Here is a 54,982-nt window from a genome sequence, read left to right as displayed (position 1 = left end):
GCCCGGCCATGACGGCCAGCCTTTCGCAGGAACTGCTATGACTCAAAAGCTGCTCTTCCTTCTCGACACCGATGCGGTCCCCAGCGTGTTCGACACGGTCGTCGCCTATGACGGCGGCGCGGATCACGTCATCGGCTACGCCAATGTGACGCCTGCGAATGTCGGCGCGCTGGTCGATGGCGCGATCTACACGCGCGGTCCGAAGGAGAAGCAGTTCACCGCGCTCTTCGTGGGCGGCGGCGATATGGTCGCCGGCGAGACCTTGTTCAAAGCGGTGCGCAAGCGCTTCTTCTCGAATTTCCGCGTCTCCGTGATGCTCGACTCCAACGGCTCCAATACGACGGCGGCCGCGGGCGTGGCGCTGCTCGCCAAGGCCAAGCCGCTCGCCGGCAAGAAGGCCATCGTGCTCGCCGGCACCGGCCCGGTGGGTCTGCGCGCCGCGGCCTTCCTGCATTCGGAGGGCGCCGAGGTCGCCATCACCTCGCGCCAGAAGTCGCGCGCCGACGCTGCGGCGGCCGCGCTGCAGGAGCGTTTCGGCTTCACGCCCACCGCGATCGAGGCGGTGGATAACGCCGCCCGCGCCGCGGCGGTGAAGGGAACCAATATCGTCTTCGCGGCCGGCGCCATCGGCGTGCAGCTGCTGGAAGAGAAGGATTGGCAGAACGATCCGACGATCGAGCTGCTCGCCGACGTCAATGCGCAGCCGCCGCTCGGAATCGGCGGCGTCGAGGCGACCGACAAGGCGAAGGAGCGTCACGGCAAGATCGTCATCGGCGCGCTCGGCGTCGGCGGCTTGAAGCTGAAGCTGCATCGCGCCTGCATCAGCCAGCTGTTCGAAGCCTCGGACAAGGTGCTCGACGCCGAGGAAATCTACGCGCAAGCCAAGGCCAACGCCTGACCTGAGGATCGACGAGAATGACCAAGGACGAAACGATCGGCAAATTTCTCGACGATCTCGCCAGCGAGCGCCCGACGCCGGGCGGCGGCGGCGCCGCCGCGGTGATGGGCGCGATCGGCGCGGCGCTGGTGTCGATGGTCGCCAATCTCACCATCGGCAAGAAGAATTACGAAGCCGTCGAGGAAGATCTGAAGGCGGCCCGGGCCGAGGCGGAGCGCGTTCGCGCCGAGCTGACCGCGGCGATCGAGGAAGACGTCGTCGCCTTCAATTCTGTGATGGGGGCCTATGGCCTGCCGCGCGCCACTGATGAGGACAAGGCCGCGCGCTCGGCCGCCATTCAGGCCGCGCTGAAGGACGCCACGCTCGCCCCGCTGCGCGCCGTGAAAGCCTGCTTCGAGGTGATCGTTCTCTCCGAGGCCGCTGCCGACAAGGGCAATCTCAACGTTATCAGCGACGCCGGCGTCGCCGTTCTCGCGGCCAATGCCGGATTGCGGAGCGCCGCTCTCAACGTCTACATCAATGCAAAGGCGATCAAGGATCGCGATTTCGCCGAAAAGCAGATCGCCGAGGTCGAGGCTCTGCTGGCCGCGGCGGCCGAGAAGACGGAGGCCGTCTACAAGGTCGTGAGAGACAAGATCGGCTCGTGAGATTTCGTCGCGCAAAGCGGCGACAAAAACTGCAAGGGGAGTGGAAACATGGACGTCCATGAGTATCAAGCCAAGGAATTATTGGCGAGCTGCGGCGTCGCCGTGCCCCCCGGCACCGTCGCTTTCAGCCCCGACCAGGCCGTTTACGCGGCGACCGAGCTCGGCGGCTCGCATTGGGTGGTGAAGGCGCAGATTCACGCTGGCGCGCGCGGCAAGGCGGGCGGCGTCAAGCTGTGCCGCACCTATCACGAGGTTCAGCAGGCCGCGCGCGAATTGCTCGGCAAGCGTCTCGTCACCAAGCAGACCGGGCCGGAAGGCAAGCCGGTGCAGCGCGTCTATGTCGAGCTCGCCGATCCTTACGAGCGCGAGCTCTATCTCGGCTTCGTGCTCGACCGCAAGCTCGAGCGCGTGCGCGTCATCGCCTCCAAACATGGCGGAATGGAGATCGAGGAGATCGCCAAGACCGATCCGGACGCGATTCTTCAGGTCATCGTCGAGCCGGCCGTCGGCCTCCTGCCCTTCCAGGCGCGCGAGCTGGCCTTCCAGCTCGGCTTGAACCTCAAGCAGGTCTCGCGCGCGGTGCAGTCGATCCTCGGCGCCTATCGCGCCTTCCGCGACAATGACGCGACCATGCTGGAGATCAATCCGCTGGTCGTCACCAAGGACGACAAGGTGCTCGCGCTCGACGCGAAAATGTCCTTCGACGACAATGCGCTGTTCCGTCGCCGCAACATCGTCGACATGAACGATCCCTCGCAGTCCGACCCACGCGAGGCGCAAGCGGCCGAACATGCGCTGAACTATATCGGCCTCGATGGCGAGATCGGCTGCATCGTCAATGGCGCCGGCCTCGCGATGGCGACGATGGACATGATCAAGCACGCCGGCGGCAATCCGGCGAACTTCCTCGATGTCGGCGGCGGCGCCTCGGCCGAGCGCGTCGCGACGGCCTTCCGCCTCGTGCTCTCCGACTCGAATGTGAAAGTGGTGCTGGTCAATATCTTCGCCGGCATCAACCGCTGCGACTGGGTCGCGCAGGGCGTCATCGACGCGGTGAAGGCGACCAACATCACCGCGCCGCTGGTCGTGCGTCTCGCCGGCACCAATGTCGAGGCCGGCCGCAAGCTGCTCGACGAGAGCGGCATCAATGTCATCACCGCCGATTCGCTGGCCGACGCCGCCCAGAAGGCCGTCGCCGCCTATCGCTCCGTGAAGTGAGCGGCGAGGCCGGGAGGAAACAATGAGCATTCTGATCGACGAAAAGACCCCGATCCTCGTCCAGGGCATCACCGGCGACAAGGGCAGCTTCCACGCCAAGGAGATGATCGACTACGGCACCAATGTCGTCGCCGGCGTCACTCCGGGCAAAGGCGGGAAGACCGTGCATGGCGTGCCGATCTTCGACACGGTGCGCGAGGCGGTGAAGCAGACCGGCGCGACGACCAGCATCACTTTCGTGGCCCCGCCATTCGCGGCCGACGCGATCATGGAGGCGGCGGACGCCGGCATTCATCTCATCTGCTCCATCACCGACGGCATTCCGGCTCAGGACATGATGCGCGTGAAGCGCTATTTCCTGCGCTATCCGCGCGAGCGCCGGCCGATGATGGTCGGGCCGAACTGCGCCGGCATCATCAGCCCCGGCAAGGCGATGCTCGGCATCATGCCCGGCCATATCTACAAGCAGGGCAATGTCGGCCTCATCTCGCGCTCCGGCACGCTCGGCTATGAGGCGGCTTCGCAGCTCAAGGAGCTCGGGCTCGGCATCTCGACCTCGGTCGGCATCGGCGGCGATCCCATCAACGGCTCGTCCTTCCTGGATCATCTCGTGCTGTTCGATCAGGACCCGGAGACGGAAGCCGTGCTCATCATCGGCGAGATCGGCGGTCCGCAAGAGGCCGAGGCCGCGGCCTGGATCAAGGAGAATTTCTCCAAGCCGGTGGTCGGCTTCGTCGCCGGCCTCACGGCGCCGAAGGGCCGCCGCATGGGCCATGCCGGCGCGATCATCTCGGCGACCGGCGACAGCGCCGCGGAGAAGACCGAGATCATGAAGTCCTACGGCCTCGCCGTCGCGCCGAGCCCGGCGGAGTTCGGCTCGGCCGTCGCCTCCGTGCTGAAGCGCGCGTGACGAAAAAACGGCCTCTCCCCGTTCTGCGGGGCGAGGCCGAGCGAGGGTGAAAGGCTCGGGGCGTCGCGCGCCATGCAGATGACGCCGGCGCATTCCTCCTGTCATCCGAGTTCGGGATAAAGCCCCGGCCCCTCACCCGGCCTCTCCCCGCAAAACGGGGAGAGGAGCAAACCGCCAGGAAGACTGCATGACCGCCGACCCGAAGGTCTCATTGTCCGAATCGACCTCGTCCGCCGCCCCTTCGGCGCTGGCGACGCGATCGGTCAAAGAGGCGGCGGCCTTTCTGTTCGACCAGCTCGTCGGCGTGGCGCAGCGCCATCAGCCGGAAATCGCGCCCGTGCTGCGCGGCTTCGCATCCTCCGCCGGCTTGCCGCCGGCGCTGCTGGGGCGCGCTCTGCAGGCGCAGGGCATTTGGTTCCAGCTTCTGTCGATCGCCGAGCAGGCCTCGGCCATGCGCCGCCGCCGCACCATAGAGCGCGCCAAGGGCCGCGACGAATTGCTCGGCTCCTTCGCCCATGTTCTGGCCGACGCCGCCAAGGCCGGCGTCACCGCCGACGAGATTCGCGCGCAGCTCAAATCGCTGCGCATTCGCCCGGTCATCACCGCGCATCCGACCGAGGCCAAGCGCGTCACCGTCCTCGAGAAGAATCGCAAAATCTATCTGCTGCTCAAGGATCTCGAATCCTCGCGCTGGACCGATCGCGAGCGCGCCGCCCGCATCGGCGCCGTCGGCGATCAGATCGAGCTCTTGTGGCTCACCGGCGAATTGCATCTCGAGAAGCCGACCGTCGAGCACGAGGTCGCCTGGGGCCTGCATTTCTTCGCCGAAAATCTCTTCGATCTCGCGCCGGAAATGCTCGCCTCCTTCGAGAGCGCGCTCGCCGCTCATTATCCCAATGAGCGCTTCGACATCACGCCCTTCTTCCAATTCGGCTCCTGGATCGGCGGCGACCGCGACGGCAATCCTTTCGTCACCAATGCGGTGACGCGCGAGACCATGGTCGTCAACGCGCTCGCCAGCCTCGATTATTATCGCCAGCGCATTCTCGATCTCGCCCGCGTCCTGTCGATCAGCGAAGGCTCGGTGACGATCCCGGCCGAGTTCCGCGCCGCGCTCGAGGCGGAGCTGGCGCAGGTCGAGGACGCCGACAGGATCAAGACGCGCAATCACGGCGAGGCCTTCCGGCAATATCTCACCTGCGTGCTGCGCAAGCTCGACGAGACGATCCTCGCCACCAAGGGCGAAGGCCGCGGCAAGGCGCGCTACGGCAACGCCGACGAGCTGATCCGCGATCTTCGCATTCTGGAGCAGGCGCTGATCGAGAGCCGCAGCCCTTCGCTCGCCAATGACATGGTGCGGCCGGTGCGGCGCGCGGTGGAGATTTTCCGCTTCAGCACCGTGCGTCTCGATCTGCGCGAGAACACGACGCGCACCAATAATGCACTGCGCGACATTCATCGCATCAAGACCGGCAAGGATGCGCCGGACGTGGATTCGCCCGAGTGGCAGGCCTGGCTCATCGCCGAGCTGGCGCAGCCGCGCAATGGCGTCGTCCTCACCGGCCTCTCGCCGGAGTCGCAGGACACGCTCGACATGTTCGCGCTGGTCGCGGACATGCGCTCGCGCCTCGATCGCGAAGCCTTCGGCAGCTTCATCCTCTCCATGACGCATTCGGTCGCCGATGTTCTCGGCGCCTATGTGCTGGCCAAGGAGGGCGGGCTCTATCTGGACGACGCCGGCCTCGAGCTGTGCACCCTGCCGATCGTGCCCTTGTTCGAGACGATTCCCGATCTGCGCGCCGCGCCCGTCATCATGCGCGAGTTGCTGCGCGTGCCCGTCGTGCGTCGCAGCACGCGCTGGCAGGGCAATGTGCAAGAGGTGATGATCGGCTATTCCGACTCCAACAAGGACGGCGGCTTCATGTCGTCCAATTGGGAGCTGGCGAAAGCGCAATCCAAGCTGACGCGCCTCGGCGAGGAGCTGGGCGTCGCCATCGCCTTCTTCCACGGCCGCGGCGGCTCGGTCAGCCGCGGCGGCGCGCCGACCGGACACGCCATCGCCGCGCAGCCCGCGGGCTCCATTCGCGGCCGCTTCCGCGTGACGGAGCAGGGCGAGGTCGTCTCCTTCAAATACGCCAATCGCGGCACCGCCTCCTATCAGCTGGAGCTGCTGGCAAGCAGCGTCTTCGCCCATGCGCTGAAGTCCGAGCGCGAGGATGCGCTGGTTCCGCGCGCGGAGTTCGACGATGCGCTGGAGGCGCTTTCCGGCGCCTCGCTCGCGGCCTATGGCAAATTTATCGCCGATCCCGATCTCGTCGCTTATTTTCAGGCGGCGAGCCCGCTCGAGGAAATCTCGCTGCTCAATATCGGCTCGCGGCCGGCGCGTCGTTTCGGCGCGCGCAGCCTCGCGGATCTCCGCGCTATTCCTTGGGTCTTCGCCTGGGCGCAGAATCGCCACGCCATCACCGGCTGGTATGGCGTCGGCTCCGGCCTCGCGAGCTTCATCGAGGTGCGCGGCGAGCGCGGCCTGCAGCTGCTGCATCGCATGTTCGAGGATTCACGCCTCTTCCGCCTCATCCTCGACGAGGTGGAGAAAACGCTGGCGATGGTCGATCTCGGCATTGCGCGGCAATACGCCTCGCTGGTCGCCGACGAAGCCGTGCGCAAGAAGATCTTCTCGGCGATCGAGGCCGAATATCATCTCACTTGCGAGAGCGTGCTGCGCATCACCGGCGGCGGCGAGATCGGCGCGCGCTTCACCGACTATCAGGCGCGGCTCGCGCATCGCCTCGCCACCATCAACGAGGTCAACCGCGAGCAGGTGGAGTTGCTGCGCCTGTTCCGCACCACCGAAGAGGAAGCGCTGAAGGAGGAATACAAGTCGGCTCTGCTGCTGTCGATCAGCTGCATCGCCGCCGGCCTCGGCGCCACCGGATAAGCTCTTACACAGGGAAAGGGAGTCATCATGAGTTTCACTTTGATCGAGCAGGCGACGCCGCGTCTCCATCGCTCCGAGCTGGCCGTTCCGGGCTCCGCCCCCGGCATGTTCGAGAAGGCCGCGGCCTCCAAGTCCGACCAGGTCTTCCTCGACCTCGAGGACGCCGTGGCGCCGGACGACAAGGAGCAGGCGCGCAAGAACATCATCCAGGGCCTCAACGAGATCGATTGGGGCAATAAGACGATGACGCTGCGCATCAATGGTCTCGACACGCATTTCTGCTATCGCGACGTCGTCGACGTCGTCGAGGCCTGCCCGCGTCTCGACGTGATCCTCATTCCGAAGGTCGGCGTTCCGCAGGACGTCTACGCCATCGACATGCTGGTCACGCAGATCGAGAGCTACAAGAAGCGCACCAAGCGCATCGGCTTCGAGCTCTTGATCGAGACCGCGCTCGGCATGGCCAATGTCGAGGCGATCGCTCAGGCTTCGAAGCGCAATGAGGCGCTCTCCTTCGGCGTCGCCGACTACGCCGCTTCGACCCGCGCCCGCACCACCGTCATCGGCGGCGTGAACCCGGATTACGGCGTTCTCTCGGACAAGGACGCCGAGGGCAATCGCCAGTATTTCTGGGCCGACCAGTGGCATGCAGCGCAGACGCGCTTCCTCGTCGCGGCGCGCGCCTATGGCCTGCGTCCGATCGACGGTCCCTTCGGCGACTTCGGCGATCCCGACGGCTATATCGCCGCCGCCAAGCGCGCCGCGGTCCTCGGCTTCGAGGGCAAGTGGGCGATTCATCCCTCGCAGATCGATCTGGCCAATCAGGTCTTCACGCCTTCCGAGGCGGAAGTGAAGAAGGCCCGCCGCATTCTCGTGGCGATGGAGCAGGCCGCCAAGGAAGGCCGCGGCGCCGTGTCTCTCGACGGCCGCCTGATCGACATCGCCAGCATCCGCATGGCCCAGGCGCTGATCGACAAGGCGGATCAGATCGGCGCCGCGTAAGGCGGGACAATCGGCCCGGCCCTCATCCGACCCCGCCAAAGCCCGTCGCTTGCGACGGGCGTCCTACAGGACGCCCTTGGCGGGGCTGCCTTCTCCCGCCCTGCGGGAGAAGGGAGAACGGCGAGGGTGGGGATATTACGAGAATCGTCGGGCGCGCTCCTTCTCCCACTCGTGGGAGAAGGTGGCCCGGCGAAGCCGGGTCGGATGAGGGCTCTTCATGCCCGCACGAGTCTCGAAGTCGAAGACAGCATTCGCTCGACGCTTGCGGCGCGAGATGACGAACGCGGAGGAAATCCTCTGGCGTTCGTTGCGCGGCTCGGCGCTCGATGGATTGAAATTTCGGCGGCAAGTCCCGATAGGGAGTTATGTCGCCGATTTTCTCTGTATCGAACATAGGCTGATCGTCGAGCTGGACGGCCGGCCGCATGAACAAGAAGACCAACGCCGCTATGACGCCATTCGCGACCAATGGCTGCGTGACAATGGCTACCATGTTCTCCGCCTCGACAATGATCTCGTCATCGGCGGCGGCAATATTCCGCTGGGGCGGATTCGGGAAGCGATCGCAAATCGTCGCGGACCCTCATCCGACCCGACTTCGTCGGGCCACCTTCTCCCACAAGTGGGAGAAGGGAGAACACGAAGATCGTAGCGTGCCTTTTCCTTCTCCCGCAGGGCGGGAGAAGGTGGCTCTCGCGTTAGCGAGGGTCGGATGAGGGCCGGCGAAGAGAACCGGATTCCGTTGGAAACTCTTCGCGAGGCGGCTAAGAACATTTCGGATCGGCGAGAGCCCTCATCCGACCCCGCTCCGCGGGGCCACCTTCTCCCGCCGTGCGGGAGAAGGGAGAACGTCGAGATTTAGGGATTAGACTATGTCTGACGACTACCGCACGCTTCTCCGCGCCATGTTCGACGCCGCTGTCGGCGCGGCGCATCCGTCCGTCTGCTTGCCGGCCTTCCTCGAGAAGATCGCGCCGCCCAAAGGCCGCACCATCGTCGTCGGCGCGGGCAAGGCGGCGGCCTCCATGGCCGCGGCGGTCGAAGCGCATTGGCCGCATCCGATCGAGGGCCTCGTCGTCACCCGTTACGAGCATGGCGCTCCCACCTCCAAGATCGAGGTGATCGAGGCCTCGCATCCGGTGCCGGACGCCGCCGGCCGCGCCGCCGCGGGCCGTATCCTGCAAAAAGTTCAGGGCCTCACCGAGGATGATCTCGTGCTCGCGCTCATCTCCGGCGGCGGCTCGGCGCTGATGGCGCTGCCGGCGGACGGCGTCAGCCTCGAGGAGAAGCAGGCCGTCAACAAGGCGCTGCTGAAAAGCGGCGCGACCATTTCCGAGATGAATTGCGTGCGCAAGCACCTCTCCGCCATCAAGGGCGGACGTCTCGCCCGCGCCGCCGCGCCGGCCAAGGTCGTCGCGCTGATGATCTCCGACGTGCCGAATGACGATCTCTCCGTCATCGCCTCCGGCCCCACAGTGCCGGACCCGACGACGCGCCAGGACGCGCTCGCCGTCATCGCCAAATATAAGATCGATGCGCCGGCCGCCGTGCTCGCCTATCTGTCGACCGACGCCTGCGAGACGCCCAAGCCCGGCGACAAGATTTTCGATCGCGTCGAGAACATTCTCGTCGCGACGCCGCAAGGCTCGCTGGACGCCGCCGCCGCAGTGGCGAGCAAGGCCGGCTTCACGCCGCTCATCCTCGGCGATCTCGAGGGCGAATCGCGCGATGTCGCGCTGGTGCATGCCGGCATCGCCCGGCAGATCGCCCGCCATGCGCAGCCGATCGCGCCGCCCGTCGCCATCATCTCCGGCGGCGAGACCACCGTCACTGTGCGCGGCAATGGCAAGGGCGGCCGCGACGCCGAGTTCCTGCTGGCGCTGACGCTGGCGCTCGAGGGGTTCGGCGGCATTTCCGCCATCGCCTGCGACACGGACGGGATCGACGGCAGCGAGGACAATGCCGGGGCGATCATGACCGCCGACAGCTTCGCGCGGGCGGCGGCGCAGGGCGTCGATCTCAAGGCGCTGTTCGCCAATAATGACGCCTATACCGCCTTCGAGAAGCTCGGCGATCTGCTCGTCACCGGCCCGACCCGCACCAATGTGAACGACTTCCGCGTCATTCTGGTGCCCGGGCGCGCGAGTTGACGGCATTCCGAGCTTGCCGGCGTCGGGTGTAATAATATAACATTCGGAAATGAACCGTCCGCAATCGGCGCTTTTCCATAAGCACGCGCCCGCCGCTCACGCGCAGGCCGCGCGCCCCGACGACCGCGTCTCGTTCCTGCGCCTCTCGGCGGGCGAGCGGCTCCTCGCCGCCGCCGCCGTATCGGCGTTGCTGTGGGCCGGCGTCTATTGGGCGCTGAACTGAAGGCGCGATTCATGAGCGCTGGAGCGATCCGGCTGGAGAATGTGACGCTCGGCTATGAGCGCCGCCCGGCGGTGCATCATCTTTCCGGCGTCGTCGAGGCCGGCGCGGCGCTCGCCGTCTGCGGGCCCAATGGCGCCGGCAAATCCACCCTGCTGAAAGGCCTCGCCGGTCTGCTCGCGCCGCTCGGCGGGCGCATCGCCTTCGACGGGCTCGCGCCGCGCGATATCGCCTATCTGCCGCAGGCGGCCGAGATCGATCAGGCCTTTCCGATCGATGTGCTGGATTTCATCTGCATGGGCGCGATGCGCCGCATCGGCCTCTTCGGCCGCATCGGGCCGCAGGAGCGCGCGCGCGTCGCCGCGGCGATCGCCGCCGTCGGTCTCGACGGCTTCGAGGACAGGCAGATCGGCACGCTCTCCGGCGGCCAGATGCAGCGCGCGCTGTTCGCGCGGCTTTTGGTCGAGGATCGCCCGGTCATTCTGCTCGATGAGCCTTTCGGCGCCATCGACGCCGCCACCATCGACGATCTGGTGCGAATCATCGCCCGCTGGCGCGAGGAGCGCCGCACCGTGATCGCGGTTCTGCACGAGCTCGATCTCGCCCGCCGGGTCTTTCCGCAGGCGCTGCTGCTGGCGCGCGAGCCCCTGTTCTGGGGCGCGACGCAAGAGGCCTTGTCCGAGGCCCGCCTCGCCGAGGCGAGTCGCATGGTCGAGGCTTTCGACCGCGATGCGGAGGAATGCCGGCGCGACGAGACTCCCGATGCTGCATGATCTCTTCATCGCGCCTTTCTTCGATTATGAGTTCATGCGCCGCGCCCTCATCGGCGCGGTGGCGCTCTCCGTCTCCGGCTGTCCGCTCGGCGTGTTTCTCATTCTGCGGCGCATGTCGCTGGCCGGCGACGCGCTCTCGCACGCCATATTGCCGGGCGCGGCGCTCGGCTATCTCGCCTGCGGCCTGTCGCTGCCGGCCATGACCTTTGGCGGCCTGCTCGCCGGCCTCGCCGTCGCCGTCGCCTCGAGCGCGGCGGCGCGCTGGACGGCCTTGCGCGAGGACGCTTCGCTCGCGGCTTTCTATCTCGTCTCGCTGGCGCTCGGCGTCGCCCTCGTCTCGCTCAAGGGCTCGAATGTCGATCTCCTGCATGTGCTGTTCGGCTCGGTGCTGGCGCTCGACGACGCCACTCTGATTTTCCTCGCCGCCATTGCGAGCGTCACGCTCGCGGCGCTCGCGCTCGCCTATCGGGCGCTGGCGCTGGACACTTTCGATCCTTTGTTCGCGCGCCGCGTCACCCCTTTGGGGGAATGGATTCCCTTCGCCTTTCTGGCGCTGGTGGTGCTCAATCTGGTGGCCGGATTCCACGCGCTCGGCACGCTGATGGCGGTCGGAATCATCATGCTGCCGGCCGCCTCGGCGCGGCTGTGGACCCGCGGTCTCACCGGGGCGCTGCCGCTGGCGGCGGCGATCGGCGCCGCCTCTTCCTATTTCGGCCTCGTCCTGTCCTTCCATTCCGGCCTCGCCGCGGGGCCGGTGATCATCCTCATGGCGGGCGGCGCTTATTTCCTCTCTTTGATTTTCGGAAAGACAGGCGGCGTGATTCGCTTGCGGAGGCCGAAGCGACATTTGGAGGGATGACATGGAATCGTTGCGCGAGACGTCCTCGAAATTTCCCGGCCCCCTGAGCCTCGTGACGCGTCGCGCCGTGCTGGCGACATTCGCGCTCCTCGCCTCGCCGCTGCGCGCCCAGCCCGCGCCGCCGCCGCCGCCCCGGCTTCCCGTCGTCGCCAGCTTTTCCATTCTCGGCGATCTCGTCCGCATCGTCGGCGGCGATCGCGTCGACGTCGCGACCATTGTCGGGCCGGACGGCGACGCCCATGTCTATCAGCCGAGCCCGCAGGACGGGCGCCGCCTCGCCGCGGCGAAGCTCGTCTTCGTCAACGGCCTCGGCTTCGAAGGCTGGATCGACCGCCTCGTCTCCGCCTCCAAGACAAAGGCGCGCATCGTCACCGTGAGCCGGGCCGTCACGCCGCGCAAGGATGGCGAGGGGGTCGATCCGCACGCCTGGCAGGATGTCGCCAATGTGAAAATCTATGCCGCCAACATAAGAGACGCGCTCATAGAGGCCGATCCCGACGGCGCCGAGCGCTATCGGATCAATGCGGCGCAATATCTCCATGCGCTCGGCGCGCTCGACGCCGAGATCGTCGCGGCGATCGACGCCATTCCGCGGGCGCGCCGCCGCGTCGTCTCCACCCATGACGCTTTCGGCTATTTCGCCGCGCGCTATGGCGTGGAATTCATCGCCCCGCAGGGCGTCTCCACCGACGCCGAGGCGAGCGCGCGCGACATCGCCCGCATCGTCGATGCGGTGAAGGCGCATAAGGTCGCGGCTGTGTTCCTCGAGAATGTCGTCGATCCGCGCTTCGCCAAGCGCATCGCCGCGGAAACGGGAGCCAAGGTCGGCGGCACGCTCTATTCGGACGCGCTCTCCGCGCCGGACGGCCCGGCGCCGAACTATCTTCGGCTGATGCGCTTCAATGTGACGCAATTGACCCAGGCGCTGAGGCCCTGAGGTCGCCGACGACTTTCGGCCGGGTTTTCGTCTATACTGCGCGAAGGGCGCGAGATTGCCGCGCGTCGCGGAGCCTTGTTCTCATGCATTGTCCCTTTCCTCTCGGCGTGGCCGGCGCCATCTTGGCCTTGTCCGTCGTAGCCGCTGCGGCGGACGAGTTTCCGCGCCGCAAGGCGGGGCTGTGGCGGATCGAGCATACGCAGGGCGCCGCCGCGCGCCTCGTCGGACAGATGGAGACCTGCGTCGACGAAAAGACCGACGACCTCTTGCGCCAGCGCTTCGGCGGGCAGGAGCAGCAATGTGAGAAGATGAGCTTCCGGCGAGAGGGCGACAAATATCGCATGAGCTCGGTCTGCAAGATCGGCGACCGCGTGGCGACGACGGAGGGGACTTTCACCGGCAGCTTCCAGTCCGCCTATCGCGCCGAGCTGCATATGACTTTCGACCCGCCGTTGTCCTCGCGCGCCCCCTCCGACATTGTGATGGAGGCGAAATGGCTCGGTCCCTGCAAGCCGGGGCAGAAGCCCGGCGATGTGGATGCGCCGGCGCTGAAGGCGCTCGGCGGCCCGGGCGGACAGATGAACATGCAGGAGCTCATGAAAATGCGCGATCAGCTCCGCAAAGGCGCGCAATAGGAGCAGCCCCTTGACCGACAAGATTCCCGTCACCGTCCTCACCGGCTATCTCGGCGCCGGCAAGACGACTCTTCTCAACCGCATTCTCACCGAGCAGCACGGGCGGCGCTACGCCGTCATCGTCAACGAGTTCGGCGAGATCGGCATAGACAATGACCTCGTCGTCGGCGCGGACGAGGAAATCTTCGAGATGAACAATGGCTGCATCTGCTGCACCGTGCGCGGCGATCTCATCCGCATCATCGAAGGTCTGCTGAAGCGCCGCGGCAAATTCGACGCCATCATCGTCGAGACGACCGGCGTCGCCGATCCGGCGCCGGTGGCGCAGACATTCTTCGTCGACGCCGATGTGAAGGAGGCGGCGCGGCTCGACGCCGTGGTGACGCTCGCCGACGCCAAATTTCTGGCGCAGCGTCTCGCCGATGCGCCGGAGGCGAAGAATCAGATCGCTTTCGCCGACGTCATCGTGCTGAACAAGACCGATCTCGTCACGCGCGAGGAGCTCGCCGAGGTGGAAGGACGCATTCGCGCCATCAATCCTTATGCGACGCTGCATCATGCGGTGAAGGCGCAAGTGCCGATCGCGGCGGTGCTGGAGCGCAATGCTTTCGATCTCGATCGCATATTGGAGATCGAGCCGCAGTTCCTCGAGGCGGAGGATCATGACCACCATGATCATGAACATGATCATCATGAGCACGATCACGAGTGCGGGCCGGATTGCAGCCACGATCATCATCACGAGCACGACCACGACCACCATGAGCACGCGCATCACGATGATCACGGCCATGGGCTGAAGCATTATCACGATGAGGAGATGGGCTCGGTCTCCATCCTCCACGAAGGCGAGCTCGATCCCAATGTCTTCGTGCCCTGGCTCAATGAATTCGTGCAGCGCGAAGGCGCGGATATTCTGCGCTGCAAGGGCATCGTCGCCTTCACCGGCGAGCCGAAGCGCTTCGTCTTCCAGGGCGTGCATATGATTTTGGACGGCGATCTGCAGCGCGACTGGCGCCCGGACGAAAAGCGCAGCGCCCGCCTCGTCTTCATCGGACGCAAGCTGAAGGAAGAGGCGATCCGCGAGAGCTTCGAGACGGAAGTGCTGCGGCGGATGTAGCTTCCGGCGGTCTCCCGCGCCTGCGGCGGATTTTTGTCGGCCGAAAGACGACGCCCGTCGCGCGCGCGACGGGCGGAAGCGGCGCGCCGCCGCGACCTTCGGCATATTGTCGTCGCAAACCTCTTGCTAACTGCCGCCGGCAATCCGATGATTCGGAACGAGAGGGTGAAAAATGGCCGAAAAGCCGCCGAAACGCGAACGTCCGGTCTTCACCGACAAGGAGGCGCTGCTCTATCACTCGCGCGGGCGGCCCGGCAAAATCGCCGTCGTGCCCACCAAGCCGATGGCCACGCAGCGCGATCTCTCGCTCGCCTATTCGCCCGGCGTCGCCGCGCCCGTGCTGGCCATAGCGGAAAGCCCGTCCCTCGCTTTCGACTATACGGCCAAGGGCAATCTCGTCGCCGTCATCACCAATGGCACGGCGATCCTCGGCCTCGGCAATCTCGGCGCGCTCGCGGCCAAGCCCGTGATGGAAGGCAAGGCGACCTTGTTCAAGCGCTTCGCCGATATCGACTCCATCGATCTCGAGATCGACACGCAGGAGGTGGAGGCCTTCATCGCCGCCGTGCGCTATCTCGGCCCTTCCTTCGGCGGCATAAATCTCGAGGACATCAAAGCGCCCGAGTGCTTCGTCATCGAGGAGCGCCTGCGCGAATTGATGGACATTCCCGTCTTTCACGACGATCAGCACGGCACGGCGATCATCTCCAGCGCCGGCCTGTTGAATGCGTTGCATCTCACCGGCCGCGACATAAAGAACACGCGCCTCGTCTGCAATGGCGCGGGCGCCGCCGGCATCGCCTGTCTCGATCTCGCCAAGGCCATGGGTTTCGCGCCGCAGAATGTCATTCTCTGCGACACGAAAGGCGTCGTCTATCGCGGCCGCGTCGAGGGCATGAATCAATGGAAGAGCGCCCATGCCGTCGAGACGAGCGCGCGCACGCTCGCCGAGGCGCTGGACGGCGCCGATATTTTCTTCGGCCTCTCGGTGAAAGGCGCGCTGACGCCCGACATGTTGAAGACCATGGCGCCGGACCCGATCGTCTTCGCAATGGCCAATCCCGATCCCGAGATCACGCCGGAGGAGGCGCTCGCCGCGCGGCCGGACGCCATCGTCGCCACGGGACGCTCCGACTATCCCAATCAGATCAACAATGTTCTGGGTTTCCCGTATATTTTCCGCGGCGCGCTCGATGTGCGCGCCAAGACGATCAATATGGAAATGAAGATCGCCGCGGCGAAAGCCCTCGCCGAGCTCGCGCGTGAGGATGTGCCGGACGAGGTCGCCAACGCCTATCAGGGCGCGCGCCCGCGCTTCGGCCGCGACTATATCATCCCCGCGCCTTTCGATCCGCGCCTGATCGCCATCGTGCCGCCGGCGGTGGCGCGCGCCGCGATGGATTCGGGCGTCGCGCGCCATCCGATCGTCGATATGAACGTCTATCGCGCCGAGCTGTCCGCGCGGCGCGATCCGATCGCCGGGCTGATGCACACGATCTATGACCGCGTGCGGCGCGATCCCAAACGCGTCGTCTTCGCCGAGGGCGAGGAGGAGCAGGTCATTCGCGCCGCGCTCTCCTTCGTCGCGCAAGGATTGGGCCGCGCCATTCTCGTCGGCCGCGAGGAGCGCGTGGCGCAGATGGCCAAGAGCGCCGGATTGGAGCTCGGCGATCAGATCGAGGTGCACAACGCCAAGCTCTCCTCGCGCAATGGCGTCTATGCGCAATTTCTGTTCGAGCGGCTGCAGCGCAAGGGCTATTTGTTCCGCGATTGCCAACGCCTCATCAACACCGACCGCAATCATTTCGCCGCGGCCATGGTGGCGCAGGGCGACGCCGACGCGATGGTGACCGGCGTCACCCGCAATTTCTCCAATGCGCTCGAAGATGTGCGCCATGTCGTGGATCAGAAGCCGGGACACAGGCTCATCGGCGTCTCGCTGGTGCTGGCGCATGGGCGCATCGTCGTCGTCGCCGACACGGCGATCACCGAAATGCCCGAGGCCGCCGACCTCGCCGATATAGCGATAGAGGCGGCCGGGGTGGCGCGGCGCATCGGCCTCGAGCCGCGCGTCGCCATGCTGGCCTTCTCCACTTTCGGCTATCCGCCGGGCGAGCGCACCGCCCGCGTCCATGATGCGGTGCGCGCGCTCGACGCTCGACGCGTCGATTTCGAATATGAGGGCGAAATGGCGGCCGATGTGGCGCTCAATCGCCACGCAATGGCGGCCTATCCGTTCTCGCGTCTCAGCGACACCGCCAATGTGCTGGTCATGCCGGCCTTTCATTCGGCCTCCATTTCGACCAAAATGCTCCAGGAGCTGGGCGGGGCGACCGTGCTCGGTCCCTTGATCGTCGGGCTCGACAAGCCGATCCAAATCGTTCAATTGGGCGCGACCGACGCCGATATCGTCAATATGGCCGCTTTGGCGGCTTTCGGGGTCGGAGGTTAGGGCCGGCCCGCCGGCGCGCGGCCCGAACTGCCATTTTGTCATGGCGACGAAATAGTTTCGCTGCAATGACACTCCATTGGACCGAATGAGAGACCACATACGATGAACATCACCATGATCGGATCGGGCTATGTCGGCCTCGTATCCGGCGCCTGCTTCGCCGATTTCGGCCATGTCGTGACCTGCGTCGACAGCGACGCCTCCAAGATCGAGCGGCTGCTGCGCGGCGAAATTCCGATCTACGAGCCCGGCCTCGACGAGCTCGTCGCCAATAATGTGAAGCAGAGCCGCCTGTTCTTCACCACCGATCTCACCCCCGCCGTGCGCGGCGCGGACGCCGTGTTCATCGCCGTCGGCACGCCCTCGCGCCGCGGCGACGGCCATGCCGATCTCTCCTATGTCTACGCCGCCGCCGAGACGATCGGACGCGCGCTCGACAAATTCACCGTCATCGTCAACAAATCTACGGTTCCCGTGGGCACGGGCGACGAGGTCGAGCGCCTCATCCGCGAGGTCAATCCCAAGGCCGATTTCGCGGTCGTCTCCAATCCGGAATTTTTGCGCGAAGGCGCGGCGATCGAGGATTTCAAGCGCCCGGACCGCGTCGTCATCGGCGTCGAGGACGACCGCGCCCGCGAGGTGATGGCGGAAATCTACCGTCCGCTGAGCCTCAACCAGCCGCCGCTGGTCTTCGTCGGCCGCCGCACTTCCGAGCTCACCAAATATGCGGCCAACGCCTTTCTCGCCACCAAGATCACCTTCATCAACGAGGTCGCCGACCTCTGCGAGAAAGTGGGCGCGGATGTGCAGGATGTCGCGCGCGGCATCGGCCTCGACAATCGCATCGGCTCGAAATTCCTGCACGCCGGGCCGGGCTATGGCGGCTCTTGCTTCCCCAAGGACACGCTCGCCCTGCTGAAGACCGGCCAGGACTATTCCGCGCCGCTGCGCATCGTCGAGACCGTCGTCGCGGTCAATGATTCCCGCAAGCGCGCCATGGCGCGCAAAGTGATCTCGGCGCTCGGCGGCTCGGTGCGCGGCAAGAAGATCGGCCTGCTCGGCCTCGCCTTCAAGCCCAATACCGACGACATGCGCGACGCGCCTTCGCTCGCCATCGTGGCCTCGCTCGCCGGCGACGGCGCCAAGGTCCACGCCTATGACCCCGAGAGCATGGGTCAGGCGAAGCCGCTGATGCCGGAAGTGATCTTCTGCGACGACCCTTATCAGACGGCGGAAGGCGCCGATGCGCTGGTCATCGTCACCGAATGGGACGCGTTCCGCGCGCTCGATCTCGATCGCGTCAAGACGCTGCTGAAGACGCCGGTGATCGTCGATCTGCGCAACATCTACCGCGCGGCCGACATTCGCAAACGCGGCTTCACCTATCTGAGCGTCGGCCGCGAGTAAGGCGGAACACGGCGGAATATCGAGCCGCCCGCCCGGCGCTCCTCCCGCTCGCGCGGGAAGAGCGCCGGGCGGGCGGTTCAGTCTCCGGCGCAGCGTGCGAGAAACGCGGCCGCTTCGCGCAGCGAGGCGCGCGCCTCCGGCATGAAGGCGACGCCCAATTGCCAGCCATGCGGCACAGACGCGAAAATCGTCAGCTCCACCTTTGTTCCCGCCGCTGCGGCGCGCTCGGCGAGACGGCGCGAATCGTCCAGCAGCAGCTCGTCCGCGCCCACATGCAATAGGAGCGGCGGCAGGCCGGTGAGGTCGCCGAACAGCGGCGAGGCTTCGAGCTCGCGCGCGCTCGCCTCGCCGAGATATTGCCGCGCGGCCAGCCGCAGCGCGCGCCGCGTGAAGATCGGGTCTTTCCCCTCATTGTCGCGCGTCGAGGCGCCGCTCGCGGAAAGATCGGTCCAGGGCGAGAACAGCGCCGCCGCGCGCGGCAACGGCAGGCCGCGCGCGCGCAGCCGCAGCATCAGCGCCAGCGCCAATCCGCCGCCGGCGGAATCTCCGGCGAGCATGAGCGGCCCCAGCGCTACGAGGCGCTCATAGGCGGCGGTCACATCGTCGAGCGCGGCCGGAAAACGATGCGCGGGCGCCAGCCGATAGGCGGGGGTGAAGACGTCGAAACCGGCCCGCGCGAAAAAACGCGCGGTCGAGCGGTAGAGGCGCGGCGACCCGGCCATGAAGGCGCCGCCATGGAGATAGAGCAGCGTCGCCGCCTCGGCGGAGCCCGTTCTGATCCATTCTCCGGGCGTTTGCGGATCGGTCTCCGCGGCGCCGGCCGGAGGCCAGGGCCAGCGCAGATTCAGCGCCCGGACGGCCGCTTCGTCTCCCGCATCGCCGCTAAGACGCGGGCGCAGGAAGCGCCGCAGGACCGCGCGCGACAGACGCGCCGAAAGGCTCGCCATGGCGCGCTATTTCGTGGCGGCCGGCGCGGCGGGCGCGGGCTTTTGCGCGGCCGCCGTGGTCGCCGCCAGCAGCGCGTCGAGCTTGTCGTCGACGAGGCCGGCCGCCTTGGCGCGGCTGTTCCACAGCATGGCCTCGGAATGATTTTTCTCGACTCCGAGTCCTTCCGCCAGCAAGCGCGCCAGCCGATTTTGCGCAACGATATTGCCGGCCGTGGCCGCCCGCCGCAGCAGCTTCACCGCATCGGCGCGGTCGCGCGCGACGCCGACGCCGTTGAACTCCATGATCGCGAATTCCACCATGGCGGCGGTGTGGCCGGCCTCGGAGGCCTTGCGCAGCCAATTGGCCGCCTCGGCGGGATCGGCGGCGACCCCGCGGCCGGTCTTATAGAGCAGCGCCAGCGCATAGGCGGCGTCGGAATTGTCGAGCTGCGCCGCGCGCCGGAAATAGCCGATGGCGCGCGCAAAATCGGGCTCCTTGCCGTCGTTCTCGAGCGAGGCCTCGCCGAGCAGCTCGAGCGCCGCTGGATGGTCCTGCGCTTTCTCGAGATAGGCGCGGGCGAGCGCGTGGTCCTTGGCGATGTCGCGGCCGGTGAGCGCCGCCGCGCCGAAGAAATAGGCCGCGTCCCGGCCGCCGGCGTCGGCGGCGCGGCGAAACCATTGCATCGCCTGCGCCCGGTCGCGCGCCACGCCTTGCCCATCGAGATAGAGCCGGCCGATCAAGGTCAGAGCGGCGGCGTCCTTGGGATTTGCGGCGAGGCGCTTCTCCGCCTCGCCTCTGGCGGCGACGAAGTCACCGCGCTGATAGGCCCCGAAGGCGAGATCGGCGGCGGGCGGCGTCGACTCGGCGGCCGGGGCGGGGCTCGCCAGCAGGGCGAGAGCGAGGGCGAGGCGCGCTCTCATCGCCCCGCCTCGCGGGCGAGCCGCGCGGCGTCGCGAACGGCCTCGGCGGGGCCGCGGGGATCGTCCCACACGGCCTCGGCCAGCAAAACGAATTCCGCGCCGGCGGCGGAGAGCGGGCCGACCTCCGCAAGGCTGCGCGCAAAGGCGACGCAGGGCGTGTTGAAAATCTCCGCCCACCAGGCGATGCGCGCGGCGGTCCATTCGAGCGGCGGCGGCGCGCCATTCTCGCCGACATCGCCGAAGAGGAGATAATCCGCGCCCGCCTCGCCGGCCCGCATCGCCTCGTCGCGGGTCGAAAGACCGCCCACCCCGACGATATAATCCGGCGAGAGGCGCTTCGACGCCGCGGCGAGGCGCTTCTCGTCATAGGGAAGATGCAGCCCGTCCGCGCCGCAGCGCGAGACGAGCTCTGGATCGCCCTCGATCAGCAGAGCGACGCCTGCGGGCTGCGTGATTTCGGCGATGGCGCCCACGGCGCGCTCCGCCGCCGACCCTTCCAGATTGTCGAGGCGCAGCAACAGGCTCGCGACCTCGGCGGCCGCGAGCGCCGCGGCGAGGCGCGGCAAAAAGGCCTCGACCTCGGCGAGGCGGGGCGTCGCCAGATAGAGGCGGGCGAAGTCTTCGGATCGAGCTTGCGTCATCGGCTCGTTTCTAGTGCGCTTTCCGATCGAACGGAATCGTTCGATCGTTCGGCGGTGGCGGCGGCCGGATCAATTCGGCGCGAATCGGCGCCGTTGTATGGCGCCGCGGAGCGGATTATGCGACTGCGGCAGAGAAAGACAGAGCGGCGAAACGGCATGAGCGGCCCGCGCATATTGATCGTCGACGACGAACCGCAAATGTTGCGCGTGCTGCGGCCCGCGCTCGCCGCCAGCGGCTATGAGACGCTGGAGGCCGCGACCGGCCGCGAGGCGCTGAAGGCGATCGCCGCCCATGCCCCGGACGCGGTTCTGCTCGATCTCGGCCTGCCGGATATGGACGGCAAGGAGGTTCTGCGCCGGGCGCGCGCCTTTTCGCAGGTTCCGATCATCATTCTCTCGGCGCGCGAGCGCGAGGCGGAGAAGATCGCCGCGCTGGACGCCGGCGCCGACGATTATGTCGAAAAGCCCTTTTCGATCGGCGAATTGCTGGCGCGGTTGAGGGCCGCGTTGCGTCATGGCGGGAAAACCGCGGCCGAGGCGAGCGAGATAGAAAGCGGCGGGCTGCGCATCGATCTCGGCCGACGCCTCGTGACCCGCAACGGCGTCGTCGTGAAGCTGACGCCCAAGGAATATGAGCTGTTGGCGACGCTCGCGCGCCATGCCGACCGCTTGCTCACCCATCGGCAGATATTGACGGCGGTATGGGGCCCCGCCCATGGCGAAGACACGCAATATTTGCGTGTCTTCATCGGCCAATTGCGCGCCAAGATCGAAGAGGACGCCGCGGCGCCGAAAATCCTCGTGACCGAGCCCGGAGTCGGCTATCGTTTCGTGCGGCTATGACAGCGAAAGCTCAACGCGGCTTGCGGCAGACGACGCGCAGCGCCTTGCCCTCGGCGAGCCCGCCGTGGGATTCGACCGGGACGTAACGGCAGCGGTCTTCCGCGTGCTCGGCGAAGACGGCCGGCTCGGCGATCGGCGCAGCATTGCGCGACAGCAGCGCCTTGGTCCCGGCGAGGGCGACGGTCGCGCCGAGAATGACGAAGGCGATCTTCACGGCGGAAGCGGTCTCGACGGGGCGCGACGCGAATTCGGTGACGGCGAAGGTCATTGTCTCATCCTCGGAAGGCGCGTGTCCGGGCGGCTCGCCCAGCGCATGAGGGGGGGTTTACGACGGCCGAGGCCCGGCGTTTGTGCGCGAGGACACAGAGCGCCGATCAAGACGCCTTGCGGCAGATCCAGCGCGTGACATGGCCGCGCACGCCATAGCCTTCGTCGATCTCGACCACGACGCGGCGACAGACGTCCTGCGTCGCCTCGGCGTCGGCGAGAGCGACGGATTCGGCGATCGGCGCGACGGGCGCGCTCGGGAGAATGGGGGCGGCGACGCTCCGCGCCGTGAAAGCCTTGGCGCCGGCGAGCGCGACAGTGGCGCCGAGAATGACGAAGGCCATCCGCATGGCGGCGGCGGTCTGCACAGGGCGCGAAGCGAGTTCCGAAACGGCGAAGGTCATTGTCTCTACTCCCCCAGCGTCGCGGGCTTCATGCCCGTCGAACGATGCTGTTTCTAAGGGAGCGGCGGCTGCGTGTTTGTGCGTAGGCGCACAGGGGAGAAAATCGCGTCAGTCACGCACGACGGCGCCGCCGATGAGACGGTCGTAATAGGCGTCGGCTCCGCGCGCTATGTCGATCGCGGCCCAGAGAAAGGCGCGAGCGACGGGCGCCGCGACCGTCGCATAGGCCTCGAAAAACTGCGAGAGATCGAGCCGCTCCCATAGGCCGAAGGGCGGCAGCGTGGCGATCCAGGCGTCGAATGCGACGCCGGGCGCGAGCGGAGCGAACATAGCCGCATAGCGAATGACGAGGCGACGCCGGTCGAGGATCACAACATCCTCGGCGATGAGGCGAAGCCCGGCGAGGCGTCGCCCCAATGTGCGGCCGCCGTCGCGCTCGAAAAAAATGCGCATGGCTGCGAAGAGCGGCAGGATGAAGAGCGACAGATCGAGAATGGCGCCCGGGCGTCCGCTGGCGTCGAGGGGGATGTCGACCGCTTCTTCCCGAGCGACAGCGTCGATGCGCGTCCGGCGGCCGATCTTGGCGGATCGTGAATAGGGCGCGCCGAAGAGGCTCTCGGCGCATTCGGTCACGAAATCGACTCGAAAGCTCTGCGGGATCGGCAAGCCGAGGGGCGGCGCGGCGCGCGACTGGCATAGCGTCGAGCCGAAACCGGAGGACGCCCGAATATGGCCGTCGGTCAGCCAAAAGCCGGCGACGCCGGCGAGCTGCAGCAGGAAGGCGACGAGCGTCATGTCGATCGTGAAGGCGATCATCCGACGAAAAATTCCGCCGCGCAGCAATCCATCGTCTCGGATGGAGAACATGAAAGGACCTTGGACGAAATAGACGCAAAGACGAGGGCGACGGTCAGCGATCCGCTTGCGAGCGGATCGGTACGCCGTCACCCCGAGTGACGACATGCTTGACGGAACGAATTGTGTAACGCTTCGGCGCCGTTGCGGAGCCGGGCGGATCGTTCGGATCGAGGCGCGGCCAGCCTTCGTCGTCGAAACGCTCGCCGACCGCGACCGATGGAAACGGGCTCGCCGCGCGCAGTATCGCTATTGGGCGATGCTCGCCCGATATGTCGCAGAGCCCGAGGCGATATTCGATACGGTCCATTACCCCCCGACCACCGTCGTGATCACCTGCCCCTCGCGGGCGAGCGTGATCTTCCAATAATAATGGCGGTTGATCGTCGCCCGCTCGAGGTCGCGCGTCGTTCCGATCTTCTCGTCATTGACGACGAGAATCACGTCGCCCTTTTGCAGATTGAGCTGCGCGGCGACCGATTGCGGATCGATCTCCGCCACCACGACGCCATTGGCCGCGCCCTGCACGGAGAATTCCTCGAGCACGGCGGGCGAGATATTGACGACCGTCGCGCCGGCGAAGGGCGAAGGGCCTTTCACCTTCACCGCGTCGCGCGCGGGGACTTCCGGGGCGGCGGAGAGCCTCAGAGGCACGGCGATGGTCTTGCCGGCGCGCAGCACGCCGAGCGTCGCCTGTCCGCCGAGCGGCTTGGTGGCGAGGCGATAGCCGACCGCCTCCGGATCGTCCGCCGATTGGCCGTCGACGGCGACGATGACGTCGCCGCGCTTCAAGCCGGCCTCCAGCGCCGGGCCCTTGGGGTAGAGATCGGCGATCAGCGCGCCGGCGGGGCGCTCGAGGCCGAGGCTGTCGGAAATCTCCTTGGAGAGATTTTGCAGCGTCGCGCCCAGCCACGGGCGCTTGACCTGCTTGCCGCCGCCCTTGGCCGCCGCCACGACGATCTTGACCATATTGACGGGGATGGCGAAGCCGATGCCGACCGAGCCGCCCGATTTGGAGAAGATCGCCGAATTTATGCCGATGACGCGTCCGCTCATATCGACGAGAGGGCCGCCGGAATTGCCGGGATTGATGGAGGCGTCGGTCTGGATGAAGAAGCCATAGTCGGAAATGCCGACCTGCGTGCGCGCCAGCGCCGAGACGATGCCCTGCGTCACCGTCTGCCCGACGCCGAAAGGATTGCCGATGGCGAGGACGAGATCGCCGACCTCGAGCGCGTCCGAATCGCCGAGCTCCATCATCGGATAGGTCGCGGCCTCGGTCAGCTTCAGCACGGCGAGATCGGTGCGCGGATCGCGCAGCAGGATTTTCGCCGGTATCTCGCGCTTGTCGGAGAGCGAGACCTTTACGTCGGTCATGCCTTCGATGACATGATTATTGGTGACGACGAGGCCCGAGGCGTCGACGATGACGCCGGAGCCGAGTGATTGCGCCGTCGGCCCACGCTGGCCGCCGCCGCCCTCGCCGAAGAAGCGGCGGAAGATCGGATCGTCGAAGAAAGGATTGGCCGGCCGCTGCTCGACGCGCGTCGCGAAGACATTGACGACGGCGGGCGTCGCTTTTTTCACGATGGGCGCGAAGGATAGAACGACATCGGCGCGCGACTGGGGCAGCGCGCGCTCCTGCTGGGGCGCGAGTAGGGCCTCCGCCAGCGCCGCCGGAGCGGCGAGCGTGAGCATGGCGAGAGCCGCAATGAATTGGCGCCGAAGAAAAATCATCGATCGTCCTCTCGGGGTGCGATTCGTGGGGCGAGATTCGGGTCCGCATATTAGCCCGAAAAGCGTCAGACTCGTGGAATTCGCGTGAGCGCGTAGGGGCGGCGCTCAGCCGAGGGCGCGCGCGAGATAAATCGTGTGGCGGGGATCGCCTTGCGCGCCACGCGCGGCGATCTCCTCGGCGCGGAAGGAAAAGCGCGTCTCCTCGAGCCGCTCCTCGAAGCGCGGCGACGGGTCGGCGGACCAGACGGCGAGCACGCCGGAAGGGGCGAGGGCGCGCCGCATCTTGCGCAGGCCGCGTGCGGAAAAGAGCGCAGAATTAATGTCGCAGAGCACCGCCTCCGGGCCATTGTCTATGTCGAGGAGGATGGCGTCATAGGCGCCCGCTTCCGCCTCCATCAGCGTGGCGACGTCGCCCTCCCGCAATTGGACGCGGGCGTCCTCCAGCGGCCGGCCGGCCAGCGGCGCGAGGGGGCCGCGGTTCCAGGCGATGATCTCGGGGAGCAGCTCGGCGACGATGATGCGGGCATCTCGCGGCGCGGCGTCGAGCGCGGCGCGTAGAGTGAAGCCCATGCCGAGGCCGCCGACCAGAATGTGCGGCGCGGCGGCGCGCGTCTCGGCGAGGGCGAGACGAGCCAGCGCCTCCTCCGAGCGATGGGCTCGGTTGGACATGAGGTCATAGCCGTTGCAGCGGATTTCATAGACTCCGCCGCGTTGGCGCAACAGTAGCTCATCGCCCGCGGCGGTGCGGGCGCGGGAGAGCTCTTCCCATGGCTCGAGAATCACGCTTCCGCGTCCGGCGGGCGGCCGACGCGGCCGAGATGGGTGTCGCCGAAGGCGCTTCCATATTTGAGGCCGAAGCCGAGCATTCGGTCGAAGCCGATATGCGCGATGTGAATCAGCGCGATCGAGATCATCAGCCCTTGGTCGAGATAGACGCCGGCGCCGAGCACGGCGAAGGGGACGATCGTCGTATGAGCGGTGTTATAGGCGATTGCGCCGACGCGCGGGCCGGCGAGATAGAAGGCCATCGACAGATCGGGGAAAAGGAACAGCCAGGCCAGCAGGCGCCAATCCGCGCCGAGGCCGAAATAAGCGAAAAGGGCGGCCGCCATCAGCGCCGCCCCTTCTAATCTCAGCAGAATTTTCGGCCAACCGAGAACGCTTCCGCTCAGGGGGCCGGGGAGCATCGGCGTTACGCCGCCTCTTCCGTCGCCGTCTGGACGGGGCCGGAATCCTGGCCCTTGGCGTCCACGTCGCGGTCGACGAATTCGATCACGGCGAGCGGCGCGTTGTCGCCATAGCGGAAGCCGGCCTTCAGCACGCGCGTGTAGCCGCCGTTGCGCTCCTTGTAGCGTGGGCCGAGCACGTCGAAGAGCTTTCTGACCAGATCGACGTCGCGCAGGCGGGAGATGGCCTGACGGCGGGCGTGGAGGTCGCCGCGCTTGCCGAGCGTCACCAGCTTCTCGACGATGGGGCGAAGATCCTTGGCCTTGGGCAGAGTCGTGACGATCTGCTCATGCTTGATGAGCGCCTGGGCCATGTTGACGAACATCGCCTGACGATGCTCATGGGTGCGGCCGAAGCGGCGCTTCTTGTTACGATGATACATTCGGCGTCTCCGTTATTTTAGCGGCCGCCGTGCCAAGGAACGGCCGTTCCATTATTCCCTCTCCCGCTTTGCGGGAGAGGGTGGCCCCGCGGAGCGGGGTCGGGTGAGGGCCCTCATCCGTCGCGCATTCGCGCGACACCTTCTCCCGCACGCGGGAAAAGGGAGAGGGCGGATCAATAATGCTCTTCGAATCTCTTGGCGAGATCGTCGATATTCTCCGGCGGCCAGCCGGGCACTTCCATGCCGAGGTGCAGGCCCATTTGCGCCAGCACTTCCTTGATCTCGTTCAGCGACTTGCGGCCGAAGTTCGGGGTGCGGAGCATTTCCGCCTCCGACTTCTGGATGAGGTCGCCGATATAGACGATATTGTCGTTCTTCAAGCAGTTGGCCGAGCGCACCGAAAGCTCGAGCTCGTCCACCTTCTTCAGCAGCGCCGGGTTGAAGGCGAGCTGCGGGATGGACGGGGCGGCCTCCTCGCGGCGCGGCTCCTCGAAGTTCACGAACACCGACAGCTGATCCTGCAGAATGCGCGCCGCATAGGCGAGCGCGTCTTCCGGCGAGATGGCGCCATTGGTCTCGATCGTCAGCGTCAGCTTGTCCTTGTCGAGCTCCTGGCCCTCGCGGGTGTTCTCGACGCGATAGCTCACCTTCTTGACCGGAGAATAGAGGCTGTCGATCGGGATGAGGCCGATCGGCGCGTCCTCGGCGCGGTTGCGGTCGGCCGGCACATAGCCCTTGCCGGTCGCGATGGTGAACTCCACGCGGAACTCGGCGCCCTCGTCCAGCGTGCAGATGACGAGATCGGGATTGAGAATCTGCAGATCGCCGGTGGCCTGGATGTCGCCGGCGGTGACCGGCCCCGGACCTAGCTTCTTCAGCGTCAGGCGCTTCACGCCCTCGCCGCTGTATTTGATGGCGATGTCCTTGATGTTGAGGACAATGTCGGTGACGTCCTCACGCACGCCGGGGATCGACGAGAATTCGTGCAGCACGCCATCGATGTGGATGGAGGTGATCGCCGCGCCCTGCAGGGAGGAGAGCAGAATGCGACGCAGCGCATTGCCCAACGTCAAGCCGAAGCCGCGCTCGAGCGGCGAAGCGACGGCCACCGCGATGCGGCGCGGATCGTAACCCGCCGTCACCTCGAGCTTGCTGGGCTTGATGAGTTCCTGCCAGTTCTTCTGGATGCTCACTGTGGCGCCTTTCCTTCAGCTCTCGGCCGGGTCCCGCGCGCCTGCGGCGCGAGACCCCGTCGCAATTCGTCTCGATGAAACAGGTCTCGTCAGACGCGGCGGCGCTTGCGCGGGCGGCAGCCATTGTGCGGAATGGGCGTCACGTCGCGGATCGAGGTCACGGTGAAGCCCGCGGCCTGCAGCGCGCGCAGCGCCGACTCACGACCGGAGCCCGGCCCGGAAACCTCGACCTCGAGGGTGCGCACGCCATGCTCGCCGGCCTTGCGGGCCGCGTCCTCGGCGGCCATCTGCGCGGCGTAGGGCGTCGATTTGCGCGAGCCCTTGAAGCCCATCGTGCCGGCGGACGACCAGGACACGGTGTTGCCCTGCGCGTCGGTGATGGTGATCATCGTGTTGTTGAACGTCGAATTCACATGCGCGACGCCGGAAACGATGTTCTTGCGCTCCCTGCGGCGAACGCGGGTGGTCTCTTTTGCCATAGTCTCTTTCTCGTCCTTCGAACGCGCCCGTAATGCCGGGCGCTAGGGCTCGATGAGGGCGGAAGCGTTCGTCGCTCCGCGCCAGGTGATCGTCGCGGGAGAGCCCGCGACACGTAAGCCTGCTTACTTCTTCTTGCCGGCGATCGGCTTCGCCTTGCCCTTGCGGGTGCGGGCGTTGGTGTGGGTGCGCTGGCCGCGCACCGGCAGCTGGCGACGATGGCGCAGGCCGCGATAGCAGCCGAGGTCCATCAGGCGCTTGATGTTGATCGCCACTTCGCGGCGAAGATCGCCTTCGACCAGATAGTCGCGGTCGATCGTCTCGCGGATCTGCAGCACTTCGGCGTCGGTCAGCTGGGCGACGCGACGCTCGGCCGGGATGTTCACCTTCTCGATGATCTCCTGCGCCTTTTTCGGCCCGATTCCATGGATATACTGCAGAGCGATGACGACGCGCTTATTGGTCGGAATGTTGACGCCGGCTATACGGGCCATTTTCTCGTCTCTCCATGTGAGGGCGAACTCGAGGTTCGCCGATCAGACCCGCGTCCGGTGGAGGCCGGCCCCTGCGGGCTTTTTATACGACGACGGCTCCGTTCCCGCCGAGGAACGGAGCGCATCGCCGAAGTGGTGAAGGTGGGCTTCCTAGGCGAAAGCCGTCGACCCGTCAAGGCGTCCGCCCCGCAGGTCGATCACTTTTCCTCGCTATATTCCTCGAGCTCCAGCCACATGGCGTTGATGACGCCGAAGGCGCAGGCGAGGCCGAGGCCGAGAATCCAGGAAAAATACCACATGGCGATCTCCTATGCGCGATGGGGAAGCTGCGCTCAATACGGATAATTGTCCTTGTCGCCGACGCTCGCCTGCGACACCGGCCCGCGCAGGACGCGATATATCCAGGCCGTATAGGCGAGGACGATGGGCAGGAAGACGACGACCGCCGCCAGCATCAGCGTCAATGTGCGCTGGCTGGACGAGGCGTCCCAGAGCGTCAGGCCGTGATTGGGCTCGATCGAAGACGGCAGCACGAAGGGGAACAGAGTGAAGCCCGCCGTGGCGATGACGCCCGCCGTCGCCAGGCTCGAGCCGATGAAGGCGATCAGCGGCGCCGAGAAGGCCAGCGCCAGCACGGCGACCAGCGCGCCGAAATAGACGGCGGCCGGGGCGGCGAGCGTCCACGGCCGCGCCTCATAGGCGGCCCGCCAGGCGCCGGCCTCATGAGCGACGGTTTTGGCGAGCGGGTTGGAGGGGGCGGACGGATCGACGGCGCTGGTCAGCACATAGCCCGCGATATTTTCGGAGCCCCAATAGCCGGCATAGGTGAAGGCGGCCAGCAGCGCGATCGCCGCCAGAAGGCCGCCGAGCTTGGCGCGAAATGCGAGCTGGCCCTGCGTCTTGCTCGCGAGCCAGCACGCGCCCTGCAGCGTGATCATCGCGAGGCTGACGACTCCGGCGAGCAGGGCGAAGGGGGTGAGCAGGCCGAAGAGATCGCCCTCATAGACGATGTTCATCTGATCGTCGAAGCGGAAGGGCGCGCCGAGCAAGACATTGCCGAAGGCGACGCCGAACAGCAGCGCCGGCACGAAGCCGGAGACGAAGAATATCCAGTCCCAGGCGCGTCGCCAGCCATGCGTCTCCACCTTGCTGCGATAGACGATCGCCGCCGGCCGCAGAATGAGGCCCAGCAGGACGAGGAACATCGCCAGATAGAAGCCCGAGAAGGAGACGGCGTAGAGCGCCGGAAAGGCGGCGAAGATCGCGCCGCCGCCGAGGATCAGCCAGACCTGATTGCCCTCCCACACCGGGCCGATGGCGTTGAGCGTCTGCCGGCGCTCGGAGTCGGTACGCGCGACGAAGGGGTGGAGGACGGCGGCGCCGAGATCGAAGCCGTCGGCGATCGCAAATCCGATGAGCAGCGTTCCGAGCAGGGCCCACCAGACGAGCCGCAGAATTCCATAATCGATCATGTCGGGAATCTCCTCGATGAGGCAGGCGTTCAAAAGCTCGCGCTCCCACCTCCCCCTCGAGGGGGGAGGTCGACCGCCGAAGGCGGGCGGGAGGGGGGTGACGCCCCGAGTTTCGGGCCTTACCCCACCCCGGACCGCCTATGGCGGTCCGACCCTCCCCTGGAGGGGAGGGGGAAGCGCGTCACGCGATTTGGAAGGGCCGCTCTGGCGCCTCTTTCGGGAAGGTTTCGATCGTCGGACCGAGGCGGATGTATTTCAGCATCAGCCAGACTTCGACGATCGCCAGCGCGCTGTAGAAGAGCACGAAACCGCCGAGGCTCAGCAGAACATTATAGGCCGGCACATTGGAGGCGCCGAGGAAGGTCGGCAGCACGCTGTCGATGATCCAGGGCTGGCGGCCATATTCGGCGACGATCCAGCCGAGCTCGGCCGCGATCCAGGGCAGAGGCAGGCTGTAGAAGGCGAGCTTCAAGAGCCAGGGATTGTCTCTGAGGCGCCGGCGGCTGGCGACGAGGAAGGCCGCCGCGAACAGGAAGATGAAATAAAATCCCAGCGCCACCATGATGCGGAAGGCAAAGAACAGCACCGGCACATTGGGAATGGTGGTGAGCGCCGCTTCACGCACCTGCGCGTCGGTGGCGTTCTCGATGTCTGGCCGGATCTGCTTCAAGAGCAGCGAATGGCCGAGGTCCTTGAAGGCGGGCAGCAGCTCGTCGGGAATGGGAGCGTTCGGCCCGTCGGGACGCGCGGAAAGCCATTCATAGGCGGGCATTCCGGCGCGAATGCGCGTTTGCGATTTCTCGACCAGCGATTTTATGCCCTCGACGGGCGTATCCAGCGAGCGCGTCGCGATCAGGCCGAGGAGATAGGGCGCCTCGACCTTCAAATGCGTCGTCTGCTCCTTGACGTCGGGAATGCCGAAAATGGTGAAGGAGGCCGGCGGCGGCTCCGTCTCCCACATGGCCTCGATGGCGGCGATTTTCATTTTCTGGTTGAAGCTCGCCGTATAGCCGCTCTCGTCGCCGAGCACGACGACGGAGAGCGCCGAGGCGAGGCCGAAGCTCGCCGCCACATTGGCGGAGCGCCGCGCGATCTCGCGATGCTCGCGCTTGTAGAGCAGGTAATAGGCCGAGATGGACAGCACGAACATCGCGCCGGTCACATAGCCGGCGCTGACGGTGTGCACGAATTTCGATTGCGCGACGGGGTTGAAGAACACTTCTGCAAAGGAGGTCAGCTCCATGCGCAAAGTCTGCGGATTGAACGCCGCCCCGACCGGATTGAGCATCCAGCTATTGGCGATGAGAATCCACAGCGCCGAGAAATTGGCGCCGATGGCGACCAGCCAGGTGACGGCGAGATGCGCCACCTTGCTCAGCCGGTTCCAGCCGAAGAAGAACAGGCCGACGAAGGACGCCTCGAGGAAGAAGGCCATCAGCCCTTCGATCGCCAGCGGCGCGCCGAAAATATCGCCGACATAATGCGAGTAGTAGGACCAGTTGGTTCCGAACTGGAACTCCATGGTGATGCCGGTGGCGACGCCCATCGCGAAATTGATGCCGAACAGCGTGCCCCAGAATTTGACCGCGTCGCGCCATATGGTGCGGCCGGTCATCACGAAGACGCTCTCCATTATGGCGAGGAGGATCGACAGTCCGAGCGTCAGCGGCACGAAGAGGAAGTGGTAGAGGGCGGTCAGCGCGAATTGCAGTCGTGAAAGCGTCACCACGTCGAGTTCGAACATCATGCGCTCCTGAAAGAAGGATCAGCCGCGGTCTCGAGCGAAGAGCTTCTCCGCCACGGCGGCCGGCGACATATGCGGCCGCTGCGAAGGGGGGAAGAAAAGGACATAGAGCAGGGCCAGGGCCGCGATCTTGAGAGCGATGGCGACGGCGATTTCTCGCCCGAGCCGATGCGTCGCCGAATTGGCCGACATGCGTTTCTCCCCGCCCGAAGCGCCGGGCCGCCGGACACACTATCCCCGAACGGCCTCGCCTTCATGACCGGAAACTCCCTAAAGCCCCTAGGTGGTCGCCGAAGGCTCCGGTCTCGCTATAAAAAGCACAGGACCGCCGCGATTCGAAGGTTCGAACTGTCGCTGCGCGGTTTTGTCGCCGCTGGCGCGGACGGCGGTCTTGGACAGTTCCCTGACAAATCCCGCCGCCATCTTCCTTGACTTTGGCCGGCGCGTGCCTTATTCGGCGCCTCTCGCTAGCGCAATGCGTTGCGCCGCGCTCGCGGGGGAGTAGCTCAGTTGGTTAGAGCGCCGGCCTGTCACGCCGGAGGTCGCGGGTTCGAGCCCCGTCTCTCTCGCCATTTCGAATCCGTCGTCCTCATAGCGTCGTGGCCATGGCCCGAGTTCGTCGATTGATCCTGGCCGGGCCTGCGCCTATTCTATGAGCATGACCTCGTCGGCGATAACCTTCGATCGTCTCGCCTATATCGATCGGCTGAAAGAGGCCGCCTTCGACGATAAGCAGGCGCCGCGCAGGCCGATGCGCTGGACGCGGCGCTGCGCGATTCCGTCGCCACCAAAGCGGACCTCGAAGAGCTGGCCGGCGAGCTGCGCACGGAAATGGCCAATCTGAAGGTCGATAGTCTCCGCTGGCTGGTCGTCACGCAGATCGTGCTCGGCGGCGTCATTCTCGCCGCCGTCAAATTCGTGAAGTGAGCGGCGGTCTCTCCCTTCGGCTCCCCAGCAAGCCTGCGCGCGCAATCGCCCCGATAAGGCCGGCCCGGGTCGCGGAAAAAGCCGAAATGGCCCATGCCCCGCCCCTCGGCGCGCCATCCGGGAAATGCGCGCGCATTGCGCGCGGTCGATCTCCAGCGCCTCGGAGTCCGGCCGGGATCGAGAATGCAAGGGCGGTTTCCGCGTGTTTTCGAGCCGCTCAGGCCGGCGCGCTGGTCAGCAGAGCGTCCAGGGTCGCGCATTCCTCCGCAGTCAGGGAGAAGTCGAATATCGCCAGATCGTCGCGCATATGCTCTTGCGAGGACGTCCCGGTGAGGCACAGAATGTTTTGCTGCGTCAGGAAGCGGAAGAAAATCTGCGCCCGGCCGCGCCCATATTTTTCGGCGAGAGCGACGAACTCCGGCTTCGCCAGCGTTTCGGGATTGGCGGTGAGCGTCCAAAAGCTCTGGTAGAAAATCTCGTGCTTTGCGCAGAAAGCGCGAATCTCGCGGTCATAGCCGGTCTTGGCGTAGAAGCGGTTCTGGATCACGGCAGGCTTCACCCGCGCCTTCTTCCACAGCATCTTCAGCCGCGCCGGCTCGTAGCAATTGCTGACGCCCAATTGGCGCACGCCGCCCTGCGCCGCCAGGCTCTCCATCGCGCGCCAGGCTTCCAGAGTGTCCTTGTCCTCGGGGTAGGGGGAGTGCAGCACCAATCCGTCGAGGCGATCGACGCGCAGATTGCGCAGCGAGACCTCGAAGGATTGCCGCACCTGCTCGCCGATCGGAGCGGCGGCGTCATAGGGGATGTTCTCGGGGTCCTGCCCGCCGAAGGGCGTGAATTTGGTCTGCAGATAAATATCCGCGCGGGCGAGCCCGGCTCCGAACGCCGCCGCCAGACCTTCGCCGACACCCGGCTCATTGTAATGCTTGGGCTGGCAGGCGGTGTCGATCCCACGAAAGCCGGTCCGCAGCGCTTCTTCCACCAGAGCGGCGGTGCGCTCCTTCTTCCAGGCCGTCCCATAGATGACGCGGGGCATGACGACCCCAAAGGGCGAGACGATCCGGCTCGGATCCTCGCCGCGCGGCTCGGCGCTCATGTTGGGGCTTCCTCTTTCTCAGGCTCCGGCGAAAACCGTCAGCACGCCAGTATAGCCGTAGAGATGATGGCGGGCGATCTCGCCGCCGGCGAAAAAGCCGATCAAGGGCGTCTCGCCTCCCAGCGCCTCGTGAACCATGCGGAATTCGGCGTTGGGCTCGCCGAAATGCGGGCCGCCTCGCCCCGAGCAGCTGATATAGAGCGCGCCTCTCATGCCGCCGGCCGCCTCCGCCTGGGCGCGCACTTCCGCGACGATGCGCAGCAGATCATGCTTGGCCGCCTCGGCGTTGCGCTTGCAGAAGGCGAGCCGCATTCCGTCCTTTATCTGCTCGGCGATCATCAGCAGCCCGCCCTTGCGGCCGACGCCGACAATGTGCCGCACTTCCGTATTGGCGCCGAACTGGCCGGGCTTGGCGGAGACGTCCTCGCCCGTGGCGACGATTCCGGCCAAGGTCTGCGCCAGCTCGAGGCGCAGCGCGGCGTCGTCTATGTCGAGCGTATGGCCCATATCCTCGAGCACGCAGTCGAGCGCGCGCTTTTCATCCAGAGTCACGAGGTAATTGCCCTGCGCGCGCGTGACCGTGCGCAGCGGGCCTATGGGCTGGCAGCCTTGGGTGACGCGCGAGAAGACGGTCGCCTGCGGTCCGAAGGCGACGCCGGTGAGGCCGCCGGGCAGCACATCGTCGGCGAAGCACAGAGCCTTGTTGCGCGCCGAGGAGAGGCCGCCGAACAAATAGCCGGTGGCGAGCCTGGCGCTGGCGGCTTCGAGCTCGGCCTGAAGATCGGGGGTTCCGCCGCTGGCGTGGACGAGCGCCGTGAAGGGCTCGAAACCCTTTGCGGCGCCGTCGAGCTGCGCCGGCGCCGAGAACAGCTCGAAGGAGCCGGCGGGAAGATCTGCCAGCATGATCGCGAGGCCCGGCGCGTCGAAATATTCCACCGCCTCGGCGCCGACGCCGACTCCGACCGTCCCCACCCAACGCACGCCGGGCAGGCGTGCGCGCAGCGCCGACAAAATATCGTTCGCGGCCTGGGTGAAATAATCGGTGAGATAGCACCAGCCGAGATTGGGCGCGGGCGCGTCCGCGAGCCGCCGCTCGATCTGCTCGAGGCAGGAGGCCAAGGCGCTCTTCCAGTCGGCGTCGCCGGCATGGGCGTAAATGAACTTGCTCATGGTCTCGTCCCCCGCGTCCCGACGCGGGTAGCAACGACCGTGCCGCTCGCCGCCTGCATGAGCGCCACGGTGGCCGGAGCGCTCCAGGGCGGCCGAGCCGGGCGGGAGAGTGGTTCAGAGCGGGTCGTTCAGAAGCAGCCTTGGGCCTTCAGCTGAACGAGCCAAGCGTCGCATTCCGAGCCGCGGCGGCGGCGCTCATGCGGCCTGTGGCCCCACTCGCGCTCATAGGGCCCGCGGCCCCACTCGTCCTCATATTCGTGACGGCGCCGCTCCCGCGCACGCTCGCGCCGCACGCAATCATTGTAATTGTTCTGCATGGCGAAACACAGCGGCACATTGGGCCCGGCGAAGGCCGCCTTCGGCGCGAGGCCGCCGAGGAAGGAGACGGTCCCGGCCACAAGCAGGAAGAGGAGAGAGGTGCGCGCCATTTTCGAAAAGCCTTTCTGTTGGATAGCTTATAGCAGATTTGCGCGCGCCGAAACAGCGCCGCGTCGTCCGCGGCGAATTGCGGCGCCCGGACGTCGCGACCATGCGCCTTCGTTCGATCATTGCGAAAGGATTGCAAACGCAATTGATCTGAGCCAGTCTTGCGGCGTCGCATTCGTCGATTGTCGGAAATTGCTAGTGCCGAGCATGAGGATTCGTCGGGGGTTGCAGGAGCCTCACGACTTATGAGCGCAGCCGCCGTCGCCGGGCTCCGCGCTCTTTGGAGTCGTTTTATCCGATGTCGCGAATTCGCCATGCGTCGGCCGATCGGTTTCGGCGCGACGCTCGCGGCGATCGTGGCGCTGGCGCGTTTCGCATTGGAGGCGACGATCGGAACGCAAGTGGCGTCGGCGTCTTTTTGCGTCGCCATGCAATTCGCCGCTCTCGTCGGCGGCCTCGCCGCAGTGGGATCGGCGGCGCTCGCCTCCGGCCTATTGGCGCAGATTTTCTTCGAGGCGCTCGACGCTTCCGCTCTGGCCGGACTGGCCATCGCCTTCGTTCTCGCCATTCTGACGGCCGTGATCGTCGACGCTTTGCGCCTTCGCTCGCGCGGTGACGCGCGCGCCGATCGCTGCGCCGACGAGGCCTTGCGCGCCTTGTGGGAGAGCGGGCCGATCGGCGCCTTTTGTTGGGGCGTCGGCGGCGAGGTGACAGAGGCCAATGACGAATTCCTCCGAATGACCGGCTACGGTCGCGACGATCTTACGGCCGGCCGCATCGATTGGCGGAAGGCGACGCGGCTTCGATCGCCGGCCGCGAGCGCGACCGAGACGGAGTTCGCGCGTCGGGACGGCGCGAGCGTCCGGATGCGGCTGCGCTTCGTCGCGCTCGACGAAGGGCGCGCGCGAGGCGTGGCTTTCGCGCAGGATGTCGCGGAAACGCAGGAGCTGCGGCGTCGCGCCGAGCGATCGGGCGCGCTGGCGCGGGAGGCGGTCGGCTTCGCCCATGACGTCAATCAGCCGCTCACCGCCGCCGCCGCCTATCTCCAGGCTGCGCGTCGGCGGGCGACTCTCGGCGGCGGCGCGGGATCGGAAGAGCAGCTCGCCGCCATGGATCGCGCCGGCGCTCAATTGCATCGCGCCGCGCGGCTCGTCGCCGAATGGCGCGAGCTGTGCGCTCGGGAGGCGCAGGCGTCGATCGCGCTGCACGCGGCGATCTGCGACGCATGGGAGAGAGTCCGTCTCGATTGCGGCGATAGCGTTCGCGCCGAGCTGCGCCTTCTCGCCGAGCGCGATCTCGTGATCGGCGATCCTCTGCAAATCGAGCGGGCGTTGGTGGATTTGATGCGCGCCGCGGTCGCGGCGGCGCTCGCTGCGCCGCACTCGGGATTGATCATCGCGACCTCGGCGAGCGGCGGCGAGATCGCGGTCGAAATCCACTTCGTCGGCGCGCTTTCCACAGAGACGGGCGGCGCGGCCTTCGAGCTCACCCTGCCCCTGATCGCCGAGCCCTGTGGATAACGGGAGTCTTCAGCGGCCACAGCTGGCGTGTCATCGACAAATGAGCATAATTTCTGGCCCTCGACCGAATCGGTAACGGGGGGAGCAACGAATGGCTGCGTTGAAGCATCGTTTCGCCTGAGCGCAAGCGATTGAAAGCAAATCTGCTTATGGATTAGATTAGTATTAGTACCAAGAAAGATCACTAAAAGTAATTCTCCGATCGTATTAGTACTAGTGTTACCTACGAGCCACAGGCGTCGTCTTTCTGCTCGAGATTTATATTAGGAAGTTTCCTTTACGATCGGGGCGCGCTAAAGAAGAGACGTTGTCGATCGATAGTGGATCAATTATTCCCCGACGGAATTTACAACGGCGCAGGGGTTCGGCGTCTGCCGGACCCCTTTTTTCAGACGATCCGTCGGGCGCCGCGAGTAGCGGCGCCCGTTTTCTTTTCAGAAGATCGCTGAATCGATCCGACTATGCCAGCAATGCGCTCCGAAAGGCTCGCGGCCGTCCTTTCGCCGTCGAAAGGCGGAGACGGCGCTCAGAGACCCTGCGGACGACCGGCGACCGACACCAGCAGCTCGCCGTCGCCGAGCAGGCGCTTGGCGACGCGGCGGGCGTCGTCGAGCGTCACCGCCTCGATTCGGCCGTTGCGCTCGTCGAGATAGGAGGGCGCAAATCCGTCGAGCTGGAGATTGACCAGCTGGCCGGCGATCTTCGTCGACGTGTCGAAGCGCAGCGCATAGGAGCCGGTCAGATATTTCTTCGCCTTGTCGAGCTCGTCCGCGCTCGGCCCCTCATTGGCGAGATCGGCGAATTGGCTCTGGATCACCTCCAGCGACTCGCGGGCGCGCTCGTTCTTCGTCGCCGCGCCGCCGACCAGCATGGCGCATTTGTCATATTCGTTGAGATGCGAATAGACCGAATAGGCGAGGCCGCGCTTCTCGCGCACCTCGTTGAAGAGCCGCGCCGTGAACGCGCCGCCGCCGAGAATGTGGTTGACCACCACCGCGCCGAAATAATCGGGATCGTGGCGCTTCATGCCCGGCCGGCCGAAGCGGATCGCCGATTGCGGCACGTCGAGATCGATGATGCGGCGCTCTCCGAGCGCGTGAATGCCGATCTCGGGCACAGGGGTGAGCAGGCTCTGCGCCGGCAGGGCGCCGAAGGTCGCGTCCAGCTCGGCGGCGAGGGTCTTCGCGTCTATGGCGCCCACGACGGCGATTTTCAGATCGCTGCGCGCCAGCAGGCGGGTCCTCAGCGCGTCGAGATCATCGCGCGTCAGCGTCTCGAGGCTGGTCGCGTCGCCGCGCACCGGCAGGCCATAGGGATGGTCGGGGAAGGCCGCCTCGCGGAAGGCCTTGGCGACCAGAGCGTCCGGGTCGTTGGCGTCGCGTTTCAGCCCGGCGGCGATCTGGCCGCGCACGCGGTCGATCGCCGTTTGCTCGAGCCGCGGCTCGCAGAGCGCGAGGCGCAGCAGCTCGAACGCTTCGTCGCGATTGCGAGCGAGCGTCTGCATATGGCCGGAGATCGAGTCCCGGTCGCAGCCGAAGCCGAGACGTATCGCCAGATCCTCGATGGCGAGGTGGAAGGCGCGCGCGTCAAAGGGTCCGGCGCCTTCGTCGAGCAGGCCGGCGAGCAGCGTCGCGAGACCGGCCTTGCCGGCCGGATCCTGGGCGGCGCCGCCGCGCATCGCGAATTCGAGCGCGATGAGCGGAACGGCGTAGCTCTCGACCAGCCAGGCTTCGATCCCGCCGGGCGTGACGACGCGCTGAATGGTCTCGGCGCGGCTGCTCGCAGGCGCGATGGCTTGGGCTGTCATTGATTTTGGCTCCGATGTCAGGCGGCGAGCTCGGCGTCTTCGTCCTCGCCCTCGGATTCGAGGAAGCCGGTGACGGCCCGGCGCTTCTGCAGCCATTTGCGGGCTGCGGCGGCGATGTCCGCGGCGGAGACGGCGTCGATGCGGTCCGGCCAGGCGGCGACGTCTTCCACCGCGAGGCCGGTGGCGAGCGATTCGCCATACCAGCGGGCGAGCGAGACCTGGCTGTCCTGCGCATAGACCGCGTCGGCGACGAGGCGATTCTTGGCGCGCTTCAGATCGGCCTCGGCGATTTCGGCGGCGGCGAATTTATCGAGCGTCGCCTCTATCGCGTCGTCCAGCCGCTGCAGCGAGACGCCCGGCGCCGGCGTCGCGAAGACCCAGAAGCGCGTGTCGTCCAAAGCCGAGCCCATGTAATAGGCGCCGGCGTTGACGGCGAGCTTCTGCTCCACGACCAGCGAATCATAGAGCACGCTCGACGGCCCGCCGCCCAGCACATGGGCGAGAACTTCCAGCGTCTCCGCCTCGCCGGGCGCGCCGGTCGTGTAGGAGGGCACGAGGAAGACGCGCTCGTGCGTGGGCTGCTCGACCTTCTCGTCGGCGAGCGTCACCAGGCGATGGGCGCGGGGCTCCGGCTCGCGCGGGCGCTTGCGGCTCGGCGCATCGTCGCGCGCGGGGATGTGGCCATAGGTTCTCTCGGCGAGCGCGCGCACCGTCTCGAAGTCGACGTCGCCGGCGACGATGAGTATGGCGTTCTCGGGCGTGTAGAAGCGATGGTAATAATGCAGCGCATCCTCGCGTCCGAGCGTCTCGATCTCATGGCCCCAGCCGATGATCGGCGTGCCATAGGGGTGATGCGGGAACAGCGCCGCCTGCACCGCCTCGTCGAGCTGGGCGGAGGGATCGTTCTCGGTGCGCATACGGCGCTCCTCGAGCACCACCTCGCGCTCTGGCCCCACCACCTCGTCGGAGAGCACGAGATTGGTCATGCGATCGGCCTCGAATTCCATCAGCGTGCCGAGATGCTCCTTGCCGATGCGCTGGAAATAGGCCGTGTAGTCATAGCTGGTGAAGGCGTTCTCCTGGCCGCCGAGGTCGGAGACGAGATTGGAGAATTCGCCCTGCGGATGCGCATGTGTGCCCTTGAACATCAGATGCTCGAGAAAATGCGCGATTCCCGACTTGCCGCGCGGATCGTCGGCGGAGCCGTTGCGATACCAGACCATATGGGTGACGACCGGCGCGCGGCGGTCGGCGATGACGACGATCTCCATCCCATTGGCGAGGCGCGAATGGACCACTCCGGCGGCGGCGCTCTCGCTTTTGGCGGTCCCGGCGCGCGCGGCGTCGGTTTTGGCGGCGGCGGAGCTGGCGGCATGATCGGCCGCGATCGCCTCGGCCCCCGGCTGTGTCATCGGCATGATAATTTGTCCTCGCTATAGCGCGTTCGACTGCGTCCGGCGCCCGGGCGCGCGCCGGCCAAGAGAATTCGGCGCCAGTTCGGGTCGCGTTCGTTCGGACGCTTCGACGGAAGCATTCGACCTATATAAGCTCGAATGCGAGGCCTGTCAGGCGCCGGGCGGAAACCGGGCGCGCCAGCGTCGCCGCGGCTGTGACCCTCATTATCCAGCGACGTCGAACAAGGCGTTTTCGGCGCTGATGGCGAAGGAGGAGGGCAGGGCTGCGCCGAAGGCGCCGCTCGACGCCTCGGTTCTGCTGCCCATGGGAGAGAAATTCTTCCGCTATGAGGGCTCGCTGACGACGCTGCCTGTTCGGAAGTGGGGCATTGGAAGGTCTTCGCCGAGCCGGCGGCAGTGGCGAAGCCGAATATAGACGCCCTCGAGGCGCTATTCCCGATGAACGCCCGCCCGCTGCAGCCGACGCATCGCCGCATCGTGCTGAGCGGCGGCTGAGCGGCGGGGCGCGAGATCGGCGGCTCAGGAGCCGCCGAAAAGGCTGCCGATCATGCCGATCGGATTGGTCCAGCCCGGCTTTTCTTCCTGTTCCTTGGCGCCCTTGCCGCCCGCGACCTTCTGGCGATAGGCCTGCGGCGGCTCGGTCAGATAGGAGCGGGTCGAGCTCTCTCCCGCGCCGCGGGTCTTGGCCGCGCTGGCGGCGCCGGGCTCATCGGCGTCGGTGGCGATGGTGCAATGGCCGTCCGCCGCCGCGACGAGACATTTGCGCGGCCCGTCATGCTCGCCATTCTTGGAGCCGGCGACATTGGGATTTTCATTGAGCCCCGGCTGGCGCGTCGGCGCCTGGGAGCCTTTGCGGCGGGCGATCTCCTGGTCCACCGGCCAGGAGGCGGGCCGCGCGGTCTCCGCCTGCGGCGAGGGAAGGGCTTGTCGATTGGGCGGGACGACGATCTTGGGATGCTCGCGGAAGACGATCTTCTGATTTTCCTCATCGTCGGAATAGACGCCGATGAAGCCCAGCACCGAAGTGACCGTCGATTTGTCGTCATAGGCCGCGGCCGGCGCGACCCCCGCTCCCCCGAGAAGGACGAGCGTGAGACCGACGCATGTCGGCGCCCGACGCAGAGAGGCTGTCGCCCGTTTCATCGCCCAGAACTCCTCCCTTGTGCGCGCCCCGGGACGAAGCGCGCGCGATTCTGAAAGAGCCGCATTGTTACGGCCCGCTTAACGGCATTTTAGAGGCGCGCGCGCCTCCGGGCCAGCCGAAATCGTCGCTGCGGATCAACCAGCGATCGGGGTGGGCCGCGCCGCATCGGCGCGAAGGCTCTCGAGCAACAGCAGCAGCACCCCGATAAAAATCGCCGCATCGGCGACATTGAAGACGTAATTGGCCAGCGGCCCCACCGGCAAGGCCGTGTGAAAGAAGAAGAAATCGGCCACCGCGCCGCGCGTCAGCCGATCCGCGACATTGCCGAGCGCCCCGCCGACGACGAGGCCGAGCGCCGCCGCCGTCAGCCGCCGCGGCGCCCGCCACAGCCAATAGGCGAGACAGGCGACGATCGACAATTGAAAGGCGATGAGCAGCGCCCGCGTCGGCTCCGTCTGCGAGGAGAGCAGCGAATAGGAGACGCCGAAATTCCACGACAGCACCAGATCGAGAAAGGAGGTGACGTGGATCGGCTGGCGCAGGCCGATGTCGAAGACATGCAGCATCCAGAATTTATGCGCCTGATCGAGCGCCAGAGCGAGAACCACGGCCGCGAGGCCGCAAGCGCGCGGGATGGAAAGCCAGGGGCGATAGATCAAGACATTCTCTCCCGCCATCGGCGCGCCGGCCTCCTCGCTTCGACAATATGGTCACGCCCGCGGCGCCGACGAACGGATGGGCGCGCCGCGCCTCGCCCTCGATATAGAACGAGTTTTTGGCGATTCCAGAAAAATCCGGATCGTCGTCGCGCTTCGGCGAGGCGTTCGCTCGTCAATATTCCCATTCGACGCCGACGCCGAGCGAGGATTTGCCGTCGACCTTGGTCTCGCCCTTCACGCGGACATTCTTGGTGACGTCCACGCCGACGCTGACGGCGGTCTGCTCGGGCTTGGCGCCCGTGCGCACGCCGACGCTGATATTGTCGGAAATATAGCGCGAGGCGCCGACCGTCGGCCCGCTGGAGCCGCCGGCCTCGAGATCGAGCGAATCGACGCCGAGCGCCTTGCGCATTTTCTCGAAGGCGTCGACGCCGGTTCCGGCGCCGGAGAATTGCGCCAGGGCGGTGGCGAGCTGCATCGCCTGAAAGGCCGAGAGCGAGCCCGACGCCTTGGCGAAGAGCAGGCGCGAGAGAACCTCGTCCTGCGGCAGCTCCGGCGAGGACGAGAAGGAGAAATTCGGCAGCGAGGCGGGGCCGGACACTGTGATCTTGGCGGTGACGTCGCTCGCCGTCGTCTCGGCGGCAAAATCGAGCTGCGGGACGAGGCCGCCCGCGAAACTCAATTTACCGCGCGTGAGATCGATACGCTGGGTCAGCAATTGCAGCTTGCCGCGGCGCAGTTCGAAAGCGCCATTGACGGCGGGCTTTTGGATCGTGCCGTTCAGTTTCAGCTCGCCGCCGAATTCGGCGTCTATGCCGCGTCCGCGCACGAAGATGCGATTGGGCGCGGCGAGCGTGAGGTCGATCGTCGCGTCGAAAGGCGAGTGTTTTGCCGCGCGCGCTTTCTCCTTGGCTTCCAGCGCCAGCATCTCCTTGGCGAAAGCGCGTGGCGAAATATGCACCGCGCCGCGCGGCGCCTGAAAGGAGGCCGGCAGGCGATCGGGGACGTTGACCTCCATCGTCGTCAGCGTCACGCGGCCGGAGACTTTCGGCGAACGTGCGAGCGGACCGCCTATGGCGAGATCGAGATCGGCCGTGGCGGAGACGAGATCGCTGCTGACGAGCTGCGCATTCTTGGCCTTGATGCGAATGGCGCCGGGCATTCCCGCCTGCGGCTCGACGGCGATACGGCCGGTCGCGGCGATCTGCCCGCCATTCTTGGTGAGCGCGGTGAGTCGTGTGATGGCGATCTCGCGTCCATGTCCGTCGAGCCTCGCGTCTATGTGGTCGAGATAGACGCCGTTCAGCGGATCGGCGAAGGAGCCATTGGCCAGCGTGACGCCGCCTTCGATCGCAGGCGCTGAGACGGAGCCGGCGATGCGCAGATCGACATTGGCCTTGCCGCGCAGGCTCTGGCCATTAACGGAGAGCGCCGTGTCGGCGAGCTTGGCGTCCGCCTCCCCCTTCACTTTCAGATCGAGCGCGCCGGCGGCGTCGATCGGCGCCGAGCCGGTGATGGCGAAGCACCCGCCGGCGCCGAGCGCGATCGTCGCGTCGAGGCTGGTGCGCGCGCCGGCGAGCGCGCCACGCGCGTCTATGTTCAGCGGCGGCAGGCCATTGCTGCGCAATTGCGGCGCGGAGAGCTTGGCGATCTTTATCTTCCAATCGCCGCTCGGCGATTTCTTGTCGCCGGTGATGCGCGCCTCGGCGTCCAACGCGCCCTCGAGCGCGAGGCTGGCGTCGGCGATTGCGGCGATGGAGAGCGGAACGCTCCGCGCGCGCGCGGTGAGATCGAGACGCTCGCCGATGGTTCCGTCAATGTCGAGACGGCCGGCGCCGAGCGCGAGCGCGACGCCTTTCAGCTCCACCGCGCCGCCGCCGAGCGAGACGCTCGCCGGCGCCGCGAGGGCGATGCGCTTGCCGGCGCGTTGCGCCGACAGCGATTGAATGTCTAGCCGCGTCTTTTCGCCCGGCGTCAGCGCGGCGCGGCCCGCTATGGCGAAGCCTTCCGCATCTACGGCGAGATCGAGCGCCGTGGCGGCGCCGGCGGGCGTCGCGGTGAGGCGCGCTTTGGAAATGGTCTTGCCGCCGACATGGAGCGCGTCCACGGCGATGTTTCCGTCGAGCGCGGGGCGGCGCAGGAGATCATGGCCGGAGAGCTTGGCGCTGAGCTTCTCGATTGTCGTGTCGGCGGCGCGGATGCGCGCGCCCTGCGCGTCGATCGATATGTTCTGCGCGCCTTGCGCCGCGTCGAGGATGATATCGGCCTTCAGCGCGCCGGAGAGCTTGCGCAGAGCGAGCGCCGAGAGATCGTCGAGATCGGGCGCGGCGAGAGAGAGGCGCCCGCTGGCGAGGCTTTGCGCGTCGAGCGTGAGCGCGCCGTGGAGCGCCGCGCGGCCGACGGAAAGATCGAGATTGTCGATCGTCCAGCCGGCGTCCTTGCGCGCATTCAGTCTGCCGCGCGCAGGGCTGCCGTCTATGGCGCCGTCCAGCGTCGCGGTCGCGGCGAGCGCGCCGGTGAGATCGCGCGCGGCGCCATGCAGCGCGAGCTTTTGAATCGCATGGCCGTCGAGCGCGCCTTCGAGCAGCGCCTCGAAATCGGCGTTGGGCTTGTCGGCGGAGCCGGTCGCCTTCACCGAGATTTCCGCGCGGCCGGCAAGGCGGGGATCGGCGGGCTTCAGATCGGCGATCGAGACCTTTGCGCCGACATCGAGCGCCTCGCGCATCGCCGCGCCGTCGATCTTCGCGGAGAGATGCGCGCCGCGCAATTCGAGTCCGTCGAAGCGCAAACCGCCGCCGGGCAGCGAGGCGACCGCGCCGCCGAGCGTGAGGCGCTCGCCGAGCAGCTTCTCGAGCGCGGGCGCGGAGAGCGCCGGGGCGGCGAGCGTTCCGCTCAGCGTCGCGCTGATGCGCTCATCCTTTGGCACGCCCTTCAGCGCAATGGCGAGATCGAGCGGCCGCGGCGTATCGTCGGAGCGGCTGCGAATGGCGACATTGCCCTCGAGCGCGCCATCGTCGTGCAAAGTCGCGGCGCCGGCGAGCTGCGTCATTCCGTCGAGCAGCGGAGCGGCGGCAGGCGGCAGCAGTGGGGCGAGGCGGACGCCCAAATCGAAATCGAGCCGCCGCGCCGCATCCTTGCGCGTGACGCGCGCCACGCCTTCGGCGCCGATCGTCTCTCCGGCCTCGGCGGCGAGATGCGCGGCGAAATCGTCGAGCGTTCCTTCGCCGGTCAGCGAAATATCGACGGGCGGCAGGCCGGGCAGCGCCGCGAGGCGGGCGATGGCGCCGCCCTCGGGCTCCTGCGCCGTGAGGGCGAGCGCGATCTTTTGGCCGCCCGCCGCGACATCGGCTTTCGCCGTAATGGCGCCTGGCGCGTCGAGCCGGCGAATGTCGAGCGAAACATGCGCGCCTTTGTCGAGCGCCGCCTCGCCGGTCGCGGTGAATTGCGCCGCGGTTCCGAGAACGGGCGCGCCGAGCGACAGCGTTTCCAGCGCCAGCCGGCCGAGGCGGATGCGAATGGGGAGATCGGGGAGCGCGAAGCCGCCGCCGCTTTTCGGCTTCGTCGTCGTAGCCTGTGCGGGCGCTGGCAGGCGGGCGATGTCGATCGCGCCGATGGCGAGCTTCTCTATATCCAGGCGCAGCGAGAAGAGCGCGGAAGGCGACCAGTCCAGCGCGATCTGGTCGATCTTCAGATAGGAGCCGTCTCTATCGGCGATGGAAATATCGCGCAGCAGCGGATGCGCCGACAGCGGGTCCTCGAAAGCGCCTATGTCGACCTTCATATCGGGCGAGGAGGCGGCGCGCGAGACGAGATCGGCGAGGAAGCTCTTGCCCTCGCGCGTCTGCATACGCAGCGCGAGCGTTCCGGCGACGGCGAGCAGCGCCAGAGCGCCGAATCCATAGGCGAGAATGCGGCGAAAGCGCATCAGAACGACTCCCCGACGCCGATGAAGATCGCGAATTTATTCTCGCCGGGACGCCGGCCGAGCGGCGTCGCGAGATCGAGGCGCACGGGGCCGATGCCGGTGTAATAGCGCAGGCCTATGCCGACGGAGGAGCGCATGGACGATTGGAAGTCGGGGAACGGCGACGAAAAGGCGGAGCCGATATCGTAGAAGGGCACGATCCCAATGTCGCGCGTGACCTTTATGCGCGCCTCGGCCGAGCCTTCGAGCAGGCTGCGTCCGCCGACGGGAAAGCCGAGGCCGGCGTCCGGGCTCAGCGAGCGATAGCGATAGCCGCGCACCGAGCCGCCGCCGCCGGCGAAGAAGCGATGGCTCGCCGGAATATCCTCTATGCTCGCGCCGACGATGGAGCCCGCCGCCACGCGGCCGGCGAGCACATACCAGCCGTCCTCGTCCAGCGCCTGATAGCCGGAGATCTGCGTCTTCGATTGCACCATGCCGACGCTGTCGCCGAAAGCCTTCACATAGGGCGTGACATTGGCGATGGCGCGAAAGCCATTGGTGGGCGCGAGAAGATCGTCGGTTCCGTCGTAATTGGCCGAAAGCGGAAAGCCGAGCAGCGAATAGTCGTGCGGGCCGAAGGCGTCGAACGTATGCCCGCGCTCGAACTCGAGCCCCGCCTGCACGGACGCCGTATCGCTGAAGCGATGGCGGATCGCCGCCGTGGCGTTTCCGAACGCTGCCCCATAATAGTCGGTCCTCTCGCGCACGAAGCTCAAATCGAGCAGCAGATCGTCGCGCGATCCGAACAGAGCAGGCTTCACGAAGCTCGCCTTGGCGCGGCCGATGACGTCTCTCAGGCGGATAGAGGAGAGGCCCTTGTAGCTCGCCGCGCCGCCGAAGGGCGCGAGGCCGCCTTCGACATCGAAGCGCAGCCGCTCGGCGCCGCCGAAGAGATTGCGATCGGTCCAATAGGCGCGCAGGCCCGGCCCGTCGACATTGGAGAAGAAGGCGTCGGCGCCCACCGCATGGCGCTTGCGCTCGGCGGTCTGCACGAAGATCGGCAGATTGCCATTGGCGTCGAGCTTCTCGCCATCCTCCGCCTTCACGGAGCCGACCGCCTCGAGGCGGCCGATGGATTTGCGCAGCTCGGCGAGCTTCTTCGGACTATAGGGCTCGCCCTGCTCGAGATAGATGTAGGAGCGAATGACCTCATCGTCTATGCCCGGCGAGCCGCTGGTCCTCACCTCGCCAATGCCGGCGCGCGGGCCGGGGTCGATCGTCACCACCACATCCATCGCCTTCTCGGGATGGATGATCGTCGGCTTCGCGGTCGTCACTTTGGCGAGCGGATAGGAATTGGCGCGCAGCGCGTCGATCCAGGCCGCCTGCATGGATTGCAGGGCGGCGGCGCGCGCCGGCTCGTCCTTGTTGCGCTCCAGCGATTTTTTGGAGAGCAGCGCTTCGTCGAGCGGCTTGCCGCTGCGGGCGTCAAAAAGCGCGACATTGCGCAGGCGGAAGAGTGGGCCGGAGACGATCTCTATGCGGATCGGCGCGAGCGCTTGGCCGCGCAGCCGCTCGGCCGCTGCGGCGGCGGCGTCGGCGCCATGCCCGTCCGGCTGCACCGGGACGCCGGCGACCGTCGCCCTTATCTCCGCGTCATAATAGCCGCTCGCCCACAGCGCCTCGGCGAGGCGCGGGAAATCGGCGACGACGCGCCGCGCGACGCCGGCCCCCGTGGGCGGAGCCTGCAGCCGCAGCCGCCATGTGCTGGAGACGTCCTGCAGATTGCGCGCGAGGCCCTCGGCCTCATCGAGGCCAGCGAATTCGATTTTATAGGGCAGCGCGTCGCGGCTCGGCTCCGACGTCTCCTCGGCGGCGCCGAAGAGGCCGAAAAAATCGAATGCGCGGGCGGGCGAGGCCGCCTGCGGGGCGCTCAAAGCCAGGAGCGCCGTCACGCCCAGAAAACGCTTCACATATTTCACTTCGCCAACGACCCGAACCGAGGATTGCCGCACCATAAGCGGAGCTTTGCAAGCGGTCCATCGCGTTAAGCTTAACGATACAACCTATGGTTAAGCCTGTCTTAATGCGCCTCCTCGCGCATCTCAGAATTTGAAGCCGACCTTGGCGAGCACGGTGCGCGGCGCGCCCGGATAATAAATGCCGTTGGCGGAGGTCTGCTGATAATAGCCGCTGCTGATCTGGCCGATATAGGCGGTGTCGAACATATTCATGCAGGTGACGCTGGCGGTGATCGTTCCCCAGTCGATCTCGTGCTCGTATTTCACGGTGAGATCGAAGGTGGAATAGCCGGCGAGCGGCTGATATCCCGATGTGTCGCCGGCGCGCGAGCCGACGATATGCAGGATCGGCGTGACGGTGAATTCCTCTATGCGCAGATCGCCGCCGATCGTCGAGATGAAATAGGGCACGTCCGGCAATTGCTTGCCCTTCACCCGCGTCGACCAATAATTGGCCGCGGAGGCGCCGGGCAGCAGCGGCAGGTCTTCGACGAATTCGGCGCGCTGATAGCCGAGCGAAGCGAAGAGCGAGACGCTCTCGAGCGGGGAATAATGGACGACGGCCTGCGCGCCGTAATTCTGGCTCTCGCCGACATTGGAGCCATATTGCGTGCCGATGCCGGGATCGTAAGAGACGAGCTTGTTGTGATTGCGGGAGTAATAGATCGTCGGCTCCACATAGCCCGAGCCATAGGCGCCGTCGAAGGACCAGCGCAGGCCGAGGTCGAGCTGCGTCGAGGTCTCCGGCTTCATCGAATGCCAGAATTGATCGGCGGTGATTCCCTTGGCGAGGAAGGTCGCCGAATTCTGCTGGAACACCGGCCAGGCGTCATAGCCCGGTCCGCCATAGCCGCCGCCGCCGCTGAATTTCAGCAATAGATCGTCGGTCAGCCGATAGGTGAGCGCGCCGAAGGGCAGAAAAGTGCCGATAGTGAAGGGCTTGACGCTGCGATTGGCGATGACGCCGGAGGAGAGCGCCAGCGCCGTGTCATAGGGGACATCGCCTATGCCGGTCGAATTATAGGCGTCTATGCCCGCCATGCGTTCCCAAATATAGCGCGCGCCCGCCTCCACATGCAGCGGACCGAAGTCGCGGCTCGCGATTCCATAGGCGGAATCGAACACATGCGGCGCGGTCTGCTTGCCGAGGATCGCCCAGCTCGGATTGATGAGGCCGCCGCCCGCATTGGGGGCGAAGACTTCCCAGGCCGTCGGCGGTCCGGGGGGATTTTGCACGCCATGCCAGAAGCCGAGCTTGGCGTCCGTATCCAGCACGCGGGTCTGCAATTCGCTCACCACGCCCCACATGTCGTGGTCGATGATCCATTTGCGGATGCGGCCATTGTTCTGGCCATCGAGATAATAGCCGTCCTCGCGGAAATAATAGGGCTTGAAGACGAAGCGCGTCGTCTTGTCGACTTCTATGGCGATATCGCCGAATGCGGTCCAAGAGTCGAAATGCTGGAGATTATAGCCGTAGTAATTGATTTGGCTGGCCGTCGTCGGGCCTGGATAGGCGGCGAAATCATAGCGGCGGAAGGCGCCGAGATTGCTCGCCTGCTGATAATTCAGTCCCTGATAGCTGTGCTGGTCGAAGCTGCTCTTGGCGACGAAGAATTTCGCCTCCAGCCCATCGACGGGCTTGGCGTCTATGCCGACCGCAAAGCCGGATTTGCCCTGCGGGTCCTTGCCCGAGCCGCGCCATTTGTCGGCGTCGGTGAAGGAGCCGGAGACGAAGAGCTTGGTCGTGCCGTTCAAAATCTCGCCCGAGTCGATGCGGGCGAAAGTGCGCAGGAAGGAGAAGGAACCGACGCTCTGCGAAATCTCGCCGCCGAATTTCTCCGCCGGCCAGCGCAGGCGGCTGTCGAAACTGCCGCCGGCGGTGAAATAAGAGTTCACATCGGAGGGCATGGGACCCTGCCGCAGCACGATCTTGCTCAGATTCTCATTGTCGATGAGCCAGGTGACGCCGGGCCCGGGATTTATGCCGGAGAGCGGCAAGCCCTCCACTGTGCCGATGCTGTTGCCGTGCTGGCTGACCTCGCCGCGAATGCGAATGCCCTTATTGCCGCCGGGAAGATTGGCGAGGCCGTAAGGATCGATGGCCGGCGCGTCGACGGAGGGCAGCCAGGAGATGCCGCGGATCGGGTTGGAGCCGCCGCCGCCGCTGGCGAGATCGAGCCCGCGCGCATCCGCGGCATAGGCGGTGGACGAAACGGAGTCCGAGCCGATGACGCCGGGCTCGGGCTTTTTCTTCGGCGCGGGGGCGGTCGCCGCGCCGATCGAAATGTCCGGCAGCAGCGTGAAGGGTTCGGCGCTCGCGCTGTCGAGGGCGCCGAGCAGCGCGGCGAAAGACGCGCCGCCGAGAAGAAAGGAGAAGCCGCGTTTCTCGCGCACGCACATCGTCATTGCCGTCAGCCTTTCACCGCCCCGGGCCGACGCGCCGCTCGTCCGCCGCTCGATTTGTGATGTAAGACGATTACGTAATCAGATGCGCTCGTGGCGGCAAGTCTAATCTATTGGCAGATAGACGCATATTGCGTCACCATGCGTGATATAGACTGCTTGTCGTATTTGCGATCATCGAGATTTTTTCGGCGTCTCGACGCCGATGGACTCCCATTGTCCATCGCCGATGCGGCGCAAGGGCAGCACGGCGCGCCCCGCCGCGAGCTGCGGCCGCAGGCGACCATGGGTGTCGACCCAATCCTGCGGCGCCGGCGCCTCGGCGTCCGTCTCCAGCGAGACGGGAATCACGCCCATCGCTTTCAGTTCTCGCACTTGCACGGCGCGTTCGACGCCGCGCAGCCCGCCGGCGAATTCCAGCCAGCGCCCGGACCATCCGCGCGCTGTCAATCCGACGGCCGCCGCGGCGCCGATGAGGCCGCGGCGTGTGCGCGAGCCCGTGGCCCGCATATCTGCGAGCAGGGGCTCCAGCTCGTCGAAACGAACTTCACGCCGGCTCGCCTCGCAGCCGAAGGCCGCGAGGCTTTCGGCCTCCCCGCCGGCGGCGACGAGGATTCCGGGGGCGCTGGAAGGGGCGGCGTGTGTTTCGACATAGGCGGCGGCGCGCGCGAGGAGAAAGTCGCGCGCATCAGCGCGCTCGCTTTCGACGACGAGGCAGGAGGCTTTGTTGTTGGTCGTCGCCGCGACGCCGGCAAAGAGAATATGGCCGACCGAACCGATGAAGCGCGCCTCGCCGTCCAGCGTGTCGCCGAATTCGCGCGCCAGCCGCGCCGTGCTCGCCGCCCAGCCGGCGCCGTCGGTGTCGTCCATGCCGATGAGAATGCGCATCAGTCGGCGACCTCCGCATCGCGCGGGCGCTTGCCGAGGGCGATCAGGCGGCCGTCCTCCTTCTCCTCGATCGGCGCGACGGCGCGCCCGCCCCACAGCCGCGGCGACAGCCAGCCGCCCGTATGGATCAGCGCTCGTGGGTCGAGCGCCTGCGCCTTTTTGTCGATCGCGACCGCCTCTATGCCTGCCTCCGCCAGAGCGGCGACCGAGATCGGATCGGGCAGGCGGCGCAGCCTTCCATATTCGAGAAAACGGCCGGACCAGCCATAGGCGGAGAGCCCGACCGCCGCCAATGCGCCGATGATTCCGTCATTGGTTCCGCCGAGGCCGAGCAGCGTGACGCCAGCGCGCGCGGCGACCGCTCGCGCATGATCCTGCGTCTCGATCTCATGCGTGCAGGAGAGGCCGAATTCGACGATTTCGGAAAGATCGTCGCTCTCCCGCGCGACGCAGAGGCCGGGGTCGGAGCCGTCGCTGGCGAGCTCGGCGATATGCGCGATCGCGCGCGCGGTGAGCGCGGGAATCAGCGCTTCATCGTCGATCTCCACCACGGCGCAGGCCGGGCTGTTGTGCGAGGTGAAGGGAATGCGCGGATCGATGAGCAATTGATGCCGTAGCGCGCCCCAGAGCCGCGCGCCGTCGGGAAGCTTGCGCTCGAACATCCGCACCAGCCGCCCGGTGCCGATTTCGGCTCCGGCGACGTCGGTGTCGTCGAAACCCATATAGAGCTTCATCTCGGCGCTCCTTCTCGGCGCTCGACGATTGGCGCGAGACGCCGCGCGCCGAAAGGATCGTCGAAAACCGCCACTTCGACGCCATAGAGGCGCCGCATCCGCTCCGCCGTCACCACTTGCTGCGGCGGGCCGTCGGCCTCTATGCGGCCTTCGTGTAGAATAGCGATGCGCGTCGCGATCTGCATCGCATGTTCGGGATGATGCGTGCTGACCAGCACGCCGTGGCCGTCGGCGGCGAGCGCCGACAAATGCCGCATCAGCCGCAGCTGATAGCCATAGTCGAGGCCCGTCGCGGGCTCGTCCATTACCAGAAGGCGCGCGCCTTGCGCCAAAGCGCGGGCAATGAGCGTGAGCTGCCGTTCGCCGCCGGAAATCTCCGTATAGGGCCGGTCGATCAGCCGCTCTATGCCGAGCCGCGCGATGATGGATTCGACGATCTCGCGATCTTCCGCGCGGGGCGCGCGCAAGAGCCCGGTCTCCGGCAGGCGGCCGAGCATGACCACCTCGCGCACCGTATAGGGAAAAGGCGTGACATGGCCTTGCGGCACATAGGCGACGCGCTGCGCGATCTCGCGCCGTGAGAAGGAGGAGAGCGGCGCGCCGTCGAGCCGAACCTCGCCGCGGCTCGCCGAGAGAAAGCCGAGCAGCAGGCGGAAGAGCGTGCTCTTGCCCGCGCCATTGGCGCCGAGCAGAGCGAGAATCTCCCCGGCGCCGAAACCCAGCGTCGCCCCCTCCAGCACGCTCCGCTTTCCGCGCGCAAAATGCAGATCGAGGCCCTGGAGCTGCGATCGAGGAGAGGGTTCTCTCACGGCTTGCTTCCTCTCCGGCGCTCGACCGCCGCCCGCCTCACGCCCAGGCCCTCCGCGCCCGGCCGAGGACGAGGATGAAGGCCGGAATGCCGAGCAGTTCGGTGACGACGCCGATCGGAATCTCCGCGCGGGTGATATTGCGCGCGACGCAATCGGCGGCGATCAGAAAGGCCGCGCCGAGCAGAGCGCTGGCCGGCAGCAGCCGGCTGTTGGTCGGCCCTATGGCGAGCCGCGCGACATGCGGCACGACCAGCCCCACCCAGCCGATCATGCCGGCGAGCGAGACGGACAGCGAGGAGGCCAGAGTCGCCGCGGCGATGACGCCATAGCGCGTCACATGAACCGGCACGCCGAGCGAGCGCGCCTCGTCGTCGCCCATGGAGAGCGCGTCCAGCGCCCGGCCGGCCAGCGTCAGCGCGCCGACGCCCAAGAGGATCGCCGGCGCCGCGCCCTTCAGCTGTTTCAGATCGACGGCGCCGAGGCCGCCCATCATCCAATAGACGATGGCGGGAAGCTGGTCGTAGGGATCGGCGGCATATTTGACGAGCGACAGCGCCGAGGTGAACAGGGCCCCGGAGATCATGCCGCCGAGCACCAGAGTGACCATGGAGGCGGAGCCGAAGAGATTGGAGATGAGGACGCCGAGGCCGACCGCGACGAGCCCCATGACGAAGGCGGAGATTTGCACGGTGAGACTATCGCCCGAGAGCAGAATGCCGAGCGCCGCGCCGAAGCCGGCCCCGCCGAGCACGCCCAGAATGCCCGGCGAGACCAGCGGATTGCGAAACACCGCCTGAAAGGACGCGCCCGAGCTCGACAGCGCCGCGCCGATGAGCCCCGCCGCCAGCACGCGCGGCAGGCGAATCTCGACGATCAGATTGCGCAAGAGGTCGAAGCGCTCGGGCGGCAGATCGACGAGGCCGAGGCAGGCGCCGAGAAAGCCGAGAATATCGCTCGGCGCGAGCGGATAGCGCCCGACCGACAGAGCGATGAGAACGACCGCCAGCAGAAGGAAAGGGAGGAGAGCGAGGCGCATCGAGATCGCCGCTCACTCCATTATGCGCGAGAAATCGGCGTCGGAAATATCGACGCCGAGGAAGAGCCGGTAGAATTTCTTCGTCTCGGCCTTCAGATCGAGCGGAAAGCGGGTCGGATAGAAGAGATTGGCGAGCCATTGGACGCCGAGCGCGCGCATATAGCTCGGCGGACGGTCCAGCCAATTGAAGGGCGAATGCGGGACGTTCACGATGCGGCCGTTCTTCACCGCCTCCACATTGCGCCAGAGCTCGCCGCCCTCGGCCAGTGCGATGAAGCTCTTGTTTTGCGTCAATATCAGCGAGGGCTTCAGCGCGACGATCTGCTCGACGCTGATCTTCTCCATGCCGACATGCGAGGTCTGCTCGCAATGATAGACATTGTCGCCGCCGGCGATGAGGATCGGCTCGGTATGGAAGCTCTTGTCGCAATCGGTCGCGAGCCCGTCCGCGGATTCGGCGTAATAGACGCGCAGCTTCTCGGCCGGGGGAATATCGGCGGTCGCCTTGCGCACGCGGGCGAGCGCGTCGCGAATATAGGCGGCCATCTCATTCGCCTGCGCCTCGCGTCCGAACACGCGGCCGAGAAAGGCGAAGGCCTCCGCATAATCGTCGAGCGTATCGAGCTTCAGGAATATCACCGGAACTTTGATCTTGGCGAAGCTCGCCTCGACCTGGCTCTTCTCCTGATAGAAGCCGAGCCAGGCGATGACGAGATCGGGACGCATCGCCGCGATCTCCTCGAGATTGAGCTGGCGCCCCATGCCCGCATTGCTGCCGAGCACGGGCAGATCGAGCGCTTCCTTGCGATAGAGCGATTTCTCGTCGCCGCGCATGGGCACATTGACGCCGATGAGCCGTTCCGGCGCTATGGCGTAGAGCGTCGCCATGACCGGCGGCGCCGCGCCGAAAACGCGGCGAGGGTCGGCCGGAATGACGACTTTGCGGCCGGCCATATCGGTGATCTCGCGCGTCTCCGCGCGCGCGGGGGCGGTCGCGAGCGCGAGCAGCGCCAGCAGGGCGAAGAGGAAGCGCTCTCGAGAAAGAAGACGCGTCGAGGGCATGGACGGGGCCTTTCGACCTTCGGAGAAGGGGGAAGACGCATACGATATGTATACGTCTTATATATATAACGACCATAGAGACCGAAGGCTGCGCCGCGCAAGGCCTAAATCAGCCCCGGCCGTCCTTTTCGACGCGCGTCCGGCTTTTCGGCCGATCGGCCGAAAAGAAAGAGCCAGAAGACTCGCGGCCCGGGGCGGGGATTGGA

The 54,982-nt window shown here is 66.4% G+C and carries 51 protein-coding genes and 1 tRNA gene; 19 read left to right on the top strand and 33 right to left on the bottom strand.

The annotated features are described in order from the left end of the window. The first annotated feature begins 37 nt into the window (after positions 1 to 37). The 16 genes from KP010_RS08445 to KP010_RS08370 all read left to right on the top strand — a co-directional run bounded on the left by KP010_RS08445 (position 38) and on the right by KP010_RS08370 (position 18,166). Positions 38 to 898, top strand: a complete 861-nt coding sequence (locus KP010_RS08445) for an NADP-dependent methylenetetrahydromethanopterin/methylenetetrahydrofolate dehydrogenase (RefSeq protein WP_142862960.1) — start codon at positions 38 to 40, stop codon at positions 896 to 898. Between the two features lie 17 nt (positions 899 to 915). Then, positions 916 to 1,545 (top strand): methenyltetrahydrofolate cyclohydrolase, encoded by a 630-nt coding sequence (fchA, locus tag KP010_RS08440; RefSeq protein ID WP_108915553.1) that lies wholly within the window; start codon positions 916 to 918, stop codon positions 1,543 to 1,545. 48 nt (positions 1,546 to 1,593) lie between these two features. After that, entirely contained in the window at positions 1,594 to 2,763 is a 1,170-nt protein-coding gene (locus tag KP010_RS08435) for a malate--CoA ligase subunit beta (RefSeq protein ID WP_142862961.1), read from the top strand. Positions 2,764 to 2,785: 22 nt separating this feature from the next. Next, complete coding sequence (gene sucD / locus KP010_RS08430; protein WP_142862962.1) at positions 2,786 to 3,673, top strand: succinate--CoA ligase subunit alpha; 888 nt, start codon at positions 2,786 to 2,788, stop codon at positions 3,671 to 3,673. A gap of 187 nt (positions 3,674 to 3,860) precedes the next feature. Next, on the top strand, positions 3,861 to 6,611 hold the full coding sequence (locus tag KP010_RS08425) for a phosphoenolpyruvate carboxylase (RefSeq protein ID WP_142862963.1): 2,751 nt from the start codon (positions 3,861 to 3,863) through the stop codon (positions 6,609 to 6,611). Between the two features lie 27 nt (positions 6,612 to 6,638). Further along, positions 6,639 to 7,613, top strand: coding sequence for a CoA ester lyase (locus KP010_RS08420; protein ID WP_142862964.1), 975 nt, complete (start codon positions 6,639 to 6,641; stop codon positions 7,611 to 7,613). A 217-nt stretch (positions 7,614 to 7,830) separates the two neighbouring features. Then, entirely contained in the window at positions 7,831 to 8,265 is a 435-nt protein-coding gene (locus KP010_RS08415; RefSeq protein ID WP_142862965.1) for an endonuclease domain-containing protein, read from the top strand. Positions 8,266 to 8,485: 220 nt separating this feature from the next. Beyond that, positions 8,486 to 9,763: a glycerate kinase gene (locus KP010_RS08410; RefSeq protein WP_108915558.1), complete on the top strand. Its 1,278-nt coding sequence runs from the start codon at positions 8,486 to 8,488 to the stop codon at positions 9,761 to 9,763. 49 nt (positions 9,764 to 9,812) lie between these two features. Next, positions 9,813 to 9,986, top strand: coding sequence for a hypothetical protein (locus tag KP010_RS08405; protein WP_158271729.1), 174 nt, complete (start codon positions 9,813 to 9,815; stop codon positions 9,984 to 9,986). 11 nt (positions 9,987 to 9,997) lie between these two features. Then, on the top strand, positions 9,998 to 10,756 hold the full coding sequence (locus KP010_RS08400; RefSeq protein WP_108915637.1) for a metal ABC transporter ATP-binding protein: 759 nt from the start codon (positions 9,998 to 10,000) through the stop codon (positions 10,754 to 10,756). Further along, positions 10,746 to 11,615, top strand: coding sequence for a metal ABC transporter permease (locus tag KP010_RS08395; RefSeq protein ID WP_142864715.1), 870 nt, complete (start codon positions 10,746 to 10,748; stop codon positions 11,613 to 11,615). The genes KP010_RS08400 and KP010_RS08395 overlap by 11 nt, the downstream gene beginning before the upstream one ends. A 1-nt stretch (position 11,616) precedes the next feature. After that, entirely contained in the window at positions 11,617 to 12,552 is a 936-nt protein-coding gene (locus KP010_RS08390) for a metal ABC transporter substrate-binding protein (protein ID WP_142864714.1), read from the top strand. A gap of 83 nt (positions 12,553 to 12,635) precedes the next feature. Then, complete coding sequence (locus tag KP010_RS08385; RefSeq protein ID WP_142864713.1) at positions 12,636 to 13,187, top strand: DUF3617 family protein; 552 nt, start codon at positions 12,636 to 12,638, stop codon at positions 13,185 to 13,187. A gap of 10 nt (positions 13,188 to 13,197) precedes the next feature. Further along, a complete protein-coding gene (locus tag KP010_RS08380; RefSeq protein ID WP_142864712.1) occupies positions 13,198 to 14,307 on the top strand; it encodes a GTP-binding protein in 1,110 nt (369 codons plus the stop codon). A 172-nt stretch (positions 14,308 to 14,479) separates the two neighbouring features. Beyond that, positions 14,480 to 16,759, top strand: a complete 2,280-nt coding sequence (locus KP010_RS08375) for an NADP-dependent malic enzyme (protein WP_166141115.1) — start codon at positions 14,480 to 14,482, stop codon at positions 16,757 to 16,759. A gap of 102 nt (positions 16,760 to 16,861) precedes the next feature. After that, entirely contained in the window at positions 16,862 to 18,166 is a 1,305-nt protein-coding gene (locus KP010_RS08370) for a UDP-glucose/GDP-mannose dehydrogenase family protein (protein WP_142864220.1), read from the top strand. A gap of 77 nt (positions 18,167 to 18,243) precedes the next feature. Here KP010_RS08370 and KP010_RS08365 read toward each other — a convergent pair whose 3' ends face one another. From KP010_RS08365 to KP010_RS08355, 3 genes are read right to left on the bottom strand one after another with little or no spacing between them, the layout of a single operon-like run. After that, complete coding sequence (locus tag KP010_RS08365; protein ID WP_142864219.1) at positions 18,244 to 19,113, bottom strand: alpha/beta hydrolase fold domain-containing protein; 870 nt, start codon at positions 19,111 to 19,113, stop codon at positions 18,244 to 18,246. Positions 19,114 to 19,119: 6 nt separating this feature from the next. Then, a complete protein-coding gene (locus tag KP010_RS08360; protein ID WP_142864218.1) occupies positions 19,120 to 20,013 on the bottom strand; it encodes a tetratricopeptide repeat protein in 894 nt (297 codons plus the stop codon). After that, positions 20,010 to 20,654 (bottom strand): thiamine phosphate synthase, encoded by a 645-nt coding sequence (locus KP010_RS08355; protein WP_142864217.1) that lies wholly within the window; start codon positions 20,652 to 20,654, stop codon positions 20,010 to 20,012. The genes KP010_RS08360 and KP010_RS08355 overlap by 4 nt, the downstream gene beginning before the upstream one ends. 156 nt (positions 20,655 to 20,810) lie before the next feature. Between KP010_RS08355 and KP010_RS08350 the strand changes: the two genes are divergently transcribed. After that, entirely contained in the window at positions 20,811 to 21,497 is a 687-nt protein-coding gene (locus KP010_RS08350; protein WP_142864216.1) for a response regulator, read from the top strand. A gap of 10 nt (positions 21,498 to 21,507) precedes the next feature. Here KP010_RS08350 and KP010_RS08345 read toward each other — a convergent pair whose 3' ends face one another. The 15 genes from KP010_RS08345 to cydP form a co-directional block, all read right to left on the bottom strand. Then, on the bottom strand, positions 21,508 to 21,765 hold the full coding sequence (locus KP010_RS08345; protein WP_142864215.1) for a hypothetical protein: 258 nt from the start codon (positions 21,763 to 21,765) through the stop codon (positions 21,508 to 21,510). Between the two features lie 106 nt (positions 21,766 to 21,871). Continuing rightward, complete coding sequence (locus KP010_RS08340; RefSeq protein WP_216280731.1) at positions 21,872 to 22,168, bottom strand: hypothetical protein; 297 nt, start codon at positions 22,166 to 22,168, stop codon at positions 21,872 to 21,874. Positions 22,169 to 22,276: 108 nt separating this feature from the next. Continuing rightward, on the bottom strand, positions 22,277 to 23,035 hold the full coding sequence (locus tag KP010_RS08335; RefSeq protein ID WP_185966586.1) for an RDD family protein: 759 nt from the start codon (positions 23,033 to 23,035) through the stop codon (positions 22,277 to 22,279). Positions 23,036 to 23,078: 43 nt separating this feature from the next. Next, positions 23,079 to 23,333: a hypothetical protein gene (locus KP010_RS08330; RefSeq protein WP_185966585.1), complete on the bottom strand. Its 255-nt coding sequence runs from the start codon at positions 23,331 to 23,333 to the stop codon at positions 23,079 to 23,081. Then, positions 23,333 to 24,760: a Do family serine endopeptidase gene (locus tag KP010_RS08325; RefSeq protein WP_142864212.1), complete on the bottom strand. Its 1,428-nt coding sequence runs from the start codon at positions 24,758 to 24,760 to the stop codon at positions 23,333 to 23,335. The genes KP010_RS08330 and KP010_RS08325 overlap by 1 nt, the downstream gene beginning before the upstream one ends. 105 nt (positions 24,761 to 24,865) lie before the next feature. Beyond that, positions 24,866 to 25,543 carry a spermidine synthase gene (locus KP010_RS08320; RefSeq protein WP_142864211.1) on the bottom strand — a complete coding sequence of 226 codons (678 nt, stop codon included), beginning with the start codon at positions 25,541 to 25,543 and terminating at the stop codon, positions 24,866 to 24,868. Continuing rightward, entirely contained in the window at positions 25,540 to 25,947 is a 408-nt protein-coding gene (locus tag KP010_RS08315) for a DUF4260 domain-containing protein (protein WP_142864210.1), read from the bottom strand. The genes KP010_RS08320 and KP010_RS08315 overlap by 4 nt, the downstream gene beginning before the upstream one ends. A 5-nt stretch (positions 25,948 to 25,952) precedes the next feature. Then, on the bottom strand, positions 25,953 to 26,369 hold the full coding sequence (rplQ, locus tag KP010_RS08310) for a 50S ribosomal protein L17 (protein ID WP_024878253.1): 417 nt from the start codon (positions 26,367 to 26,369) through the stop codon (positions 25,953 to 25,955). Positions 26,370 to 26,542: 173 nt separating this feature from the next. Then, complete coding sequence (locus KP010_RS08305) at positions 26,543 to 27,562, bottom strand: DNA-directed RNA polymerase subunit alpha (protein ID WP_108915574.1); 1,020 nt, start codon at positions 27,560 to 27,562, stop codon at positions 26,543 to 26,545. 89 nt (positions 27,563 to 27,651) lie between these two features. After that, complete coding sequence (rpsK, locus tag KP010_RS08300) at positions 27,652 to 28,041, bottom strand: 30S ribosomal protein S11 (protein ID WP_018267194.1); 390 nt, start codon at positions 28,039 to 28,041, stop codon at positions 27,652 to 27,654. A 123-nt stretch (positions 28,042 to 28,164) separates the two neighbouring features. Further along, on the bottom strand, positions 28,165 to 28,533 hold the full coding sequence (gene rpsM / locus KP010_RS08295) for a 30S ribosomal protein S13 (RefSeq protein ID WP_018267193.1): 369 nt from the start codon (positions 28,531 to 28,533) through the stop codon (positions 28,165 to 28,167). A gap of 197 nt (positions 28,534 to 28,730) precedes the next feature. Continuing rightward, on the bottom strand, positions 28,731 to 28,832 hold the full coding sequence (gene cydX / locus KP010_RS08290; protein WP_024878255.1) for a cytochrome bd-I oxidase subunit CydX: 102 nt from the start codon (positions 28,830 to 28,832) through the stop codon (positions 28,731 to 28,733). Between the two features lie 33 nt (positions 28,833 to 28,865). Continuing rightward, on the bottom strand, positions 28,866 to 30,005 hold the full coding sequence (gene cydB / locus KP010_RS08285) for a cytochrome d ubiquinol oxidase subunit II (protein WP_142864209.1): 1,140 nt from the start codon (positions 30,003 to 30,005) through the stop codon (positions 28,866 to 28,868). A 181-nt stretch (positions 30,006 to 30,186) separates the two neighbouring features. After that, positions 30,187 to 31,749, bottom strand: coding sequence for a cytochrome ubiquinol oxidase subunit I (locus tag KP010_RS08280; RefSeq protein WP_108915815.1), 1,563 nt, complete (start codon positions 31,747 to 31,749; stop codon positions 30,187 to 30,189). A 21-nt stretch (positions 31,750 to 31,770) separates the two neighbouring features. Continuing rightward, a complete protein-coding gene (gene cydP, locus KP010_RS08275) occupies positions 31,771 to 31,941 on the bottom strand; it encodes a cytochrome oxidase putative small subunit CydP (RefSeq protein WP_108915641.1) in 171 nt (56 codons plus the stop codon). A gap of 303 nt (positions 31,942 to 32,244) precedes the next feature. Here cydP and KP010_RS08270 point away from each other — a divergent pair. Continuing rightward, positions 32,245 to 32,321, top strand: a tRNA-Asp gene (locus KP010_RS08270). 572 nt (positions 32,322 to 32,893) lie between these two features. Here KP010_RS08270 and KP010_RS08260 read toward each other — a convergent pair. From KP010_RS08260 to KP010_RS08250, 3 genes are all read right to left on the bottom strand, one after another. Continuing rightward, positions 32,894 to 33,772, bottom strand: coding sequence for an aldo/keto reductase (locus tag KP010_RS08260; protein ID WP_142864613.1), 879 nt, complete (start codon positions 33,770 to 33,772; stop codon positions 32,894 to 32,896). A gap of 18 nt (positions 33,773 to 33,790) precedes the next feature. Continuing rightward, on the bottom strand, positions 33,791 to 34,942 hold the full coding sequence (locus tag KP010_RS08255; protein ID WP_142864614.1) for an FIST N-terminal domain-containing protein: 1,152 nt from the start codon (positions 34,940 to 34,942) through the stop codon (positions 33,791 to 33,793). A gap of 128 nt (positions 34,943 to 35,070) precedes the next feature. Then, a complete protein-coding gene (locus tag KP010_RS08250; RefSeq protein ID WP_142864615.1) occupies positions 35,071 to 35,370 on the bottom strand; it encodes a hypothetical protein in 300 nt (99 codons plus the stop codon). A gap of 312 nt (positions 35,371 to 35,682) precedes the next feature. On the opposite strand from KP010_RS08250, the gene KP010_RS08245 reads away from it, so the two are divergent. Continuing rightward, positions 35,683 to 36,888 carry a PAS domain S-box protein gene (locus KP010_RS08245; RefSeq protein ID WP_185966634.1) on the top strand — a complete coding sequence of 402 codons (1,206 nt, stop codon included), beginning with the start codon at positions 35,683 to 35,685 and terminating at the stop codon, positions 36,886 to 36,888. 526 nt (positions 36,889 to 37,414) lie between these two features. On the opposite strand, the gene KP010_RS08240 is transcribed toward KP010_RS08245, so the two are convergent. The 12 genes from KP010_RS08240 to KP010_RS08185 form a co-directional block, all read right to left on the bottom strand. Beyond that, entirely contained in the window at positions 37,415 to 38,695 is a 1,281-nt protein-coding gene (locus tag KP010_RS08240; protein WP_142863336.1) for a pitrilysin family protein, read from the bottom strand. 17 nt (positions 38,696 to 38,712) lie between these two features. Then, positions 38,713 to 40,113 carry a pitrilysin family protein gene (locus KP010_RS08235; protein WP_142863337.1) on the bottom strand — a complete coding sequence of 467 codons (1,401 nt, stop codon included), beginning with the start codon at positions 40,111 to 40,113 and terminating at the stop codon, positions 38,713 to 38,715. Positions 40,114 to 40,629: 516 nt separating this feature from the next. Further along, positions 40,630 to 41,253, bottom strand: coding sequence for a hypothetical protein (locus KP010_RS08230; RefSeq protein ID WP_216280730.1), 624 nt, complete (start codon positions 41,251 to 41,253; stop codon positions 40,630 to 40,632). Positions 41,254 to 41,388: 135 nt separating this feature from the next. Continuing rightward, the gene (lspA, locus tag KP010_RS08225) at positions 41,389 to 41,931 is read right to left on the bottom strand and encodes a signal peptidase II (protein ID WP_244594545.1); all 543 of its coding nucleotides are present in this window, start codon (positions 41,929 to 41,931) and stop codon (positions 41,389 to 41,391) included. 154 nt (positions 41,932 to 42,085) lie between these two features. Beyond that, positions 42,086 to 45,838 (bottom strand): translocation/assembly module TamB domain-containing protein, encoded by a 3,753-nt coding sequence (locus KP010_RS08220; protein WP_142863339.1) that lies wholly within the window; start codon positions 45,836 to 45,838, stop codon positions 42,086 to 42,088. After that, positions 45,838 to 47,793, bottom strand: coding sequence for an autotransporter assembly complex family protein (locus KP010_RS08215; RefSeq protein WP_246659886.1), 1,956 nt, complete (start codon positions 47,791 to 47,793; stop codon positions 45,838 to 45,840). Before KP010_RS08215 ends, KP010_RS08220 begins: the two co-directional genes overlap by 1 nt. A 132-nt stretch (positions 47,794 to 47,925) precedes the next feature. Next, positions 47,926 to 50,250, bottom strand: coding sequence for a TonB-dependent receptor (locus tag KP010_RS08210; protein ID WP_142863341.1), 2,325 nt, complete (start codon positions 50,248 to 50,250; stop codon positions 47,926 to 47,928). Positions 50,251 to 50,421: 171 nt separating this feature from the next. Next, positions 50,422 to 51,135, bottom strand: coding sequence for a hypothetical protein (locus KP010_RS08205; protein WP_142863342.1), 714 nt, complete (start codon positions 51,133 to 51,135; stop codon positions 50,422 to 50,424). Further along, a complete protein-coding gene (locus KP010_RS08200; protein ID WP_142863343.1) occupies positions 51,135 to 51,869 on the bottom strand; it encodes a hypothetical protein in 735 nt (244 codons plus the stop codon). The genes KP010_RS08205 and KP010_RS08200 overlap by 1 nt, the downstream gene beginning before the upstream one ends. Continuing rightward, positions 51,866 to 52,678, bottom strand: a complete 813-nt coding sequence (locus KP010_RS08195) for an ABC transporter ATP-binding protein (protein ID WP_142863344.1) — start codon at positions 52,676 to 52,678, stop codon at positions 51,866 to 51,868. The genes KP010_RS08200 and KP010_RS08195 overlap by 4 nt, the downstream gene beginning before the upstream one ends. A 37-nt stretch (positions 52,679 to 52,715) precedes the next feature. Further along, positions 52,716 to 53,714 (bottom strand): iron ABC transporter permease, encoded by a 999-nt coding sequence (locus KP010_RS08190; protein WP_142863345.1) that lies wholly within the window; start codon positions 53,712 to 53,714, stop codon positions 52,716 to 52,718. A gap of 12 nt (positions 53,715 to 53,726) precedes the next feature. Next, on the bottom strand, positions 53,727 to 54,776 hold the full coding sequence (locus tag KP010_RS08185; protein WP_142863346.1) for an ABC transporter substrate-binding protein: 1,050 nt from the start codon (positions 54,774 to 54,776) through the stop codon (positions 53,727 to 53,729). Between the last annotated feature and the right edge of the window lie 206 nt (positions 54,777 to 54,982).

It is taken from the genome of Methylosinus sp. KRF6 (assembly GCF_018887255.1).
In the GTDB taxonomy this organism is placed as follows: domain Bacteria; phylum Pseudomonadota; class Alphaproteobacteria; order Rhizobiales; family Beijerinckiaceae; genus Methylosinus; species Methylosinus sporium.
This window is presented reverse-complemented; position numbering and strand designations above follow the sequence as displayed.

Coding starts and splice junctions, on each gene's coding strand:
- KP010_RS08315 (WP_142864210.1), bottom strand. CDS start 25,947: ATGCTCCCCGGCCCCCTGAGCGGAAGCGTTCTCGGTTGGCCGAAAATT.
- KP010_RS08330 (WP_185966585.1), bottom strand. CDS start 23,333: ATGGACCGTATCGAATATCGCCTCGGGCTCTGCGACATATCGGGCGAG.
- KP010_RS08260 (WP_142864613.1), bottom strand. CDS start 33,772: ATGAGCGCCGAGCCGCGCGGCGAGGATCCGAGCCGGATCGTCTCGCCC.
- KP010_RS08400 (WP_108915637.1), top strand. CDS start 9,998: ATGAGCGCTGGAGCGATCCGGCTGGAGAATGTGACGCTCGGCTATGAG.
- KP010_RS08405 (WP_158271729.1), top strand. CDS start 9,813: ATGAACCGTCCGCAATCGGCGCTTTTCCATAAGCACGCGCCCGCCGCT.
- KP010_RS08410 (WP_108915558.1), top strand. CDS start 8,486: ATGTCTGACGACTACCGCACGCTTCTCCGCGCCATGTTCGACGCCGCT.
- KP010_RS08325 (WP_142864212.1), bottom strand. CDS start 24,760: ATGATTTTTCTTCGGCGCCAATTCATTGCGGCTCTCGCCATGCTCACG.
- KP010_RS08355 (WP_142864217.1), bottom strand. CDS start 20,654: ATGACGCAAGCTCGATCCGAAGACTTCGCCCGCCTCTATCTGGCGACG.
- KP010_RS08360 (WP_142864218.1), bottom strand. CDS start 20,013: ATGAGAGCGCGCCTCGCCCTCGCTCTCGCCCTGCTGGCGAGCCCCGCC.
- KP010_RS08350 (WP_142864216.1), top strand. CDS start 20,811: ATGAGCGGCCCGCGCATATTGATCGTCGACGACGAACCGCAAATGTTG.
- KP010_RS08235 (WP_142863337.1), bottom strand. CDS start 40,113: ATGCCGATGACACAGCCGGGGGCCGAGGCGATCGCGGCCGATCATGCC.
- KP010_RS08200 (WP_142863343.1), bottom strand. CDS start 51,869: ATGAAGCTCTATATGGGTTTCGACGACACCGACGTCGCCGGAGCCGAA.
- sucD (WP_142862962.1), top strand. CDS start 2,786: ATGAGCATTCTGATCGACGAAAAGACCCCGATCCTCGTCCAGGGCATC.
- KP010_RS08245 (WP_185966634.1), top strand. CDS start 35,683: ATGCGTCGGCCGATCGGTTTCGGCGCGACGCTCGCGGCGATCGTGGCG.
- rpsM (WP_018267193.1), bottom strand. CDS start 28,533: ATGGCCCGTATAGCCGGCGTCAACATTCCGACCAATAAGCGCGTCGTC.
- KP010_RS08220 (WP_142863339.1), bottom strand. CDS start 45,838: ATGCGCTTTCGCCGCATTCTCGCCTATGGATTCGGCGCTCTGGCGCTG.
- KP010_RS08185 (WP_142863346.1), bottom strand. CDS start 54,776: ATGCCCTCGACGCGTCTTCTTTCTCGAGAGCGCTTCCTCTTCGCCCTG.
- KP010_RS08365 (WP_142864219.1), bottom strand. CDS start 19,113: ATGGCGAGCCTTTCGGCGCGTCTGTCGCGCGCGGTCCTGCGGCGCTTC.
- KP010_RS08415 (WP_142862965.1), top strand. CDS start 7,831: ATGCCCGCACGAGTCTCGAAGTCGAAGACAGCATTCGCTCGACGCTTG.
- KP010_RS08395 (WP_142864715.1), top strand. CDS start 10,746: ATGCTGCATGATCTCTTCATCGCGCCTTTCTTCGATTATGAGTTCATG.
- KP010_RS08370 (WP_142864220.1), top strand. CDS start 16,862: ATGAACATCACCATGATCGGATCGGGCTATGTCGGCCTCGTATCCGGC.
- KP010_RS08345 (WP_142864215.1), bottom strand. CDS start 21,765: ATGACCTTCGCCGTCACCGAATTCGCGTCGCGCCCCGTCGAGACCGCT.
- KP010_RS08190 (WP_142863345.1), bottom strand. CDS start 53,714: ATGCGCCTCGCTCTCCTCCCTTTCCTTCTGCTGGCGGTCGTTCTCATC.
- KP010_RS08435 (WP_142862961.1), top strand. CDS start 1,594: ATGGACGTCCATGAGTATCAAGCCAAGGAATTATTGGCGAGCTGCGGC.
- KP010_RS08230 (WP_216280730.1), bottom strand. CDS start 41,253: ATGAAACGGGCGACAGCCTCTCTGCGTCGGGCGCCGACATGCGTCGGT.
- cydB (WP_142864209.1), bottom strand. CDS start 30,005: ATGATCGATTATGGAATTCTGCGGCTCGTCTGGTGGGCCCTGCTCGGA.
- KP010_RS08205 (WP_142863342.1), bottom strand. CDS start 51,135: ATGCGCATTCTCATCGGCATGGACGACACCGACGGCGCCGGCTGGGCG.
- cydP (WP_108915641.1), bottom strand. CDS start 31,941: ATGTCGGCCAATTCGGCGACGCATCGGCTCGGGCGAGAAATCGCCGTC.
- rpsK (WP_018267194.1), bottom strand. CDS start 28,041: ATGGCAAAAGAGACCACCCGCGTTCGCCGCAGGGAGCGCAAGAACATC.
- KP010_RS08250 (WP_142864615.1), bottom strand. CDS start 35,370: ATGGCGCGCACCTCTCTCCTCTTCCTGCTTGTGGCCGGGACCGTCTCC.
- KP010_RS08420 (WP_142862964.1), top strand. CDS start 6,639: ATGAGTTTCACTTTGATCGAGCAGGCGACGCCGCGTCTCCATCGCTCC.
- KP010_RS08280 (WP_108915815.1), bottom strand. CDS start 31,749: ATGTTCGAACTCGACGTGGTGACGCTTTCACGACTGCAATTCGCGCTG.
- KP010_RS08445 (WP_142862960.1), top strand. CDS start 38: ATGACTCAAAAGCTGCTCTTCCTTCTCGACACCGATGCGGTCCCCAGC.
- fchA (WP_108915553.1), top strand. CDS start 916: ATGACCAAGGACGAAACGATCGGCAAATTTCTCGACGATCTCGCCAGC.
- cydX (WP_024878255.1), bottom strand. CDS start 28,832: ATGTGGTATTTTTCCTGGATTCTCGGCCTCGGCCTCGCCTGCGCCTTC.
- KP010_RS08255 (WP_142864614.1), bottom strand. CDS start 34,942: ATGAGCAAGTTCATTTACGCCCATGCCGGCGACGCCGACTGGAAGAGC.
- rplQ (WP_024878253.1), bottom strand. CDS start 26,369: ATGTATCATCGTAACAAGAAGCGCCGCTTCGGCCGCACCCATGAGCAT.
- KP010_RS08210 (WP_142863341.1), bottom strand. CDS start 50,250: ATGACGATGTGCGTGCGCGAGAAACGCGGCTTCTCCTTTCTTCTCGGC.
- lspA (WP_244594545.1), bottom strand. CDS start 41,931: ATGGCGGGAGAGAATGTCTTGATCTATCGCCCCTGGCTTTCCATCCCG.
- KP010_RS08340 (WP_216280731.1), bottom strand. CDS start 22,168: ATGACCTTCGCCGTTTCGGAACTCGCTTCGCGCCCTGTGCAGACCGCC.
- KP010_RS08390 (WP_142864714.1), top strand. CDS start 11,617: ATGGAATCGTTGCGCGAGACGTCCTCGAAATTTCCCGGCCCCCTGAGC.
- KP010_RS08425 (WP_142862963.1), top strand. CDS start 3,861: ATGACCGCCGACCCGAAGGTCTCATTGTCCGAATCGACCTCGTCCGCC.
- KP010_RS08335 (WP_185966586.1), bottom strand. CDS start 23,035: ATGTTCTCCATCCGAGACGATGGATTGCTGCGCGGCGGAATTTTTCGT.
- KP010_RS08375 (WP_166141115.1), top strand. CDS start 14,480: ATGGCCGAAAAGCCGCCGAAACGCGAACGTCCGGTCTTCACCGACAAG.
- KP010_RS08240 (WP_142863336.1), bottom strand. CDS start 38,695: ATGACAGCCCAAGCCATCGCGCCTGCGAGCAGCCGCGCCGAGACCATT.
- KP010_RS08385 (WP_142864713.1), top strand. CDS start 12,636: ATGCATTGTCCCTTTCCTCTCGGCGTGGCCGGCGCCATCTTGGCCTTG.